Source organism: Rhodococcus sp. 2H158 (assembly GCF_053764755.1).
The window spans coordinates 113,834-158,695 of sequence record NZ_JBSNCE010000016.1 but is presented as its reverse complement, the minus strand read 5'-3'; the positions used below and the strand labels follow the sequence as shown (position 1 = coordinate 158,695).

The following is a 44,862-nucleotide window of genomic DNA, read 5'->3' as shown; positions in this document are numbered from 1 at the left end:
CTGCGCCTTCTGCTCGTCGGTGCCGAACCCGACGAGGACCTGCCCGGCGATGCCGTTGTTGGTGCCGAACATCGACCGCAGCGACAGCGTGGTGTAGCCCAGCTCCATCGCCAGCTCGGCGTCCTGCGCCAGGTTCAGGCCCAGCCCGCCCCACTCCTGCGGGATGGCGTACCCGAACAGGCCCATCTCCTTGGCCGCACTGCGGATGTCGTCCGGAATCGCGTTGGTGTCGGCGATCTCATCCTCGCGCGGCACCACGCGGGTGCGGACGAACTCGCGGACCTGCTTGAGGATGTCGACGAAGACGTCGTCGGGAACTTCCTGGTCGGTGATGTGCATGTAATCACTATGGCGCCGCCATTATGATCAGTCCAATACTTAATTGGTCGTTCTGAGATATCAGAATCGCAATGATCAGATCGGAGAGGTGAGCGTCGTGGACATCGCACAGCTTCGGGCCTTCCTGGCCGTCGCCGAAGAGCTTCACTTCGGACGGGCCGCCGAGAGACTCCACGTTGCCCAGCCCCCGTTGAGCCGCACGATCAAACAGCTCGAACGCGAACTCGGCACCGTGTTGTTCGACCGCAACACCCGGTCGGTGAAACTCACCGCGAGCGGAGAGGCCCTCGTCGGTCCCGCGCAGGAAGTGCTCGACGCTCTGCGCCGTGCCGAGGCTTCGGTGCGCGCGGCCGACGACGGCGATGTCGGCCTCGTCCGGATCGCCTTCGCCGGCGTGTCGACCCACCAGCTCGTCGCCCGGCTCGCCCGCGTGGTGCGCTCCCAGCGGCCGGGCATCCGACTCGAGCTCTCCAGCCAGAATTTCGCCCAGCCGGCGATGACGAGACTCGTGCACGGCGACACCGACATCGCACTGGGCCGCTGGGACATCGTCCCCGCCGAGATCTCCGCACGCGTCGTGATGCCGGACTCCCTCGTCGTCGCGCTGCCCGACACCCACCCGCTGGCCGGCGCGCGCCGGTTGTCGATTGCCCAGCTTGCCGCGGAAAGCTTCGTCTCCCTCCCACCGCACGAAGGTGCGGTGCTCCCCGACCGGTTGCGGCGGCTCGCGCACGCGGGCGGGTTCGTTGCCGACGTCGTCCAGGTCGCCCCCGATACGCAGACCGCCCTGGCGCTGGTCAGCGCCGAGGTCGGGTGCCACCTGACGTTGGCGTCCGTGGCGAGCAACGTCACCGATCCCCATGTCGTCTTCGTTCCGCTCGACGAGTCGAGCCCCGACGTCGACCTACGCGTGGCGTGGCGACGTGACGACACCAATCCCGCGCTGCACGTGGTGCTGAAGGTGGTGCTCGGGTTCGCCGATGCAGCGAACGGCTGACGACCGAAAGACCCCGAGCCGCCGCACCGGGCTCAGAGCGAACCTTCACCGCCGTCCACTCCGAAACGGCGATTCGCGGCGCTCCTCGCGCTCCACTTCGGCCCTGCCCTACCGGGGTGCGGGGGCGGCAGACTCGCCCCATCGCCGCCGCCCCGGAAAGGACCCCACGTGAGCGCCCCCTCCCTGTCCCAGCACACGACGACGCTGCGTTTCCTCGACTCCGCCGACGGCAGTCCACTCGGCTGCTTCGCCTCGTGGCCGAACCACCGGTTCACCCTCACCGACGTCGTCGACGTCCTGCGGCGCTTCGGTCTCCACGTGAGCGACCACCGGCCGCTGGACGAGCCGGGGACGCACCACTTCACGATCGCGCCGTCCGGAACCGCCGCTCCGGACGCCGGGGTGCTCGATCTGATCGCGGGCGCGTTCGTCGCGGGAGCCGAGGGCCGCACCGACATCGACGACTTCTCGATACTCGTTCTGCAGGAGGGTATCTCGTGGCGGTGGGTCGACCTGATCCGGGCAGCCGTCCGGTTCCTGGCGCAGGCCGGTATCGGCCTGTCGCCGACGTACATGCTCGGCTGCCTGACGGCCACCCCCGGCTACGCCGCGGCCCTCGCCGCACTGTTCGACGCCCGGTTCCGCCCCGGGCTGCCCGACCGGGAAGCCGCCGTCGCCGCCGCGGCCTCGGCGGTGGCCGGCCACATCGATCGCGCCGCGACCTTCGACCTCGACCGGACCCTGCGAGGGCTGCGCTCGTTCGTCGACGCGACCCTGCGTACCAACTGGTTCCAGAGCGGGGGCACCAAACCGTACGCGTCGTTCAAGCTCGATCCGTCCGCGCTGACCGTCGGCGGCGCGATCGTGCCGTTGCGGGAGATCTACGTCCACTCCCGCGACGTCGAGGGTGTGCACGTGCGGGCCGAGCTCGTCGCGCGGGGCGGGCTGCGGTTCTCCGAACGCCCGGAGGACTACCGCACCGAGGTCCTCGGACTGATGGCGACCCAGGCCGTCAAGAACGCACCCATCGTCCCCGGCGGCGCCAAGGGCGCCTTCGTGATCCGCCCCGGATCCACCGCGGACCTCACCACCGCATACACCACCTTCATCCGCGGCCTGCTCGACGTCGTCGACAACATCGTCGACGGAGCGCCGACCACCCCGGCCGACACCGTCGCCTACGACGGCGCGGACGCCTACCTGGTGGTCGCCGCCGACAAGGGCACCGCCCGCATGTCCGACACGGCGAACGCCGTTGCCGCCGAATACGGTTACTGGCTCGGCGACGCCTTCGCCTCGGGCGGGTCGGCCGGCTACGACCACAAGGCGATGGGCATCACCGCCCGCGGCGCGTGGGTGGCCGTGCGGCACCGCTTCGCCGAACTCGGACACGACGTCGACACGCAGACCTTCACCGTCGCGGGCATCGGCGACATGTCGGGCGACGTCTTCGGCAACGGCATGCTGCTCAGCGACCGCATCCGCCTCGTCGCGGCCTTCGACCACCGGCACATCTTCCTCGACCCCGACCCGGACGCTGCCGCCTCCCACCGCGAGCGCGCGCGTCTGTTCGCGCTGCCGCGCTCGTCCTGGGCCGACTACGACCCCGCGGCGATCTCCGCGGGTGGCGGCGTGTGGCCGCGCACCGCCAAGGCCGTGCCGCTGTCCGCCGCCGCCCGCGCGGCCCTCGGGATCGACGCCGAGACCCTGACGCCCGACGAGCTGATCAAGGCCGTGCTCCGCGCACCCGTGGACCTGCTGTGGAACGGCGGTGTCGGCACGTACGTGAAGGCCTCCGGCGAGACGCACGGCGACGCCGCCGATCCCGCCAACGACCGGGTCCGGGTCGACGCCTGCGAGGTGCGTGCGCGCATCGTCGGCGAAGGCGGCAATCTCGGCTTCACCCGCGCCGCACGTGTCGAGTACGCGCGCCACGGCGGCCGCTGCGACGGCGACTTCATCGACAACGCTGCCGGCGTTGCCACCTCCGACCGGGAGGTCAACATCAAGATCGCGGTCGATCGCGCGGTCGCGGCCGGAACGCTGGCGCCCGGACAGCGGGAGACGCTGCTCGCCGCGGTGACCGACGACGTGGCCGAGGCCGTGCTCACGGCGTCCCGGGATCAGGTGCTGGCCCTGGGTTGCAGCGAGCACGACGCCCCGGCGCTGCTCACCCAGCACGAGCGGCTGATCGAGGATCTGGCGCGGGCCGGCCGGATCGCCCGCGACGGCGACGGCCTGCCGCCGACGGCGGAGATCCGGGAGCGGAGCCGGGCGGGAACGGGCCTGCGGCGACCGGAACTCGCTGTGCTGCTGGCGCAGTCGAAGAACGTCGTCGCGAGCGAGCTGGCCGCGTCGTCGCTGCCGGACTCCCCGGCCTGCACCCCGTGGGCCGAGAACTACTTCCCCGCCGAGATTCTGGCCCGCGCCGGAAGGGGCGTGGCCGGGCATCCGCTGCGCCGGGAGATCGTCGTCGCGTCGCTCGCGGACGAGCTCGTCAACCGTCTCGGCCCGGGAGCCCTGTACCGGCTCGAGGAACGGTTCGGCGCCGCCACCGCGGACTCGGCGCTCGCCTACGTGGTGGTCAGCCGGGTGCTGCACACCGAGGACATCCGAACCCGGATCCTCGCGGCAGGCTCCGATGCACGCAGCACGCTGGCGGAGCTGAGCGCGCTCGCGCGCGTCGTCGAGGCCGAGATGGCATGGTTGCTGCGCCACACCGCCCGCCGGGCGCTCCGCGACGTGCTCACGGGTGCGTGCGACGACGCGGACACACCGGAGGCTCTCGTGGCGCTCTTCGCCGCGCCCGTCGCCGCCGCACTGGGCGACCGGCCGTCGGCCGAGGACTGCCGCGGCGCGCTCGCGAACGCGGCGGTGGCGTTGCGCCTGGGCACCGACCCCGCCCGTGTCGCCGCGGCCCGGGACGCACTGATCGACAGCCTTCACATCCGTTGGCTTCTGGACGGTTTCGCCACCCGCGTCCGCGGCTCCTACTGGGAGGCCATGGGTGCGGCAGCCCTGCGCGACGAGATCTCCGACCGCCTCGACGCGCTCGTCGTCACCGCGCTCGACGGGAGTGCCGCGGACCCGACCGGTCGCGCGCACCGTCTCGTGCGACTCCTCGACCGGCTCCGCGGTGAGGACGCGGTGGACACCGCACGGCTGGCCGTGATCGCCGGGGAGCTGCGCCTGCTCGACCGTTGAGCGTGTGCCCCGCAGGGACGGGACCCTGTGTGCGGCATGGTGCTATGTCGTGGTCGATGCGTGGTCTTCGCGCTCGGTCACCTGCGACGAAGTCCGTTGCTCGTGAGGGCGCCCTCGACCGTCGTGCCGACGGTCGAGGGCGCCGACGAGATGCTTACGCGTCATCCTGCCGCTTGGCTGCTTCCCGTCCCGCGAGGTAACCGAACACCAGCCCGAGCGAGATCGTCCCTCCGGCGCCTCCGTAGAAGCCCTTCGTGGGTGCGCCTCCTGCGTTGCCGGCGGCGTACAGGCCTGGAATGACCTTGCCTTCGGTATTCAGCGCGCGTCCGAGTGCGTCGGTCTTCGGGCCGCCCACGGTGCCGAGCGCGCTGGCCTGGACCTCGAGCGCGTAGTACGGCGCGGTGTCGACCGGTCCCAGCACGCTCGACTTCGGGCTCTTCAGCATAGGTCGGATGATCTTCGCCAGGGGCCCGACCACGAGGGAACGCACGCGTTCGGGGTCGTTCTTCTTCGCCACCCGTCCGGCGAGCTTGCTCACGATCGGACCGATCGCCGCAGCGATGCCCATCCGCGCCTTTGCGGTGGCGGCGGGGAACCGCGCGTCGGGCGAGTTCTTGCCCAGCCGGGGATAGTAGGCGCCGAAGTAGCGGTCGAACAAGGTGTCCCCGCGGTGGAACTGCGGGTCGCGAGCTCGGGCGGCCTCGGGATTGAACCGGTCGACCGTGCGGAGCAGCCCCACCTCGTCGACCCCGATCTTGTCCGCGAGTTCCGACAGGGTGTCGGCGCGGTGGAGGTAGTCGGGCACCTCTCCGCCCGGCGTGACGCCGAAGATCCCGAACTTCGTCCAGTACTTGTGGTCGAAGATCAGCCAGGCCGTGGCATTGGGCATGGTGCCCGTCTCCGGGTCGACCTCGCGCATGATCTGCCCGAACTGGTCGTAGGCCAGGGCCTCGTTCGCGAAGCGCTCACCCTTGCTGTTGACCATGATGCTGTGCGGCAGCGCTCGCTCGCCCAGGAACACACGACTGAGCGGGCGGCCCTCCAGCTCTTCACCGGGCAGCTGCACGCCGGGCATCCACCAGGCGTCCTCCATGCCGGTCAGATCAGCGCCCACCTCCTGCGCCAGCTGCACCGCGATGCCGTCGTGGCCCTGGGGGGAGACCTGCACGCCGAAGGGCGCGTCGAGATAGGTCGTGGTGATCTCGGTCGAGCTCTCGAACCCGCCGCTGGCCAGCAGGACCCCCCGGGTGGCGCGCACCGTGTGCTCGGCGCCGTCGGCCCGCACGACGATCCCCCGCACCCCCGACTCGTCGGTGACAAGCCGGGTCGCGGGCGTCTCGACGCGAACGTCGACGCCGTTGCGCAGGCTCGCCTCGAGCAAGGCTCCGATCAAGGCCGGTCCCGCGAGCCAGACGTCGTCGATGCCGATCCCGCCCAGCAACCAGAACGGGAGCGGGTTCTTGGCCATGCCCGTGGTCAGGGCCGGTCGCACGTACTTCGCGTTCTCCCCGAGTCCCTCCGGGGAGTACGGGCCGGGGAACAGTGCCCGACCGACGGACGCGCCGTCGATGTCGGAGCGGTAGTCCGGCCAGATCGTCGGTATCCACCCGAAGGAGGTGTGTTCTTCGATGAACCGGGCGACGTGCGGTCCGGTCTCCAGGAACTTCTCCACCAGGTCGTGGTCGAGGATCCGGTCGCGACCTTGGCCGTAGATGTACCGACGCGCCTGGTCCAGGTCGTCGTGCACCTTCAGGTCCTTGGTCGAGAAGCCGTGGTTGGGGATCCAGGCGGCACCCGCCGAGATCCCGGTGGCGCCCCCGACGATCTCCCGGGACTCGACCACGAGGACTCGTGCACCCTCCTTGGCGGCGGTGAGCGCCGCCATCAGGCCTGCGCCGCCGGACCCGACGATCGCCACGTCCACCTCGTCGGGGATGCCCTTCTGGGACACGGTCCCGATGGAGCCGCTGCGCTTGGTCGAACTGCTAACCATGATCCTCCGTACGGTCGGTTTCGGTCACGACCCTCCCGATCGGAAAGGCGCGACGCGCGTCATATAGTTGATTACTCAATCATATAGTTGAACACTCAACCACATGCGCATATTCCCGTCCGGAGTCACCCCGTGAAGGCCACTCGGACTTCCCCGGGAACGGTGCCGTGCCGGCTCCGACGACATTCCAGCCGGCTGGACGAACTCGCCCGCAACGTGAAGGGCCGACTACGGCTGCAGCACTACGCCGTTTCCAGCTACCTAGGGCGCCGGTTCCCCGATCAGCAGGGCGAGCAGCAGCTCGGCCCGGACGCGGGCGTCACCGAGGTCGACGCCGAGCACCTGCTCGGCCTTGGCGATCCGGCTGCGCAGGGTGTGCCGGTGTACCTCCAGGGCCGCGGCCGCCGCCTCCCATTGCCCGTTCGCCTCGAGGAACGCCCGCAGCGACGCGACGAGCCTGGTCCCCCGACCGCGGTCGTAGTCGGCGAGAGCGGAAACAGTGGACGCAGCCACGGATTCGAGTACGGCCCGCACCGCCGGGGAGGCGAGCAGGGCGGTTCCGTGCGTGGCGTCGAACTCGACGAGGTGATGGGCCGCGTCCGCCGCGGCCACGGCGTGTTCGGCCTGCTCGACGGCGCGGCGGGTGTCGGCGAGCCGGTGCGCGGCGCTGAGCCCGGCGCGGAGGGTGCGCGCCTGCGGCGGGGCGAGGTCCGCCAGTAGCGCCGCCACGTCGGACAGCGTGTCCTCACCGCGCAGCAGCACGGTGAGCGCCTCGTCGCCGCTGCGCGCGTACAGCGGGCGCTGCCGGGCGCCGAGACCGGCGTCCAGCACGCGCCGCACGTCGGCCGCGGCCGGGGTGTGCAGACGCAGGATCCGGATGCGGTTGCGGACGCCGACCGCGTCGGCGAGATACTCCAAGGCGTCGCCGGAGTCGAGGACGTCGTCGACGAGCAGGCCGAATGCCTTCGCGCCCAGCGCATTCCGCTCCGCGCGCAGCCGCCGCGGCTTGTCCAGCTCGAGGGTGACGAGGGAGACGGCGTGGCCGATCAGGACGAGTTCGACGTTCTCGAGCGGGCGGTCGGCCTGGACGGCCAGGTGTCCGCTGACGAGGCCGGCGTGCGTGACCGGTTGCACCGTCAGCGTCCGGCCGGGCCGGCTCGTGGTGACCGAACCGGCGCCGTCCCGGCGCAGCTCCGAGATCTGCTCTGCCAGCTCCGCCGCGGCCTCGGGGTGGGCGACCACCTCCCCGCTGCGCGCGTCGAGGTAGGCGACGGCGGCGCTGGTGGCGACGGCCAGTTCCCGCACGATCGCGGCCACGCCGCCGCGCAGCGCGGCGCGGGTGATGCGCACCTGGGTGTCGGCGGCGCGGCGCACCAGCTCGTACTGCTGTTCGGCGAGCCGGGCGGTGACGGCACGGCTCACGGCGGCGAACGGCGTCGTGTACGGCACCTCCAGCAGCGCCAGCCCCACCGCGTCGGCCGCCTCGAGCACCGACTGCGGGATCCGCTCGTGCGACAGCCCGGTGCCGAACCCCAGGGCGGCGACGCCCGCCACCGCGAGGCGGCGCACGTAGTCACCGCCCTCCTCCGGCTGCAGTCCCAGGCCGGTGGTGAGGACGAGTTCCCCGCCGGAGAGCCAGGGCCGCGGGTCCAGCAGTTCGGTGGGCTGGACGAAGCCGATCGGCCGATCCTTCCCGGCCCGGCCGCCGCGCAGTGTCAATCCCAGTCCCGGTTGCCGCAGCAGCCAGGCGATGCCGACGCTCATGAGGCCATCGTAAGACCGCTCGACGAAATGGCGCGGTGCGATTCACCGGGTTGTACGAATCGGCCCTGTCTCGGGTCCGCGGACGCTCCCATACTCGAATCGTCTCTACGCCGCCGAGCCCGAGGAAGTCCCCCATGACGAGCATCGAATACCGCCTTCCGCAGCAGCGTCGCCTGGTCACCGCGCTGCCCGGCCCGCGCTCGGCGGCACTGACCGAGCGTCGCCGCACGGCCGTCGGGGCGGGTGTGGCCTCCTCCGTGCCGGTCTACGCCGCCGACGTCGACGGCGGCATCGTCGTCGACGTCGACGGCAACGCCCTGATCGACCTCGGTTCCGGCATCGCGGTCACCAGTGTCGGCGCCTCGGACCCGGCGGTCGTGGCGGCGGTGCAGGAGCAGGTCGCGCACTTCACGCACACCTGCTTCATGGTCACTCCCTACGAGGGCTACATCGCCGTCGCCGAGAAGCTCGCGGCCCTGACCCCCGGCGACCACGCCAAGCGCACGGTGCTGTTCAACAGCGGCGCGGAGGCGGTGGAGAACGCGGTCAAGATCGCCCGCGTCGCGACCGGTCGCAGCGCCGTGGTGGTCTTCGACCACGCCTACCACGGCCGCACCAACCTGACGATGGCGCTGACCGCGAAGAACCAGCCCTACAAGGAGGGCTTCGGCCCGTTCGCCCCCGACATCCACCGCGTGCCGGCGTCGTACCCGTTCCGCGAGGGCCGCAACTACGACGGCACCGAGGTCACCGGTGAGCAGGCCGCCCACCGCGCGATCGCGCAGATCGACAAGCAGATCGGTGCGCACAACGTCGCCGCGATCGTGCTCGAGCCCATCCAGGGCGAGGGCGGATTCATCGTGCCGGCCAAGGGTTTCCTGCCGACCCTCGTCGACTGGGCGAAGGCCAACGGCATCGTCTTCGTCGCCGACGAGGTGCAGACCGGCTTCGCGCGCACGGGCGACTGGTTCGCCAGCAATGACGAGAACGTCGTGCCGGACCTGATGACCCTCGCCAAGGGCATCGCCGGCGGCATGCCGCTCGCCGCGGTGACCGGCCGCGCCGAGCTGATCGACGCCGTCCACGGCGGCGGCCTCGGCGGCACCTACGGCGGCAACCCCGTCGCGTGCGCCGCGGCGCTGGCCACGCTGGACCGGATCGAGCAGCTGGACCTGTGCGGCCGCGCCCGGCGCATCGAGCAGATCGCCACCGAGCGGCTGCGGGCGCTCGCCGCGGACGTCGACATCGTCGGCGAGGTCCGCGGCCGCGGCGCGATGCTCGCCGTCGAGTTCGTGCAGCCCGGCACGCGCGAGCCGAATCCGGAGGCCACCAAGGCGATCGCCGCGAAGGCGCTCGAGCAGGGTGTCATCGTGCTCACCTGCGGCACCTACGGCAACGTCGTCCGCCTGCTGCCGCCGCTGGTGATCTCCGACGAGCTGCTCACCGACGGCCTCGACGTTCTCGCCTCCGCCGTCCGCGACGTCGCGGGCGTGCGCCCGACCCTGGCAGGAGCCACCCGATGACCCACACCCTCCCCGCGGGCGTCCCGACCCGGCTCTGGCTGGGCGGCAAGCTCACCGACTCGTCCACCGGCGCGACGTTCCCCGTCGAGGACCCCGCCACCGGCGCGGTGCTCGCCGACGTCGCCGACGCCTCCGCCGACGACGGGCTGCGCGCCCTCGACCTCGCCGTCGCCGCGCAGGCCGAGTGGGCCGCGACCCCGCCCCGGGTGCGCGGCGAGATCCTGCGCACCGCCTTCGAACTCGTCCACGCCCGCGCCGACGACTTCGCCCGCGTCATCACCCTCGAGATGGGCAAGACCGTCGCCGAGGCCCGCGGCGAGGTGAACTACGGCGCCGAGTTCCTGCGCTGGTTCGCCGAGGAGGCCGTGCGCATCGGCGGCCGCACCGCCACCGCCCCGGCCGGGAACGGGCGCATCCTCGTCACCAAGGAACCGGTCGGGCCCGTCCTGGCGATCACCCCGTGGAACTTCCCGCTGGCGATGGCCACCCGCAAGATCGGCCCGGCCCTGGCCGCGGGCTGCCCGATCCTGGTCAAGCCGGCCGCCGAGACCCCGCTGACGATGCTGCTGCTCGGGCAGGTCTTCGCCGACGCCGGCCTGCCGGCCGGGGTGCTGTCGATCCTGCCCGCCTCGGACGCCGCCGCCCTCACCGGGCCGCTGCTCACCGACGCGCGGCTGCGCAAGATCACCTTCACCGGCTCCACCGGCGTCGGCAAGCTGCTGGTCCGCCAGTCCGCCGACCGGCTGCTGCGCACCTCCATGGAACTCGGCGGCAACGCCCCGTTCCTGGTGTTCGACGACGCCGACGTCGACGCCGCCGTGGACGGCGCGATGGCCGCGAAGATGCGCAACGGCGGCGAGGCCTGCACCGCCGCCAACCGCTTCCACGTCGCCCGCAGCGTCGCCGGCGAGTTCACCGACAAGCTCACCGCCCGCATCGCGGCGCTGCGCACCGGCCACGGCCTCGACGACGGCACCGACCTCGGCCCGCTGATCACCGCCCGGCAGCGCGCCACGGTCGAGGCACTGGTGCGCGACGCCGTCGAGCGCGGCGCCCGGGTCCGCACCGGCGGGCAGATCCCCGACGGACCCGGCACGTTCTACCCGCCGACCGTGCTCGACGAGGTGCCGGCCGACGCGCGGCTGCTGCGCGAGGAGATCTTCGGACCGGTCGCGGCGATCACCGTCTTCGACACCGAGGACGAGGCGATCGCCGCCGCCAACGCCACCGAATACGGCCTGGCCGCCTACTTCTACACCCGCGACCTCGACCGCGCGATGCGCGTGGCGGCCGCGCTGAAGACCGGCATGGTCGGCGTCAACCGCGGCATCATCTCCGACGTCGCCGCCCCGTTCGGCGGCGTCAAGGAGTCCGGTTTCGGCCGCGAAGGCGCGGCCGAGGGCATCGAGGAGTACCTCGACACCAAGTACATCGCCCTGTAGGCCCGCGGCGGGACGCCCCGCCCGCAATCGAATACCGGCTCGGTCCGGGATCGCGGCACGCCGCCGATCCCGGACCGAGCCGTATCCTCTTGCAGCTCAGTCCTTCCGGAGCAGCTCCAGGCGCGCCCCGAGTCCGGCGATCATCGCGTCGAGTCCGGCGTCGAAACCGGCGTCCGGGGTGTAGTGGCCGCCCGATCCGGCGAACGCGTCGATCGCCGCGGTGAACACCGGGCTGTCGCCGGCGAGGTCGGCGGTGTCGAAGATGTCGGCCGGTGCGTTGGCGTCGAGCGCGGAGCCGAAGATGAACGACTCCAGCGCGACGACGACCGGCACGATCGTGTCGATCGGCCACCCGGCCTCGGCGAAGCCTGCGGCCACCGCCTCGTACACCGCCAGGGTGCGGGGCGCGCCCGCGACGGGCATCACGGCGATCACCGGGACCAGCGGCGCGTGCCGGGCGAACACGTCCCGGTAGGACAGGGCCCACCGCCGCGTCGCCACCGCCCACGGCTCGGCGCCGAAGCCGCTCACGTCGACCTTCGTCATGAGGTCCTCCTGCACCCACAGCAGGACGTCCTGCTTCGAGCTCACGTGGTTGTACAGGGCGGACGGGGCCACACCGAGGGCACGGGCGAGCTTGGCGACGGTGAAGGCGTCGTAGCCGCCCTGCTCGATCACGTCGAGCGCCGCGTCGGTGATCGCCTGCCGAGAAAGCACTTTCGTCGACGGCCGGCCGGCGCGTCGATGCGTCCCCTCTCCCACGCCGCTCCCCTTCGCCTCACGATTCCGGCCACGAATTGCCGCGAAGGTCTTCTCCTCGCGCCTCGATGAGGTTACAGTGTGATGCGACACATATGAATGTCGTTCATTTTCTCGAAGGGGAATCCCATGAAATCCATCGAGCGTGACGTCGTCGTCGTCGGGGCGGGCCCGTCCGGCCTGACCGCCGCCTACCGCCTCCGGCAGGCGGGCCTGCGGGTCGCCGTCCTCGAAGCCCGCGACCGCGTCGGCGGCCGCACCTGGACCGACACGATCGACGGAGCGATGCTCGAGATCGGCGGTCAGTGGGTGTCCCCCGACCAGACCGCCCTGATCGCGCTCCTCGACGAACTGGGCCTGCGCACGTTCTCCCGCTACCGCGAGGGCGAAAACATCTACCTCGACGCCGAGGGCCGGCCCGTCCGGTACCGCGGCGAGATGTTCCCCACGTCCGAGCACACCCGCGCCGAGATGGACAAGCTGATCGCGCTGCTCGACGAACTCGCCGCCGACATCGGCCCCCAGGAGCCGTGGGCGCATCCGCGGGCGCGGGAACTCGACACCGTCTCCTTCCACCACTGGTTGCGGGCCAACTCCGACGACGAGGAGGCGTGCAACAATATCGGGCTGTTCATCGCCGGGGGCATGCTCACCAAGCCGGCCCACGCGTTCTCCGCGCTGCAGGCGATCCTCATGGCGGCCTCCGCGGGCTCGTTCAGCAACCTCGTGGACGAGGACTTCATCCTCGACCAGCGTGTCGTGGGCGGCATGCAGCAGGTGTCGCAGCGGCTCGCCGAAAAGCTCGGCGACGACGTCTTTCTCGACAACCCGGTCCGGACCCTGCACTGGTCCGAGGGCGAAGAACCGGGCGCGCCCGGGCACGTGCGGGCGGTGGCCGACGGCGTCACCGTCGATGCCCGGTTCGCCGTGCTGGCCGTGCCACCGAACCTGTACTCCCGGATCTCCTACGTCCCGCCGCTGCCGCGCCGCCAGCACCAGATGCACCAGCACCAGTCCCTCGGTCTCGTCATCAAGGTGCATGCCGTGTACGACACGCCGTTCTGGCGCGAGGACGGCCTGTCCGGCACGTGCTTCGGCGCCGGGGCGCTCGTCCAGGAGATCTACGACAACACCAATTTCGAGGATCCGCGCGGCACCCTGGTGGCCTTCGTGGCGGACGAGAAGGCCGACGCCGTCTTCGAACTCCCCGCCGAGGAGCGCAAGGCCGCGATCCTCTCGTCCATGGCCGGCTACCTCGGCGAGAAGGCGCTGAGCCCGGTCGTCTACTACGAATCCGACTGGGGCTCCGAGGAGTGGACCCGCGGAGCCTACGCGGCGAGCTACGACCTCGGCGGCCTGCACCGCTACGGCAAGGACCAGCTCACCCCCGTCGGTCCGATCCTCTTCTCGTCGTCCGACCTCGCCGCGGAGGGCTACCAGCACGTCGACGGAGCCGTGCGCATGGGCGAGGACACGGCCCGGCGCATCCTCGGCGCCCTCGGCTCCCGCTCGGCCGCGGCCGCGGTGGCCGGCGCCCCGGCACGCTGACCGTCCCTCGCGGCCCGACCGCCGCGAAACCGAAGAACCTGTTTTACACCACTTTTCACGACTCCTTCGGCGCGCCCGTCGCGGCGCCCGACGCGCTCACAACGACGTGAGCGTTCCGGTCGCGGCGGCGCCGCCCCTCCGGCGGCGCCGCCGGCTTCCGAGCTTGCGCTCCCACCCCGCCGCCGGACCCCTGGCCGGGCACCCGCGGCGCGGCCCACACTGATCACCAGAGATCCCTGCCCCTCCCACCCGGCCGGGCAGGCTTCCGAGAGGACCCCCCATGACCGACATCCGCGAGAACTACATCGACGGCGCGTTCGTGCCCTCGACGGCCACGGAATCCCTGCCGCTGATCGACCCGGTCGACGAGTCCCTCGTGGGCTCGATCCCGGTGTCGACCGACACCGACGTCGACGCCGCGGTGGCGGCCGCGCAGCGCGCGTTCCGGAGCTGGGGCAGGACCACCCCCAAGGAACGCCAGACGGCGCTGCTGAAGCTCGCCGACGCCCTCGAGGAGCACTGCGACGAACTCGTCGAGGCCGAGTGCCGCAACACCGGCCAGCCGAAGTCCATGATCGCGGACGAGGAGGTCAAGGTCGGCGCGGATCAGCTGCGCTTCTTCGCCGGCGCGGCCCGCCTGCTCGAGGGCAAGGCGGCCGGCGAGTACATGGAGGGCCACACCTCCTACGTGCGGCGCGAGCCGATCGGTGTGGTCGGCCAGGTCACGCCGTGGAACTACCCGCTGATGATGGCGCTGTGGAAGATCGGTCCCGCGCTCGCCGCCGGCAACACGATCGTGCTCAAGCCCAGCGACACCACCCCGGACAGCACGCTGGTGCTGGCCCGCCTGACCCAGGGCATCCTGCCCGACGGTGTCTTCAACGTCGTACTCGGCAACGCCGCCACCGGGGCCGCCCTCGTCGACCATCCCGCGCTCGGCCTGGTGTCGATCACCGGCTCGGTCCGCGCGGGCATCGAGGTGGCGGTCTCCGCGGCCCGGCAGCTCAAGCGCGCCCACCTCGAACTCGGCGGCAAGGCCCCCGTCCTGGTGTTCGACGACGCCGACGTGGCCAAGACCGCCGAGGCCGTCGCGGCGGCCGCCTTCTTCAACGGTGGCCAGGACTGCACGGCCGCCACCCGGGTACTGGTCCACGAGTCCATCCACGACGACCTCGTCGACGCGCTGGCGCGCCAGGCCGAGCAGCTGCGACCGGGCCGGCCCGACGACCCCGACGCCTTCTACGGCCCGCTCAACAACGCCCAGCACTTCCAGCGCGTCACCGACAAGATCGCCGCCCTGCCCGCCTCGGCGACGATCGTCACCGGCGGCATGCGCGCCGGGGAGAAGGGCTTCTTCTTCGAGCCGACGATCGTCACCGGCGTGGACCAGCACGACCCCATCGTGCAGGACGAGACGTTCGGCCCGATTCTGACGGTGCAGTCCTTCGCCACCGAGGACGAGGCCGTCGCCCTGGCCAACGACGTCCGCTACGGGCTCGCCGCGAGCGTGTGGACCCGCGACCACGGGCGCACCCAGCGCCTGTCCGCCGCGCTGGACTTCGGGGCGGTGTGGATCAACTGCCACATTCCGCTCGTCGCGGAGATGCCCCACGGCGGATTCAAGCACTCCGGCTACGGCAAGGACCTCTCCGCCTACAGCGTCGAGGACTACACCCGCATCAAGCACGTGATGAGCACCCACGACTGACCTTGCGCGGCCCCACCGCGCCGTCGCCGGAGCCGGCACCCCCCCGGCTCCGGCTTCCCTACCGGATCGGAATCCCATGAGACTGGTTGTCGGATACCTCGCCACCCCCAGCGGCGCGGACGGGCTGGCGCTCGGCGTCCAGCTGGCCCGCAGCCTGGGCGCCGAACTCGACATCTGTATGGTCCTGCCCCCGGATCGCCCGGTGCCCTCCCGGGCACCCTCCGAGCCCGGGTACGAGGACGTCCTCGCCGGAACGGGCGAAGCGTGGCTCGCCCAGGCGGCGGCCACGGTGCCTGACGACGTGCGGGCACACACCCACCTGAGCTTCCACGAGTCCTTCGCGCAGGGCCTGCTCGACGAGGTGGCGCGGCTCGGCGCCCGCGCCGTCGTCGTCGGCGCCGCGGGCGACGGGCTCCTCGGCCGGCACTCCATCGGCACGGTGTCGTCCGAGCTGCTGCATTCCGCGCCCGTGCCGCTGGCCCTGGCACCGCGGGGATTCCGGCACTCCGCCGCCCCCCGGATCCGCGAGGTCACGTGCGCTCTCGGCACCCGCACCGGAGCGGACGTCCTGCTCCGGACCGCGGTGCGCGCCTGCGAGCACATGCGCACGCCGCTGCGGCTCGTCTCGCTCGTCGCGTTCGATCCGCACGGGGTCGGGCGCGGCGCGCATCCGTCCCACGAGCACGTGCTCGAATCGGCGCGGGCACATGCCCGGTGCGTCCTGGACACCGCACGCGCCCAGCTCCCCGACGACTTCCCGGTCGCCTCCCTCGTCGCGGACGGTGCGACCGTCGAATCGGCGGTGGCCACGCTGGAGTGGCGCGACGGCGACGTGGTGATGGTCGGCTCGAGCCGGCTCGCCCAGCCGCACCGGCTCTTCCTGGGTTCGACGGCAGCGAAGATGCTGCGGGTCGTTCCGGTGCCCATGGTCGTCGTTCCCGCACACGACCCCGAGAACAGTGAGTAGGCCCGCCATGACGAATTCGCTTCCTCCCACCCGGGTTCGAGAGGCCGACCCGGTGTTCACCCCCGGCGACGGCGTCGTGCCGAAGGGCCTGGCCGCCGGCAGGATCGGCACGTTCGCCGGCGCCGTCCTGGGCATCTCGTCCGTCGCGCCGGGATACACGCTGACGGCGAGCATCGGCCTGATCGTCGCGGCCGTCGGGCTGAAGATGCCGGCGATCTTCATCGCCGGGTTCATCCCGATGTTCCTCACGGCGTACGCCTATCGCGAACTCAACTCCGAATCACCGGACTGCGGGGCGTCGTTCACGTGGTCGACGAAGGCCTTCGGCCCGTATGTCGGGTGGATGTGCGGCTGGGGCATGGTGATCGCGACGATCATCGTGCTGTCCAACCTGGCCGCGATCGCCGTCCAGTTCTTCTACCTGTTCCTCGCCCGCATCACCGGAGACTCCGCGATCGCGGATCTTCCCGGGAACAAGTTCGTCAACGTGGGTACGACCCTGGTGTTCATCGCGATCTCGACATGGATCGCGAGCCGCGGCATCACCACGAGCGAACGCGTCCAGTACGCGCTCGTCGGCTTCCAGATGGTGCTCCTGCTCGCGTTCGCGGTCGCGGCACTCGTGCACGTCGGCGCGGGCGACGCGCCCGCCGGACTGTCGCTCGACGCCGCCTGGTTCGACCCGTTCCACGGGCTTGCGATCGGCGCCTTCGTGATCGGCGTGACCGGCTCGATCTTCGCGTTCTGGGGATGGGACACGTGCCTCACCCTCGGGGAAGAGTCCCGGGACCCCAAGAAGACCCCGGGCCGGGCCGGCCTGTTGTGCGTGGCGACGATCCTGCTGACCTACCTGCTGGTGTCGGTCGCGGCGATGATGTATGCCGGTGTCGGTACGACGGGTCTCGGGCTGGGCAATCCCGACAACTCCGAGAACATCTTCGGCGCCCTCGCCGACCCGGTCCTGGGCCAGTGGGGCGGCCTGCTGCTCTTCCTCGCCATCTTCGTCTCGTCGGTGGCGAGCCTGCAGACCACCTTCCTGCCGGCGGCGCGGACGATGCTCGCGATGGGTGCCTACGGCGCGTTCCCGCGCCGACTGGCCGCGGTGCATCCCCGCTTTCTGGTGCCGTCGTACGCGACGGTCGTCGCGGGGGTCGTCACCGCGGTGTTCTACGCCGGCGTGACGTTCCTGTCCGAACGCACCCTGCTCGACACCATCGCGGCGCTGGGCATCATGATCTGCTGGTACTACGGGATCACCGCGTTCGCGTGCGTGTGGTACTTCCGCGGACGTCTGTTCACCAGTGCCCGCAACGCCGTGTTCCGGTTCGTCTTCCCCCTGTCGGGCGGGATCATGCTCGCCGCCGTCTTCGCGATCTCGGTGGGCGAGAGCATGAATCCCGACAACGGCAGCGGCGCCGAGATCGGCGGCGTCGGGCTGGTGTTCTTCCTCGGCTTCGGCATCCTGCTGCTCGGCGCGGTCCTGATGCTGGTGATGCGGGTGCGCAATCCGCAGTTCTTCCGCGGGGAGACCCTCACACGCAGCACCGCCGCGCTCACCGGGGAGACGGACGTGTTCACCACCGACCGCGGTTGAACCCGGACCGCACCGACCACCGCGCCGACGCCGGCCGGGCCGTTCAGGCCCCGGCCGGCGTCTGTACGACCAGGCCGGCCACCAGTGCGCGCAGGCCGAATTCGAAGGCGGCGTCGGCCCGTTGCGGATTCGGGCAGGCGGTCTGCAGTGCGGCGCGCATCGCGTCGCCGGTTTCGGGGACGTTCGCCCACACCACCTCGGGCGCGGCGAGGTCGAGCGCCGAGCCGAGGACGAAGCTGTCCACGGTGGTGATGGCATGCAGCACCTGCGCGGGCGTGAATCCGGCATCCGTGAAGGCCTGCGCCAGAGCGTTGTAGAGCCCGAACGCGACCGGCGACTGCACGGTCTGCGCGGTGAACAACGGGATCAGCCGCGGATGCGCGGCGTAGGCGCGACGGTACTCGCGGGCGAGGGCGGCGACCGTCTCGGACCAGTCGCCGGCCGGTTCGCCCACGACGATGGTGGACATGATGCGCGCCCGCATGGCCTCGACGATCTCGGCGCGTCCCGACACGTGGTTGTACAGCGACGACGGCCGCACCTTCAGCCGCTCGGCCAATCCCGGCATGGTGAAGTCGCCCGCCGTGTCCACCATGTGAATCGCTGCGTCCGTGATGATTTCGGGCGACAGCAGCCGCTTCGGCGGTCGTGGCATACGAAAACTCCTCGAAATCGTCGTGGGCTCTTGCCCGGGACGCGCTCGTCCACCATACTTAACGAATCAAATTCGTTTTATCCCCCGGATCGAGCCGAGGACTTCCCATGCTCACCATCACCGCCACCACGCCGCCCGACTCGCTGTGCCGGGTCGACGCCCCCGATCGGCCACCGCTGCGCGTCGGACTGGTTCAGCACCGCTGGCACGACGACGAACGGGCGTTGCACGCCGAACTCACCGAGGGCATCGCCCGCGCCGCCGGACTCGGCGCGCGCGTCGTGTTCCTGCCCGAACTCACGTTGAGCCGCTACCCGGCCGACACACCCGGCGGCGCCGACGCCGCCCGGACCGCCGAGGACCTGCGGACCGGCCCGACCGTCGCCTTCGCCGCGGCCGCCGCGTCCGCCCACGGTGTGTTCGTACACGCGTCCCTCTACGAACGCGCCGACGCACCCGACGGCCTCGGCTACAACACCGCCGTCCTCGTCTCCCCCGCCGGCGAACCGGTGGCCCGGACCCGGAAACTGCACATCCCCGTGACCGCCGGATACTACGAGGACACCTACTTCCGGGGCGGTCCGGCCGGCGACCCGTATCCCGTCCACACCCCCGACGGCCTCGACGGCGCCCGCATCGGCATGCCGACCTGCTGGGACGAGTGGTTCCCGGAGGTGGCGCGAGCGTACTCGCTCGCCGGGGCCGAGATCCTCGTCTACCCGACGGCGATCGGCTCCGAGCCCGACCACCCCGAGTTCGACACCCGCCCGCTGTGGCAGCAGGTGATCGTCGGAAACGGCATCGCCAACGGCACCTTCATGATCGTGCCGAACCGGCACGGCTGCGAGGGAGCCATCACCTTCTACGGCTCCTCGTTCGTCTCCGATCCCTACGGGCGCATCCTGGTGCAGGCGCCGCGCGACGAATCCGCCGTGCTGGTGGCCGATCTCGACCTCGCGCAGCGCCGGGACTGGTTGTCGCTGTTCCCGTTCCTGACCACCCGCCGCCCGGACACCTACGGCTCGCTGACCGCACCGGTGGACGCGCACGCACCCTTCGGAGCCACGCGATGACCTGGCGCATGCCCGCGGAGAGCGAACCGCACGAGCGCACGTGGATGGCCTTCCCCACCGAGGGATACTCACTGGGCGACACCGCGGAGGAACACCACGAGGCCCGCGCCACGTGGGCCGCGGTCGCGCATGCCGTCGCCGAGTTCGAACCGGTCACCGTGGTGGCCGATCCCGGCCAGGTCGACGCGGCCCGCCGGTACCTGTCCCGCGACGTGGAACTCGTCGAGGCCCCGCTGAACGACGCCTGGATGCGCGACATCGGGCCGACCTTCGTCCTCGGCGACGACGGCCGGTGCGGCGGGGTCGACTGGGTGTTCAACGGCTGGGGCGCGCAGGACTGGGCCCGGTGGGACCACGACGCCCGGATCGCGTCGTTCGTCCTCGAGCGGGCCGGCGTGGAACGGGTCGCGTCGACACTCGTCAACGAGGGCGGTGGCATGCAGGTGGACGGTCTCGGCACCGTCCTGCTCACCGAGACCGTCCAGCTCGACCCCGGGCGCAACCCGCACCTCGACAAGGCCGCGGTCGAGGCGGAACTGCGGCGCACCATCGGCGCGACCTGCGCGATCTGGCTCCCGCGCGGGCTGACACGGGACCAGGAGCGCTACGGCACCCGCGGTCACGTCGACATCGTCGCCGCGATCGCGTCCCCGGGTGTGGTCCTCGTCCACGACCAGCGCAACCGGGACCACCCGGATTTCGGCGTCACCGCGCTGATCGTCGACCGGCTGCAGCGCACGACGGACGTGCGCGGCGAGCCGTGGCGCATCGTCCGGGTGCCGGCCCCGGCGACGGTCCGCGACGACGAGGGCTGGGTGGACTACAGCTACATCAACCATTACGTCGTCAACGGTGGGGTGATCGCCTGCCGCTTCGGCGACCCTGCCGACGACGAGGCCGCGGAGATCCTGGCGGCCGCGTATCCCGGCCGTCGCGTCGTGGGAGTGGACGCGCGGCCGCTCTTCCGCCGCGGCGGCGGCATCCACTGCATCACCCAGCATCAGCCGCGGTGACGAGCCCGTCTTCGCCGGCACGGTCCTGTGTCGGCGAAGACGGTTCCCGTGACCCGCCCTCGCCTCTACTGTGTCCTCGTGCCCGGCGTCCTCGTGCCCCGCGATGCCGCCGGTGGCCGACGGCGCGTGCGGGAGGTCCCTGTGACGGAGGAACGCTTCGACCCCGTGACGGAGGAACGCTTCGACGCCGTGACGGAGGAACGCTTCGCCCCTGTGACGGGCGAACGCGCCCGCGAGGAACGCATCGTCGGCTCGATCGTCGATTCGACCGGCATCTCGCGGGCGAAGGTGTTTCCCGGGCACCGGCTTACGTCGTTCGTCGAGTCGGGCGCGGGCGCGTCGCCGAGCTGGGCGGTCTTCTGTGCCGACGACCATCTGGCGTTCACACCGTCGCTGTCGGTGACGGGCGATCTCCGGCTGCGGATCGACCGCGACCGGCTCCGGCCCGTCGGGGACGGCGTCCAGTGGGCACCCGCCGGCCTGTACGAGCAGGACGGGACGCGGTCACCGTTGTGCACGCGCGGAGCGCTCGAACGCGTCGTCGAGGAGCTCGCCGCGGCCGGCGTGCAGGCCCGGGCAGGGCACGAGATCGAGTTCACGCTCTTCGAGGGCGGGCGCAGCGAATGGTCCGCATACGGTCTCGGTGCCGCCCTCGGGCGGGACCCGTTCGTCGCGGACCTGTTGCGCGCGGCCGCGCACGCGGGTCTGGGCATCGAACAGATCCACGCCGAGGCGGGCGCGCAGCAGTTCGAACTCTCCCTGTCTCCGGCAGCCCCCGTGGAGTCGGTCGACGACCTGGTGCTCGCACGCATCCTGATCAGTCGCACCGCCCGGCAGCACGGTCTGCGTGCGTCGTTCTCCCCCGTCCCCGTCGTCGGCGGGGCGGGGAACGGGGCCCACGTCCACGTGTCCTTCACCCGCGAGGGGCGGCCGCTCCTGTCCGGCGGCGACGGCCCGCACGGGGTGACTGCGGCGGGCGGCAGCGTCGTCGCCGGCATCCTGCGCGCGCTGCCCGAGTTCGGGGCGGTCCTCACCGGGTCCGTGCTCTCGCATCTGCGGCTGCAGCCGGGCATGTGGTCCGGCGCGTGGTGCTGCTGGGGGCTCGAGAACCGTGAAGCCGCGCTGCGGCTGTGCGCGCTCACGCCCGGGAGCCCCTACGGCGCCCACCTCGAGGTCAAGCCCGTGGACCCGTCGGCCAACCCCTACCTCGCCGGCGCGGCGATCCTCGGGGCGGCCCACGCCGGTCTCACCGACGCACTCCCGGTTCCGCCGGAGATCCCGGTCGATCCGGGCCGGATGACCGATGCCGAACGCGCCGAACTCGGGGTCCGCGTCCTGCCGACGGACCCCGACGGCGTGCTCGCCGCGCTCGGGTCCTCCCAGCTCGCGCAGCGCCTGTTCGGACCGTCGATCATGGAGGCCCTGCTCGCCGTGAAACGCTACGAGTTCGGGAAGTACCGCTCGCGGCCGCCCGCCGAACTCGCGGAACGGTTCCGCTTCGCGTGGACCGACTGACCGTGTCGCGAAGATCACGGTAACGGTCCTCTCCGAATCGGCGATTCACGGCCGTCGGCAATGGAGAGAACGGACGGCCATGCACAACCTCGAGTCGGTGGACCCCCAGGCGATCACACAGCCCATCGCACAGGTGCTCACGCCGGGCGATTCCGCGGCGGAGCCGGTCCGCCCGCCGGCGTCCCGGCGCGCAGCGGCCGCCCACTCCGCCCCGCCCGCCGCCGAGGTCCGGCGCGTCAAGCGGCTCACCTACGGCGACGAACCCCGCCGACGGTCGTTGCGGCCGGATTTCTGGTCGATCGTCGGCGCGCTCGCGCTCGTGCTGGCGATCGCGTTCGTCGTCGTCGCGCTGCTCGTCTCGGGAAACCGGCCCCAGCCGTCGTACCGGCCGAACTACGCGCCGTCCGGCCTGGGCGCCGCGCTGGTGCCCGCCGCAGCGGTGGCGTGACGGCCCGCGGCCTGCCCTTTTCCCGCTGAGCGGGATCGCCGCACCCCTGCGGGCCCGCCGGGGCAGGAGCATCGACCTGCTGACCGAGGAGGACAGGAGTGGATTCGATGAGTGAGTTCGAGGGCCGGGTCGCGCTGATCACGGGCGGGGCGCGGGGCCAGGGCCGCAGCCACGCGGTGGCGCTGGCCGAGCGCGGCGCCGACATCGTGCTGTGCGACCGGTGCGCCGACAGCCCGGTGGTGCCGTACCCGCTGGCCACGGAGGCGGATCTGGCGGAGACCGCGGAGGCGGTGCGCGCCACCGGGCGCCGGTGCCTGACCGCGAAGCTGGACACCGCGGACCGCCCGGCGATGGACGAACTCGTGGCGCAGGCGCACGCCGAGTTCGGCCGGATCGACATCGCGGTGGCGAACGCGGGCGTGTCGGTGGCCGCCCCGATCCAGGCGATGACCGAGGCGCAGTGGGCGGAGGCGATCGGCTCGAATCTGACCGGTGTCTTCAACACCGTCGGGGCGGTGGCGCCCGGCATGGTCGAGCGCGGCTACGGGCGGATCGTGACGATCTCGTCGATGCTCGGCCGCGCGGGCAACACCAACATGGCGGCGTACAGCGCATCGAAGTGGGGCGTGATCGGCCTGACCAAGAGCGCCGCGCTGGATCTGGCGCCGCACGGTGTCACGGTGAATGCGATTGCCCCCGGGAACATCTCGACACCGATGATCCACAACGACTTCCTCTACGGCCTGATGCGCCCGGATCTCGAGCATCCCGGCGCCGACGACGTGGCCCCGATCTTCCAGAGCCTGCACGCGCAGCCGGTGCCGTGGCTCGAACCGGCGGAGATCACCCGCGTGGTGCTGTTCTTCGCCGCGGAGGCCAGCGCCCACATCAGCGGCACCGTGCTGCCGGTCGACGCCGGCAACGCCGGGCGGGTAACCGGATAGGCGCCTGCGGCGCCGGTGCGTCCTTTGGGCCGCCAGGGCAGCCCAAAGGACGCACCGGGGGCGTCAGCCCCAGCGAGACTGGCCGCCGTCGAGGGGGATCGTCGCGCCGGTGAGGTATCCCGCGTCCTCGCCGACGAGGAAGACCACCGCCCGCCCGATGTCGGTCTCGGGGTCGCCGATGCGGCGCAACGGGATTCCCGCGCGGAACGCCTCCGCCTCCTCCGGGTTCCGGGCCATCCAGGCCTCGAGTCCGGGCGACATCGCGTGCGGTGCGATGGCGTTGACGCGGATCCCGTCGACGCCCCACTCGCAGGCCGCGGCGCGGGTCAGCGACCGCATGCCCTCCTTGATCGACCCGTAGACGCCGTAGTTGCTCGCGTCCCAGCGGACCGCCGCCGACGTGACGAGGTTGACGATCGAGCCGCCCCCGCGCTCCTTCATCACCGGGTAGCAGGCCCGCATCAGCCGCAGCGTCGCGAGCGGGCCGGTGGCGAAGGACCGCTCGTACTCGGCGTCGGTGAACGACAGCAGCGGGCCGGGCCGGCAGTCGTTGGCGTTGTTGACCAGGATGTCCACACCGCCGAAGTGCGCCACGGTGCGCTGCACCGCCGCGTCGACGTCGTCGGCGCTGCTGACGTCGCAGCGCAGCGCCAGCGCCTTGCCGCCGAATTCCTCGATCGCCTCGGCCGTCGCGACCACCTTGGATTCGGTGCGACCGGCGGCCGCGATGTGCACCCCCTCCTTGGCGAGCGCGAGGGCGATGCCCCGTCCGATTCCCTGGCCCGCGCCCGTGATGAGCGCGACCTTGCCGTCCAGCTTGCTCATGTCTCCTGCTCCGGTTCTCTCGCCGCATCGGAAGTCCTGGTGTCCCAGGCGTCCCGTCCACTATCCTTGACCAAGCACTTGCTTGTCCACGTCGGTTCCCGCTCGCGTCCACGAAAGGCGCGGGACAGCAAGCAGTCTCGAACCGACCCGAGTTCCAGAAAGGTAGCCACGTGCACCTTCCCAATCCCGTCGACCACACCGGTCGCGCCGTGATCGTCACCGGCGGCACCAAGGGCATCGGCTTCGTCGTCGCCGAACACTTCCTCGCCGCCGGCGCCGACGTCCTGGTATGCGCCCGCAACGAGCCCGGGTCGCTGCCCTCGGCCGGCGGGCGGAGCGCGGCGTTCCGGGCCGTCGACGTGCGCGACCCCGCCGACGTGGCCGCCCTGGTCGACGACGCCATCGCCCGGTTCGGCCGGCTCGACGTGCTGGTCAACAATGCCGGCGGGTCGCCGGACTCCGACGCCGCCACCGTCTCCCCGCGCTTCGTGGAGAAGATCGTCGCGCTGAACCTGCTCGCCCCGTTCTACGCGGCGCAGGCGGCCAACCGGGTGATGCAGGAGCGGCCCGAGGGCGGCTCGATCATCAACATCGGCAGCGTCTCGGCACACGATCCGCAGCCCGGCACCGCCGCGTACACCGCCGCGAAGGCCGGCCTGCTGGGCCTGACCAAGGCCCTCGCCCTGGAATGGGCGCCGAAGGTGCGGGTCAACCACATCACCACCGGCCTGATCCGCACCGAGGGCGCGGCCTCGGTCTACGGCGACGACGGCGGCGCAGCGGTGACCCGCACCCTGCCGATGGAGCGGATGGCCGTGCCGTCGGACATCGCGCGCGCCTGCCTGTTCCTCGGCAGCGACCTCGCGTCCTACGTCAACGGCGCCGACCTGGCGGTCCACGGCGGCGGCGAGTACCCGGCCCGCTATATGGCCCTGCACGGCAAGTGACGCGTGGACCGGTGCCCGGGCGCCGTCCCACGACCTCACGCGAACGACGCGCGCGCCCCCGAGATCACGGCCTGCCCGTCCGCGGCCACCTCGAACACGGCGTCGTCGCGTCCGCCCCACACCCGCAGCTCGGCGACGTCGCCGGGGAACACCGGCGCCGCGAAGCGGCCCTGCAGTTCGGTCAGGTCCGCCGGATGCGCCCCGAGGAGCCGGGCCAGGGGCAGGGTCGCCGCCGCCAGGGTGCACAGCCCGTGCATGATCGGGCGCGGCTGACCGATCCGCGCGGCCGCCTCCGGATCGATGTGGATGTGGTGCCGGTCGCCGGTGAGCCGGTAGAGCGCGGCCTGGTTCGCGGCCGTGGCCAGTTCCCCGGTCAGCTCCGGCTCGCCCTGCGGCGCCCCGGGCTTCGACGGGCCGCGCTCGCCCCCGAAACCGCCCGCGCCGGGCGCGAAGATCGACCAGGTCGCGACGAAGTACTCGCACTCGACGCGGACCTCGAACACGGCCGCGGCCCCCTTGTCCCACACCTCACCCACCGACGCCCGCAGCTCCACCTCACCGCGACGCGGCAGCGGGGCCAGCACGGTCAGCTCCTGCGAGCCGTGCAGCGCCGTCGTCGTGTCGAACGCGCCGCGCGAGCCCAGCTCGTCCGGTGCCCACTGGGCCAGGGTCAGCGCGAACGTCGGCAGCACTCGCAGCCGGTCCTCGAGCACCAGGTCCAGGTCGGTGGCGGGCTGGGCACCGACGGCGAGCGCGTAGAGGATCGCGTCGCGCTCGTCGTAGGACACCGTGCGGGTGCCGAGGTCGGCTCCGCGCCACGCGCCGGCCTTCTGCTCCACTGCCGTCATTGTCGAATCCTTCCGGGATCAGGCGGCACCGAGGATCAGTCCGGACGTGGGAACCGCGGTTCCCGCCGTGACGATCACGTTCTCGACGCCGTCGGGTTGATTGGTGGAGGTGCCGCGCACCAGGCGGACCGCCTCGGCGATGCCGTTGACACCGTGCAGATACGCCTCGCCGACCTGGCCGCCGTGGGTGTTGCTCGGCAGCCGGCCACCGATCTCGAGGTTGCCCTCGCGGACGAAGTCCTTGGCCTCGCCGACGCCACAGAAGCCGAGTTCCTCGAGCTGCGGCAGCACCAGCGGGGTGAAGTGGTCGTAGAGGATCGCCGCGTCGATGTGGTCCGGACTCAGTCCGCTCTGGCCGTAGAGTTGGCGGCCCACCAGTCCCATCTCAGGGATGCCGGTGATGTCCGGACGGTAGTAGCTGGTCATCATGTGCTGGTCCTTGCCGGAGCCCTGCGCGGCCCCCTTGACGAGCACGGGCCGGTGCCGCAGGTCCCGGGCGCGTTCCGCCGAGACGACGACGAGGGCCTGACCGCCGTCGGTCTCCTGGCAGCAGTCGAGCAGGTGCAGCGGCTCGGCGATCCACCGCGAGTTCTGATGGTCCTCGAGCGTGATGGGCTTGCCGTGGAACCACGCGGCCGGGTTGTTCGCGGCGTGCTTACGGGCGACGACGGCGACCCGGCCGAAATCCTCACTCGTGGCACCGTACTGGTGCATGTACCGGCGGGCGAACATCGCGACCCATTGAGCGGGAGTCGCCAGCCCCTGCGGGGTCAGCCATGCGTAGGCCGCGCGGTCGGCGGTCGAATCCATCGGCCGGTCGTGCTGGCCGAGACCGAACCGGATACCGGAACGTTCGTTGAACGCGCGGTAGACCACGACGACCTCGGCGACGCCCGTCGCGACGGCCATCGCGGCCTGCTGCACCGTCGCGCAGGCGGCGCCGCCGCCGTACCCGATGCGGGAGAAGAACTTCAGTTCCCCGAGCCCGCAGTTGCGGGCGACGAGGATCTCGCCGTTGGTCTCCATCGTGTAGGTGGCCAGTCCGTCGACCTCGGACGGGTCGATGCCGGCGTCGGCCAGCGCCGCGACGACGGCCTCGCACGCGAGCTGCAGCTCGGAGCGGCCGGACTTCTTGGAGAACTCGGTGGCGCCGATGCCGACGATCGCGGCGGCACCCGAGAGCGGGCTGACAGCCATCAGGCGTCCTTCCCTTCGCTCGAGGGGTACGCGACGGTGACGGTTCCGGAGAGGTGGTTGCCGAGGCTGTTCGCCCCCTGGATCTTCACCTCGACGAGGCCGTTCTCCTTCGAGACCACCTGGCCGGTCATGGTCATGGTGTCGCCCGGGTAGTTCGGGGCGCCGAGACGGATCTGCACGCGGCGCACCGTCGCGAAGGGGCCGGCCCAGTCCGTCACGAACCGTCCCGCCAGCCCGTTGCTGGTGAGGATGTTCATGAACACGTCCTTGGATCCGCGCTCGCGCGCCAGCTCGGGGTCGTGGTGCACGTCCTGAAAGTCGCGGGTCGCGAGCGCCGTCGCGACGATCAGCGTGCGGGTGAGCGGGATCGCGAGTTCGGGCAGCACCTCGCCGATCTCGATGTCGTCGTAGCTGCGGCCCGTGGACACGGTGACGGTCACGCGACCACCTCGACACCGGCGGCGAGCTGGGCGCCCAGGCGCGCCAGATCCGACGCGGAGCCACCGAGGGTGGCGCCGATCTGCTTGCCCCACAACAGGTGCCGATGCACCGGATAGTCGGTGTCGACGCCCATGCCGCCGTGCACGTGCGTGGTGCGGTGCACCACGCGCTGGCCGCCGTCGGTGGCCCACCACTTCGCGACGAGCACCGAGGTGCCGGGGTCCTGTCGCTCGGCGAGCAGCCACGCGGCCTGCCACAGCGTCACGCGCATCGCCTCGAGATCGATGTAGCAGTCGGCCAGCTGGTGGCCCACGGCCTGGAACGTCGCGAGCGGACGTCCGAACTGCATGCGCCCGTTGAGGTAGGTGACGGCCTGCTGGACGGCACCCGAGCCGACACCGAGCTGGATCGCGGCGAGCGCGAGCTCGACGCGGTCGAGCAGCCACTGCGCGGCGGTGCCGTCGGGGGGCCCGAGCAGCTCCGCGGGAGCCGAGTCGAACGTGACGTTGCCGCAGATCTCCCAGGTGGTCGAGTGCGTCTGCTCGACGGAGACGCCCGCGCCGGCGAGATCGACGACGAACAGCGCGGCACCGGCCGGCGTGGTCGCCGAGACGATCGCGCGGGACGCGACGTGGGTGACCGGGACGACGGCCTTCGCGCCGGTCAGGGTCCACCGGCCACCGGCCTCCGTGGCGGTGGTCTGCGCGTCACCGGGGACGTAGGGGCCGAACTCCTCGAGACCGATCGTCAGGAACCGGCTGCCGTCGGCGACACCCGGCACCAGCGCGGCGCGCTGGTCGTCGGTGCCGAACTCGGCGACGGCGAGCGCGGCGAGCACCGACTGCCAGATCGGCACCGGGGCCACGTGCCGGCCCTGCTGCTCGAGCAGGACGTACAGCTCCGCCAGGCCGAGCCCACCGCCGCCGAGGTCTTCCGGCAGCGCGACGCCGAGCAGACCGGTGGTGGCGAGCTCCCGCCACAGCTCCCGGTCGAGGCGCTCGTCGCTCAGCTCGACCTGCTTGACCCGATCGATGCCGGCCTTGCCGGTGAAGACCTCGTGCGCGAGGCCGCGAATCGCTTCCTGCTCTTCGCTGAAGTTGAAATCCATCTACGAATCCTCCCGTGCGGCCGGCCGGAACGCGGGCAGCGTCAACTCCGGGTCGGCGTCGATCCAGTCCAGTTCCACCGCCATGCCGATCTCGACCGCGTGCGGTTCGACACCGGTCATGTTCGCGATCAGCCGGGTGCCCTCCTCGAGTTCGATCGTCGCGACGACGAGCGGGTACTCGAACCCGGGGATCCGCGGGTGGTGGTTGACGACGAAGCTGTAGACGGTGCCGCGGCCCGACGCGTCGACGGTGTCCCATTCGAGGGAGCGGCACCGCCCGCACATCGGCCCGGTCGGATGCCGCAACGTGCCGCACGCCACGCAGCGCTGGATCACCAGGCGGTGCTCCCTGGCCGCTTCGAACCAGAAGGCGTTGTCGGCGTTGATCGCCGGACGCGGGCGCAGGCCCTTCGGGGCGGCGGATTCCGAGCCGGGCCCGCTCTCGGGCTTCGGCTTCGGCGGCGCCGTGTCCTTCGGCCGGAAGCGCAGGGTGCGCCAGCGCTGGGTGGCGACGACCTCGCCGTCCCCGTTGCGGTACGTCTTGAGGGTGGCCACGAAGTGTCCCGCGCCGAGCCCGGTCTTCTTCTCCTCGGAGATCGATTCGATCACCTCGGTGAGCGAAACCCGTTCGCCGGGGCGCAGTTCGACGAAGAACTCGAAGTCCGAGTCCGTCGCGACGACGGACGTGAAGCCGGCGTCGTCGAGCGTGGCGATCAGGTCGGTCCACACCGGCGACGGGTCGTTGTTCGCCATCTTGTCGGTGAAGGTGCGCATCGTCCACACCTGCGTCATGAGCGCGGGCGCGACGGCGCCGGTGCGGCCGGTGGCGCGGGCGGCGTCGTCGTCGAGGTAGATCGGGCTGGTGTCGCCCATCGTCTCGACCCAGTGCCGGATCATCGGGGTGTTGACCGCGTCCGGGCCCCACGTCGTCGGCGTCAGGGTATGCCCCTCGAACGCCCTCAGCCTGGTCAGCAGTTCGCTCACTTGACCCTCTTCTCCCGCACCAGGCCCAGGCCCATCGTGCCGACCATGTCGCGCAGGACCTCGTTGACACCGCCGCCGAACGTGTTGACCATGCCCTGACGGGAGATCTGCTCGATCTGTCCGGCGAGCACGGCCCCCGGCGACTCGGGGCGGATCCGGCCGGCGGCCCCGAGGATGCCCAGCAGCGTCCGGTACACGTCGACGTGCGTCTCCGTGCCGTACACCTTGGTCGCGCCCGCGTCGGCACCGGAGAGGGTGTCGGCCGCGACGGCGGCGGTCATCTTCCAGTTCAGCAGCCGCATCGCCTCGAGCTTGGCGTGGGTGCGGGCGAATTCCTGCTGTACCCAAGGAATCTCGATGGCGCCGTTCTCCTTCGCCCAGTCCAGCACCTGCTGCCACAGCCCGTAGGTGCGGCCGCCGATCGCGGCGAGGCCGATGCGTTCGTGGTTGAGCTGCGCGGTGATCAGCGGCCAGCCGCCGCCGATCTCGCCGACGACGTCCCGGTCCGGGATTCGGATACCGCTGTAGTAGGTGGCGGTGACCGAGAGACCACCGACGGTGTGGATCGGCGACCACGAGAACCCGGGCGCGTCGGTCGGCACGATGAGGATCGAGATGCCCTTGTGCTTCGGGACGTCCGGGTCGGTGCGGCACGCGAGCCACACGTAGTCGGCCGTGTTCGCGCCCGAGGTGAAGATCTTGTTGCCGTCGACCACCCACTCGTCGCCGTCGCGCACCGCGCGGGTCTTCAGCGACGCCAGGTCGGTGCCGGCTTCCGGTTCGGTGTAGCCGATGGCGAAGACGATGTCGCCGGAGAGGATGCCGGGCAGGAAGCGGTCCTTCTGTTCCTGCGTGCCGTATTTCATCAGGGTCGGCCCGACGGTGTTGACGGTGACGAACGGGAAGGGCAGGCCCGCCCGCTGCACCTCGTCGAAGAAGACGAACTGCTCCTCGATGGAGCGGCCCTGCCCGCCGTACTCCGTGGGCCAGCCGATCCCCAGCCAGCCGTCCTTGCCGAGCAGCGTGACGACCTCACGGAAGTGCTCGCCGCCCACCCCCTGCTCACCGGCGCGGCGGCGCTTGTCCTCCGGCAGCAGCGACGCGAAGTAGGCGCGCAGCTCCTTCCTGAGCGCGACCTGCTCCGGGGATTCCTTCAGATCCATCGCGATTCTCCTAGCGACCGAATGTCGTTGTGACCTCGGACGCTAGTCAGCGTTGCCGTCGGCCGGGCGGCGCATCTCGGCCAGCGGGAACCGGCCCGGCGTCAGACCCGGCCGAGGCGTTCGGCGCAGGCGGCCATCTCGTCGACGACCTGGTTCAGCGACCCGGCCTTCGGCGAGGCCGACAGCACCATCCGGCCCGCGCCCAGCTTCCGGGCCCGGTCCATCCGCGCCTCGTCCAGGCGCGGCAGGGTCGCCCCCAGGACCAGCTCGACGGTGCCGGGATCGCGGCCCGCCGCCTCGGCGGCGCGGCGCATCTGCCCGATCGCGCGGTCGAGGTCCTCCCCCGCCAGGCCGAGCGGCTGGAACCCGTCGCCGAGCCGGCCGGCCCGCCGCGCGGCGGCCGCGCTGTGCCCACCGATGTACAGCGGCACCCCGGTCCCGCGGTGCGGCTTCGGCCAGCTGTGGGCGCCGCGGAACGTGAAGAACTCGCCGTCGAAGTCCACTCCGGCCGGGCCGGTGCCGGCCCACAGGGCGCGCATCACCGCGATCGCCTCGTCGGCGATCTTCCCGCGACGGTCGAAGTCGCCGCCGCACGCCTCGATCTCCTCCCGCATCCAGCCCAGTCCCAGGCAGATCCGCACCCGGCCGCGGGCGAGCCGGTCGAGGGTGGCCAGGCGCTTGGCCAGCACCACGGGATGATGGTTGGGCAGCACCAGCACCCCGGTCGCGAGCCCGAGATCGGTAGTGGCACCGGCGACGAACGACAGCAGCTCGAGCGGGTCGGGCAGCTCGCAGTTGTCGGGCAGGTGCGACTTGCCGGTCGGCGCATACGGGTACGCGCTGCCCGTGTTCGCGACGACGACGGAATGCTCGACGGCGGAGATCTCGTCGAACCCCAGTTTCTCGGCAGCGCGGGCGAATTCGAGGATCCACTCGGGTTCCCCGCTCTGGTCCAGCTCGACCGGCACCACCACACCCAGCTTCACGTGACGTCCGTCCTCTCGTTCCGCCGCTCCACCGCGGAAGCGGGCATCCTCTCGATCAGCGTCGGCGCCCATACGACCTTGCCCAGCAACCGGTCCGCGTCGGGCGCGGTCGCCAGCCACACCGCGGCGTCGGCGGGCACCGTGGCCGGCACCGCGTCGAACCCGGCGTCCTCCACCGCGCGGGTGCCGCCCCGGGCCCGCCCCGACTCGGTGACGACGAAACCCGGACTGAGGTTGAACGCCCGGACGCCGCGGGCGCGGTACTCGGCGTTGATCATCCCGGCGATCCGCGCGAACGCAGCCTTCGACGCCGCGTACGACAGGCCCCAGCCGCCCTCCCCCGGCGGCGCGGGCGGATCGATCGCGGCCGACCCGGACACCAGGTCGATCACGACGCCGCCGCCGCGGGCGAGCATGGCCGGCAGCACCGTCTGGATCAGCGCCAGCTGATGCAGGTAGTTGCCCTCGACCATGGCGGCGGCGTCGGCGAGATCGATGTCGAGGAGCCGGTCCATGTTGCCGCTCGTCTGTGCGTAGGCGTTGTTGACGAGCACGTCGATCCGGCCCCACACGTCCAGCACGCGGCGGCCCGCGGCCCGCACGGAGTCGACGTCGAGCAGGTCCATCGGGACGGGCAGCGCCCGCACTCCCAGTGCCTCGATCTCCGCGGTGGTGGTCTCGAGGCTGCCGGGCACGGCGATGGGTTCGTCGCCGTCGCGGCGGCTGCGGGGCGGCACGGCGCCCTGGCCCTCGCGGACCGTGCGGGCGGTGACGGCGACGTCGAAGCCCGCACGGGCGAACGCGAGGGCGGTCTCGCGTCCGATGCCGCGGCTGGCGCCCGTGACGAGGGCGACGCGGGTGCCGGGCATCGACTACACGCTCAGCAGCCGCTGCCGGCCGTGTGCGGCGAATTCCTCGTCCAGGGCGGCCTTGTCGGCCTCGCTCATCGCGGTGTACTCCGGCGCGCCGCGTCCCACCCACCGGTACACGGGCTCGGTGGTGTGCCAGCGCTGCGCCTGCAGCTCGCGCTTGAGGACCTTGTTCGAGCCGGTCACCGGCAGGTTCGTCGACACCCGCACGAACCGGGGAATCGCCTTCGAACCGAGATCGGCTTGGCCGGTGAGGAATTCGGCGAACTCGGCCGGGTCGAAGTCGGTGAGCGAGGCGACCTCGATCGACGCCATCACCTGATCGCCCGACCGCGGGTCCGGCACCGCGTAGACACCGGTGGTCACGACCTTCGGGTGCCGGCGCAGGACCCGCTCGATCATCAGCGCCGAGGTGTTCTCGCCGTCGACCCGGATCCAGTCGCCCTTGCGTCCCGCGAAGTAGATGAAGCCGGCCTCGTCGACGTAACCGAGGTCGCCGGTCCAGTACCACCCGTTGCGGATCCGCTCGGCGTCGGCGACGTCGTTCTTGTAGTAGCCCTCGAAGGCGCGGGCGCCCTCCTTGTTGATCATCTCGCCGATCGCCTCGTCCGGGTTGAGCACCCGGCCGTGCTCGTCGAGCACCGCGCGGGCGCACTCGGCGAACGTGTCAGGATTCACCACCGCGATCCCGGCGTGCGCGGGCCGGCCGAGCGCGCCCTCCGGCGCCGCCGGATCCAGCCGGACCGAACCAGCGCCCTCGCTCGAGCCGTACCCCTCGTACAGCACCGCGCCGAACCGGCGCACGAACTCGGCCTTGTCCTCCGGCGAGGCCTCGGTGCCGAAGCCCCGTTCGAGGCGGTTGTCGGCGTCGTCGGGCTGCTCCGGCGTGGCCATCAGGTACGCCAGGGCCTTGCCGACGTAGGTGAAGAACGTCGCGCCGAAGAACTTCACGTCGGGCAGGAACCCGGACGCGGAGAATTTGCGGGTCAGGCACACCGTCGCACCGTTGGCCAGGGCCGGCGCCCACAGCGCCATGAGCGCGTTGCCGTGGAACAGCGGCATGCAGCAGTAGTCGACGTCGTCGCGGTGGTGGCCGTACTTGGCGGTGTTCGCGTACGCCAGCCGGGCCAGCCGACCCTGAGAACACTTGACGGCCTTCGACATTCCGGTGGTGCCGGAGGTGAAGAGCAACAGGAACAGGCTGTGCTCGTCGACCCCGGCGGCGATCGCCGGCTCCACCCGGTGCGCGTCGATCCGCGCGGCGTACCCCGGGTCGTCGATCAGCAGGAAGCGGTCCTCGGCGAGACCGAGATCGAGGCCGCGCAGCTTCGCCATCCCGGCGGTGTCGGTGACGACGAGCTGGCAGTCGACGTAGCGGACCTCCGCCTCGAGCTCGGCCGCTCCCCGCGTGGGATTGATGCCGGCGACCGTCGCGCCGGCCAGCGCGGCCCCGCCGAGCCAGAACAGGAAGTCGGGAACGTTGTCGAGGAGAATGCCGATGTGGAACGGGCCGTCGGTGCGCAGCGCGCGGGCCAGCTCGCCGCGGGCCGCGCTCTCGCGCACCACGGCGTCCCAGGTCCAGTCCCGGTCCCGGGTCCGCACGCCGGGCCGGTCGTCCCCGACCCGGTCGAGCAGCATCTCGGCGATCGTGGCGCGCTGCACGCCGGCCTCCTTCGTCACGGCGGTGCCGGTGTTCACGGTGCTCGTCATCGCGGCGGCCCCGTTCACGCCGTCCGGAGCACGCAGTGGGTGCCCCCGTAGATGGCGGTCATGCACTTGTTGCAGTGGTTGCACAGCGACCGGGCGGCCTCGTCCTCCTGCATGCGGTTGACCAGATCCGGGTCCCGCAGCAGCGCCCGCGCGGCGGCCACGAACTGGAAACCCTCGGCCATCGCCTCGTCGATGATCGCCCTGTTCGTGATGCCCCCGAGCAGGACCAGCGGCATCTTCAGCTGCGACCGGAACTGCTTGGCATCCTCGAGCAGGTAGCCGTCGCGGTACGGGTACTCGCGCAGGAAGTGCTTGCCCACCAGCTGGATCCCGAGCTTCGTGGGCTGCGGCATCACGGCGGCGAAGTCACGCAACGGCGCGTCGCCCTTGAACAGGTACATCGGGTTGAGCAGGGAACTGCCGGCGGTGAGCTCGAGGGCGTCGAGCGAGCCGTCGGCCTCGAGCCATTTGGCCACCTGGATCGACTCGTCGAGCCAGAAGCCGCCGGGCACACCGTCGTCCATGTTGAGCTTGGCGAGGATCGCGATCTTGTCTCCCACGGCGTCGCGGACGGCGCGGGCCGCTTCCCGCGCGAAGCGGGCGCGGTTCTCGAGCGAGCCGCCGTACTCGTCCTTGCGCTTGTTGATCTTCGGGCTCAGGAACGAGCTGATCAGGTAGTTGTGCCCGAAGTGGATCTCCACGGCGTCGAACCCCGCCTCGACGGCGCGGCGCGCGGCCTCGGCGTGGCCCTCGGTGATGCGGGCGATGTCCGCCTTGGTCGCGGGCTTGCTGAAGTTCTGGGTCGTCATGCGGAAGGCGCGGCTCGGCCCGAGGGCGGGGGTACCCAGGTACTTGGCGGCGGCGACCGGTCCGGCGTGCCCGATCTGCGCCGACACCGCGGCGCCCTCGGCGTGGATCGCGTCGGTGAGCCTGCGCATGCCGGGCCGGGTCTCGTCGGTCCACTGCAGCTGGCCGGGCGCGGTGCGGCCGTCGGGGGCGACGGCGCAGTACGCGACCGTCGTCATGCCGACGCCGCCGGCGGCGGGCCGGCGGTGGAACTCGATGAGCTCGTCGGTGACGAGCCCCTTCGGGGTGAGCCCCTCGAACGTGGCCGCCTTGATGACCCGGTTGCGCAGGGTCAGCGGACCGAGCTTCGCGGGGGCGAAGGGATCGATCCTCGTCGTCGGGTTGTCGAGAAATGTGGACATGCGGTTGCTCCTCCGGCAGCGATTCTGCGCCGAACGTAGCCCCGGCTGTCGGGTGGATCACGGGAAGTCCCGCTCAGTGGTAACCACTTCCGCGGCCGCGATCCGGCATGAGAAATTGCAGTGGCACGCCTCACACGCGGCCGCGGCCGGGGTGGGGTTCCAGGTCCATCGCAGCAGGTGACACGGTATTCACGTGACACGAAGGAAAGGTCCCCGCATGACTGCGTCCGCAGATCCCCGGCTGTACCTCGACGAGGTCGTCTCCCGCCTCACCGGCCCGGGTGGCCGGTTCGAGATCGTCGAGGAAGAGGTGCTCGGCGCCTCGATGCCGGTGATGAAGAACCGCGGCAAGGCCGTCGGCGACCTGCTCGCCGACTCCCTGCGCTGGGGCGACCGGGACTACCTCGTCACCGCCGACCGCCGGCTGTCGTTCACCGAGCACGCCGCCGCGGCGTACTCCCTCGCCCACGCGTTGCGCGAGCAGTACGGCGTGGAGAAGGGTGACCGGGTCGCGATCCTGGGAGCGAACACGCCCGAATGGGTGATCGCGTTCTGGGCGAGCCAGGTACTCGGCGCCATCACCGTCGGCCTCAACGGATGGTGGGTGCCGCGGGAGATCGAGTACGGCCTGAAGCACAGCCGCCCGAAGATCCTCGTCGTCGACGCCAAGCGCGCCGCGGCCCTGGCCGACGTCGACACCAGTGGGATCACGGTCCTGACGATGGAGGAGGACCTGCCCCGGCTGATCGCGCAGTTCCCCGACGCCGTGCCGCCGCGCGTCGACATCGACGAGGACGACCCGTCCGTCATCCTCTACACCAGCGGCACCAGCGGCCGGCCCAAGGGCGCGCTGCACTCGCACCGCAACCTGCTCGCCGTCGTGGACTACCACCGGTTCAGCGACGCCCTGCTCGCCGCGTTCACCGGGCGGACCGCCGGCGACGACGTCCCCAGCGACCTGCGCTACCTGCTCACCTCGCCGCTGTTCCACATCGCGAGCCTGCACAACCTGGTGGTCCCGCGCCTGGCGACGGGCAGCGCCGTGATCATGCACCAGGGCTCGTTCGACGTCGACAAGGTGCTCGGCCTCATCGAGCGCGAACGCGTCACCAACTGGGGTGCGGTCCCCACGATGGCGTCGCGGCTGCTCGAGCACGACGACCTCGGCAAGTACGACCTGTCGTCGCTGACGGCGTTCGCGCTCGCGTCGGCGCCGTCGTCGATCGCGTTCAAGGACCGGCTGCGCGAGAAGGTGCCGTTCGCCCGCAACGCCCTCGTCGACAGCTACGGCCTCACCGAGTGCAGCACCGCCATCGCGGTGGCCAACTCCCAGGACCTCGAGGCGTTCCCCGGCACCCTCGGCCGGCCGATCATCACGGTGAGCCTCGAGATCCGCGACCCGTTCGGCGAGTGGTTGCCGGACGGCGTGGAGGGCGAGGTGTGCGTGCGCAGCCCGTTCGTCATGCTCGGCTACTGGGAGGACGAGGAGGCCACGGCCGCGGCCATCACCCCGGACCGGTGGCTGCGCACCGGCGACTACGGCGTCATCGAGAACGGCCGGCTGCGACTGACGGGCCGTCGCTCCGACCTGATCCTGCGCGGCGGCGAGAACGTCTATCCCACCGAGATCGAGCAGACCCTCGACGAGCACCCGGCGGTGCGCGAGTGCGCCGTGATCGGTGTTCCGCACCCCGACCTCGGCCAGGAGGTCGCGGCGGTCGTCGTCCTCGCCGACGGGGCGAGCGTGACGGAGGAGGAACTGCGCGAGTACACGGCCGAGCGTCTGTCGTACTTCAAGGTCCCCACCCGCTGGCGGATCACCTCCGACCTGCTGCCCCGCAACGCGACGGGCAAGACGGTGCGCCGCGAGGTCAGCATCTAGTTGCGCGGGGCGGTGCTTCTTGCGCGCGTTCTCACGCGCGCAAGAAGCACCGCCGGTCGCGGATGCGGCTACTGCGACCGGGACACGAACCCGGGATCCTCGACCGCCAGACGCTGGCGCACCGGCTCGGGCATCGTCGAGCACGAATCCTCGCTGGGCCGGTCGTCGGCGTGGTCGGCGGCCGAGTCCTCGATGCCCACCGACGCGACGATGTTCTCCCAGCCGCCCCAGCCGGCGAAGCGGGCGGGCAGATCGACGTTGGCGGCACCGTTGATATGGAACGCCGCGCTCGGGTACTGCGCATACGCGGGGGCCGCGACACCCCCGCCGGGCAGGCGCACGACGTCCTCCGGGTTGGGCAGCATGCCCGCGAGCTGCATCGCGTGGTACGGGTACATCTCCCACGGCGCGGTGTCGAAGTAGTACCAGCTGGCCGCACACACCCCGTACAGGTCGGGACCGAACTGCGCGTAGTTCAGGTACAGCTCCATGATGCGGGCGTCGGGAAGGGTGCTGCTCAGCAGGATCGACGGCACCGTCTCGACCGCCTTGCGGATCGCGCTCTGGTCGGGGGTGAAGAACATGTTCTTCGCGAGCTGCTGCGGAATCGTCGAATACGTCTGCTGCGGCGCACCCGTCAGATGGGCGCGGGCGCGGTCGGCGTAGTCGCCCCAGTGGAACGCCTGCGCACGAAGGCCCATCTGGTCGTCCTCGTGGGCGATCACCGAGGCGACGACGTAGCGGCTGACATGGTCGAGCGAGACGTACTGGTAGGTGACCGGGCCGTCGTCGATGCGCATGAACCGCGACGACGCCGGCGTCCACACCCGCAACGACGCGGTGGCCGTCAGCGCGATCAGCACGAGCGCCGCGACCGCGGCCCCGGCCCACTTCGCCCGCGTCGGCCACGGGTTGCGCGGCCGCTGCGCCGGCAGCGGGGGCTGCCCGGGCCGGGCGACGGGCGGCCACGGCGGTTCGGGCCGGCGGAATCCCGCGTATTCGGGCTCACGACGAGGCTGCGGCTCGGGCCGGCGAGGCCACTGCACCGCGGGGCGACGCAGGCGGGGCCCCTGCCCCGCGGGACGACGCAGCCGGCGCGGCTTCGGGCCGCGGTCCTGCGGTTCCCGGCGCACCGGCGCCTCGGGGGTCGCCGCCCAGGCGCGCAGGCGGGCGGCGACACACCGGGTGCACCGGCCCTCGACCCGCCGCTCGAACGGACCCACGATCCGGCCGCACGCTGCGCACCTGCCCGGCCTCATCGCTGCACACGCCTCCCGCTGATCACCGACACGACCCCTTCATCTTCGTCGCCGACGGTCACGGGCCGGTCTCGGGGGGTCGGGACCGGATGCTCAGTCCACCCGCGGCGCCCACTGGACGCCGTTGATGTGCGCGCCGCCGTCGACGAACAAGGTGTTGCCGGTGAGGTAGCGCGCACCGTCGCTCGCGAGGAACACCGCGACGGGTCCGATGTCGTCGAGCGGGTCACCGATGCGGCCCATCGGGTTGGCCTGCGCCGACGCCGCCGCCATCTGCGGGTCGGCCTCGGCCACCCGCCGGAACGCCTCGCTCTGCGCGCCGGGGCAGATCACGTTGCAGCAGATCTGCTTCGGCGCCCATTCCCGCGCCGCGGTGCGGGTGAGGGTGCGCAGCGCCTCCTTGGCGGCGTTGTACTGCACGGAGTACATGTGCGCGTTGACGCCGTTGAGCGAGCACAGGTTGATCACCCGGCCGGTGCCGTGGCGCTCGAGTTCCGGGAGGGCGCGCTGCATCGCCCAGAACGCCGCCATCACGGCCGTGTCGAATCCGGCGCGCAGCTGCTCGTCGGTCATGTTCTCGAACCGGGCGTACCCGGAGCCGCGCCAGGCGTTGTTGACGAGGACGTCGAGGCGGCCGAACCGTTCGGCCGCGCCGTCGACCGCGGCGTGGACCTGGGCCTTGTCGGTGACGTCGGTGCGCACGAAGTAGGCACGCGCACCCCACTCGTCGCGCAGCCACCGGGCGGTGGCATCGCCGGCCTGCTCGTCGATCTCGGCGACGACGACGTCCGCGCCCTCCCGCGCGTACGCCGCGGCGATGCCGCGCCCGATGCCCATGCCGGCGCCGGTGATCACTGCGACACGGCCGTCGAGTGCTCCCATGCGGATTCTCCTAGCGGGGACGCGGAACCGTCTTGTCGATGAACAGTCCCTCCACCGAGACGCACAGGTGCCCGTCGGCCGTCGTGATGCTGCCGACGGTGCGGATCTTGCGGCCGTCGACGGAGACGAGCCGGCCGGTGACGACGAGCGGCTCGAACAGCGGCGTGGGCCGGTGGTAGTTCGTCTCGAGCTTCGCCGTCATCCCGGACTTGCCGCCCCACGCGTTGGCAACACCCAGCACGTGGTCGAGGATCAGGGCCGACACCCCGCCGTGGACGCACCCGGGCGGACCCTGGTACGGCATCGTCAGCGTGACCGTGCCCCGCACCGAGCCGTCCTCGAGGCCCTCGAGGACCAGGGGCGGGGCGATGGCGTTCTCAGGCCCGGTGACGGGGTCGTGCCGGGTGACGCCCTCGCCGTTCCACATGTCGATCAGTCGTTCGGCGACCTCCGGGGCGTGTTCCTCGAGGTGGTCGGCGATGCTGTTCAGCTCCTCCGCGACCCGGTCGAGGTTGGCGTTGCCGCGGTCGGTGCGCAGCATGGCGTCGACGACGCGGCGCGCGGCGGCGGTCGCCCGGTCCACCGGCGCGTCCTGCGGCGCCGAGGTCAGCACCGTGCCGTGGGCGTGGGTGGCGGCTGTGGGATGGGTTCCGACCTTCACGGACGCACCTCCATGACGGCGTGGGTGAGGACGGGGGCGCCGTCGCGCTCCGGGCAGGTCGCCAGCAACGTCAGCCGGTCGCCGTCGCGCCAGACGGCGGTCTCGAGGGTCTCGCCCGGGAACAGCGAGCCGGCGAACCGCACCGAGTAGCTCTGCACCCGCGCCGGATCGCCGTCGAGCAGGCCGTCGACGACGGCCTTGCACACGATCCCGTAGGAGGCCAGACCGTGCAGGATGGGCCGGTCGAAACCGGCGGCCTGCGCGAACGCGGGTTCGGCGTGCAGCGGGTTCATGTCGCCGCTGAGCCGGTACAGCAGGGCCTGCCGCGTGCCGGTGGGCGAGACGAGGACGGTGTCGGCGTCGCGGTCGGGCACCGTGTGCGGCGTCTCCGGGCCGGGTTCGCCGCCGAAGCCGCCCTCGCCGCGGGCCCAGATCTGCATGCCGGTGGTCCACAGCGGCGCGCCCTCGGGGGTCGTCGCCGCCTGTTCGAGCACGATGACGGCGGCCTTGCCCTTGTCCCACACGTGCGCCACGCGCGACGAGATGTGCGCCGTCCCGGAGGTGGGGATGGGGGCGTGCAGCTGCAGCGACTGCCCGCCGTGCAGGATCCGGCGCAGGTCGATGTCGATGCCGGGCAGGTTCATGCCGACCGGTTTCAGCGCGCCGGCCGAGATGCCCTGGCCGGCCACCATCGCGAACGTCGGCAGCACCCGCAGGTCCTTCTCGTACACCCAGCGCAGCTCGGCCGGGTCGAGTCCGTCGCCGCCGGCGCCGAGCCCGAGGTGGTACAGCATGACGTCGCGGTCGGTCCAGACCGCTTCGCGCACAGTGGGTTCGGCGGACAATGCGGTCTTCGGGTCGATGGGCACGGTCAGTTCTCCTTCTCGTCCGCGGTTCCGGTGAGGGTTCCGGCCCGGTACAGCGTCACCACGCACGCGCCGCCGAGCCCCAGATTGTGTTGCAGGCCCACACGGGCGCCGTCGACCTGACGGCCGCCGGCTTCGCCGCGCAGCTGCCAGGTGAGTTCGGCGCACTGGGCCAGTCCGGTGGCGCCGAGGGGATGGCCCTTGGAGAGCAGCCCGCCCGACGGGTTGACCACCCACCGGCCGCCGTAGGTGGTGGCACCCGACTCGACGAGCTTGCCGCCCTCGCCGGGGCTGCACAGCCCGAGCCCCTCGTAGGTGATGATCTCGTTGATCGCGAAGCAGTCGTGCAGCTCGATCACGTCGACGTCGTCGACGGCGAGCCCGGACTCGGCGAACACCCGGGCGGCGGCCGCTCCCGTCATCGGGGCGCCGACGACGTCGATCATCGAGCGGCTGTCGAACGATTCACCGGTGTCGGTGGTCAACGCCTGCGCGACGATCTCGACGGCCCGGTCCTCGAGGCCGTGCTCGCGCACGAACGCCTCGCTCACCAGGACCGCCGCGCCGGCGCCGTCGGAGGTGGGCGAGCACTGCGAGCGGGTGAGCGGCGCATGGATCATCTTGTCGCCCAGCACCTGTTCGAGGGTGTACTCGTCGCGGAACTGCGCGTAGGGATTGTGCACCGAGTGCCGGTGGCTCTTCACCGCCACGGCGGCGATCTGCTCGGCGGTGGTGCCGTAGCGCTCCATGTGCTCGACCGCGGCGTTGCCGAACAGCTGTGCGGTCATCGGGCCGGTGCCCCACTCGTGCAGGTCGGTCATGACCTTCAGGTGGTGGTCGAGGGTGGTGACCTTCGGCAGTTCGCCGGTGCCGGTCAGAGAGGTGCGGGTCATCTTCTCGAACCCGACGGCCAGCGCGACGTCGGCCTGCCCGCCCTGCACCCAGTCCCGCGCCGCCATCAGCGCCGTGGACCCGGTGGCGCAGTTGTTGTCGACGTTGACGATCGGGATGCCGGTCAGTCCCACCTCGTACAGGGCGCGCTGACCGGCGGTGGACGGCTGGAACACGTAACCGACGGCGGCCCGCTGCACCCGCCCGTAGCCGATCCCGGCGTCGCGCAGGGCGGCGTCGACGGCCTCGCGGACCATCTCGGGGTATTCCCGCGCGCTGCTCTCGATCTTCTCGAACTTCGTCATCCCCACACCGACGACGAAGACGCGACGTCCTCGACCTGCCGATGTCATCGCCGTGCTCACTTCCCGGGCTCGGGGTCGCGGGGCAAGCCGAGCAGGCGCTCCCCGATGATGTTGAGCTGGACGTTGGTGGTGCCGCCGGCGATCGACATGCACTGGGAGTTGAGGAACATCTGCGTCGCCGACCGGCGGTCCTGCGCGCCGAGCAGGGCACGCGGTCCGGCCCAGTCCATCGCGACCTCCCACACCTGCTGGATGTGCTCGACGCCGAGCAGCTTCGCGACCGAGGACTCGGCGCCGGGCTGGGCACCGGCCAGCGACCGCAGCGTGGTGCGCAGCGCCATCAGCCCGCCGGTCTGCGCGTCGCACAGCACCTTCCCGAGGACGGTGGCCTGTTCGTCGTCGAGCCCGCCGGGCAGTTCGGCGGCCAGGTCGAGCAGGGCCTCGCCGCCGGAGCCGAGGGACGAGTCGTGCGAGAGAGAGACGCGTTCGTTGGCGAGGGTGGTGCGGGCGAGCTTCCAGCCGTCGCCGGGCTCGCCGACGAGGCAGTCGTCCGGGACGAAGACGTTGTCGATGAAGATCTCGTTGAACAGCGCCTCGCCGGTGATCTCGCGCAGCGGGCGGATGTCGAGGCCCTCGCTGCCGCGCATGTCGACGAGGAAGTACGACAGGCCCTTGTGCTTGGGAGCGGAGGCGTCGGTGCGGGCCAGGCAGATGCCCCAGTGGGCGTCGCGGGCCATCGAGGTCCACACCTTCTGCCCCTGCAGGATCCACCCGCCGTCGACCTTGGTGGCCTTCGTGGTCAGCGACGCCAGGTCCGAGCCCGCGCCGGGCTCGGAGAACAGCTGGCACCAGACGATGTCGCCGCGCAGCGACGGCGGCACGAACCGCTCGAGCTGCTCCGGGCTGCCGTGCGCGATCAGGGTCGGCACCACCCAGTTGCCGATGATCATGTCGTGCGGCCTCAGGCTCGCCGCGCGCAGTTCCTCGGCGATCACCAGCTGGGTGACCGCGTCGGCGCCCTTGCCCCACGGCGCGGGCAGATGCGGTGCGGTGTAGCCCTTCTCGGCGAGGTACGTGGTGCGGTCGGCGCCGTCGACCGCAGCGGCGGGCGCGAGCTCGCCGCGCACCTCGTCCCGGATCCGCTCCGCCTCCGGCGGCAGGTCGATGCCGAGGACGCGGCGGGTGCCGCCGCGGGTGAGGTCGGTGACCCGCCGGTGCCACGACGCGGTGGAGCCGAGCAGGATCCGCAGCGACTGGGCGCGGCGCAGGTACAGGTGCGCGTCGTGTTCCCACGTGTAGCCGATGCCGCCGAGGATCTGGATGCAGTCCTTGGCCACGGCGAACGCGGCCTCGGGGGCTGTGGCGCCGGCGACGGCGGCCGCGAGGGACGCTTCGTCGGCGCCGGCGCCGCCGGGGGTCAGGGCGCGGGCGGCGTCCCACGCGCACACGCGGGCCTGCTCGGCGAGTGCGAGCATGCGTGCGGCGCGGTGCTTGACGCCCTGGAACTGGCCGATCGGCCGGCCGAACTGGCGGCGCACGGCGGCGTACTCGGCGGCGGTGCGCACGCACCAGTCCGCGATGCCCGACGCCTCGGCCGCGAACAGGGCGGCCGCGAGATCGGTGACGCGCTGCGGGTCGATCCGCAGCACGTCGTCGGCGCCGAGCGCGAGCCGATCCACCTCGAACTGCGAATTGCCGCGTACCACATCGTGACCGGGCAGGTCCTCGACGTCGACCCGGTCGCGGTGCAGCAGCACCCAGGCGCGGTTGCCGGCGTCCTCGGCCGCGACGAGCAGCACGTCGGCGGTGTGGCCGCCGAGGACGAATCCGGACCGTCCGGACAGGGTGGTGCCGGCCGAGCCGCGCCCCACCCGCAACGTGCCCGGGTCGAGGGCGACGCCGGCGAGCGTGGCACCGTCCGCGAGACCGGCGAGTTCGGCGGTGCGGCCGGCCTCGCGCAGCACCGCGGCGGTCAGCACGGTCGGCAGGAACGGGCCGGGCACCATCGACCGGCCCAGTTCCTCGATGACCACCGCGAGTTCGACCAGACCGAAGCCGGCGCCGCCGACCTCCTCGGGCAGGTGCAGCCCGAGCACACCGAGTTCGGCGAGCGAGCCCCAGAACGCGGGACGGGCGTCGGTCTTGGCTTCGACGGCCTGGCGCACCACGTCGGCGGTGACGTGGCGGGCGGCCCAGCCGCGCACCGCGTCGCGCAGGTCGCGGTCCTCGTCTGTCAGTCCAATGGTCATGTCGGCCTCGCGGATTCGATGGTGGTGGTCAGATGCGTTCGATGACGGTGGCGGTGGACAGTGCGCCGCCCGCGCACATGGTGACCAGTGCCGTC

Annotated in this window: 38 protein-coding genes (1 of these 38 running past the window's edge); 15 read left to right on the top strand and 23 right to left on the bottom strand. The window is 71.6% G+C overall.

The features are described from left to right. Nucleotides 1-339: acyl-CoA dehydrogenase family protein (locus tag ACWPOB_RS17540; protein WP_455401617.1), on the bottom strand; the 339-nt coding region annotated here is incomplete at its 3' end. Between the two features lie 97 nt (nucleotides 340-436). Between ACWPOB_RS17540 and ACWPOB_RS17535 the strand changes: the two genes are divergently transcribed. Both ACWPOB_RS17535 and ACWPOB_RS17530 read left to right on the top strand, forming a co-directional pair. Beyond that, on the top strand, nucleotides 437-1,336 hold the full coding sequence (locus tag ACWPOB_RS17535) for a LysR substrate-binding domain-containing protein (protein ID WP_100056570.1): 900 nt from the start codon (nucleotides 437-439) through the stop codon (nucleotides 1,334-1,336). A 168-nt stretch (nucleotides 1,337-1,504) separates the two neighbouring features. Next, complete coding sequence (locus ACWPOB_RS17530; protein WP_455401616.1) at nucleotides 1,505-4,540, top strand: NAD-glutamate dehydrogenase domain-containing protein; 3,036 nt, start codon at nucleotides 1,505-1,507, stop codon at nucleotides 4,538-4,540. Between the two features lie 154 nt (nucleotides 4,541-4,694). Here ACWPOB_RS17530 and ACWPOB_RS17525 read toward each other — a convergent pair whose 3' ends face one another. After that, a complete protein-coding gene (locus tag ACWPOB_RS17525; protein WP_455401615.1) occupies nucleotides 4,695-6,533 on the bottom strand; it encodes an FAD-dependent oxidoreductase in 1,839 nt (612 codons plus the stop codon). Nucleotides 6,534-6,794: 261 nt separating this feature from the next. Continuing rightward, complete coding sequence (locus ACWPOB_RS17520; RefSeq protein ID WP_455401614.1) at nucleotides 6,795-8,297, bottom strand: PucR family transcriptional regulator; 1,503 nt, start codon at nucleotides 8,295-8,297, stop codon at nucleotides 6,795-6,797. Between the two features lie 134 nt (nucleotides 8,298-8,431). On the opposite strand from ACWPOB_RS17520, the gene gabT reads away from it, so the two are divergent. Both gabT and ACWPOB_RS17510 read left to right on the top strand, forming a co-directional pair. After that, nucleotides 8,432-9,820 carry a 4-aminobutyrate--2-oxoglutarate transaminase gene (gene gabT, locus ACWPOB_RS17515; RefSeq protein WP_455401613.1) on the top strand — a complete coding sequence of 463 codons (1,389 nt, stop codon included), beginning with the start codon at nucleotides 8,432-8,434 and terminating at the stop codon, nucleotides 9,818-9,820. Then, a complete protein-coding gene (locus ACWPOB_RS17510) occupies nucleotides 9,817-11,262 on the top strand; it encodes an NAD-dependent succinate-semialdehyde dehydrogenase (RefSeq protein ID WP_455401612.1) in 1,446 nt (481 codons plus the stop codon). The genes gabT and ACWPOB_RS17510 overlap by 4 nt, the downstream gene beginning before the upstream one ends. Before the next feature lie 96 nt (nucleotides 11,263-11,358). Here the strand turns inward: ACWPOB_RS17510 and ACWPOB_RS17505 are convergent, their stop codons facing one another. Further along, complete coding sequence (locus ACWPOB_RS17505; RefSeq protein WP_455401611.1) at nucleotides 11,359-11,979, bottom strand: TetR/AcrR family transcriptional regulator; 621 nt, start codon at nucleotides 11,977-11,979, stop codon at nucleotides 11,359-11,361. 171 nt (nucleotides 11,980-12,150) lie between these two features. Here ACWPOB_RS17505 and ACWPOB_RS17500 point away from each other — a divergent pair, with 171 nt between their 5' ends. The 4 genes from ACWPOB_RS17500 to ACWPOB_RS17485 all read left to right on the top strand — a co-directional run bounded on the left by ACWPOB_RS17500 (nucleotide 12,151) and on the right by ACWPOB_RS17485 (nucleotide 17,838). Beyond that, nucleotides 12,151-13,569 (top strand): flavin monoamine oxidase family protein, encoded by a 1,419-nt coding sequence (locus ACWPOB_RS17500; RefSeq protein WP_455401610.1) that lies wholly within the window; start codon nucleotides 12,151-12,153, stop codon nucleotides 13,567-13,569. A gap of 280 nt (nucleotides 13,570-13,849) precedes the next feature. Continuing rightward, nucleotides 13,850-15,277: a gamma-aminobutyraldehyde dehydrogenase gene (locus ACWPOB_RS17495; protein ID WP_455401609.1), complete on the top strand. Its 1,428-nt coding sequence runs from the start codon at nucleotides 13,850-13,852 to the stop codon at nucleotides 15,275-15,277. 76 nt (nucleotides 15,278-15,353) lie between these two features. Then, nucleotides 15,354-16,244 (top strand): universal stress protein, encoded by an 891-nt coding sequence (locus tag ACWPOB_RS17490; RefSeq protein ID WP_455401608.1) that lies wholly within the window; start codon nucleotides 15,354-15,356, stop codon nucleotides 16,242-16,244. A gap of 7 nt (nucleotides 16,245-16,251) precedes the next feature. Next, nucleotides 16,252-17,838, top strand: a complete 1,587-nt coding sequence (locus tag ACWPOB_RS17485; RefSeq protein WP_455401607.1) for an APC family permease — start codon at nucleotides 16,252-16,254, stop codon at nucleotides 17,836-17,838. Between the two features lie 43 nt (nucleotides 17,839-17,881). On the opposite strand, the gene ACWPOB_RS17480 is transcribed toward ACWPOB_RS17485, so the two are convergent. Continuing rightward, the gene (locus ACWPOB_RS17480) at nucleotides 17,882-18,493 is read right to left on the bottom strand and encodes a TetR/AcrR family transcriptional regulator C-terminal domain-containing protein (RefSeq protein WP_455401606.1); all 612 of its coding nucleotides are present in this window, start codon (nucleotides 18,491-18,493) and stop codon (nucleotides 17,882-17,884) included. A 107-nt stretch (nucleotides 18,494-18,600) separates the two neighbouring features. Here ACWPOB_RS17480 and ACWPOB_RS17475 point away from each other — a divergent pair, with 107 nt between their 5' ends. From ACWPOB_RS17475 to ACWPOB_RS17455, 5 genes are all read left to right on the top strand, one after another. Then, entirely contained in the window at nucleotides 18,601-19,566 is a 966-nt protein-coding gene (locus ACWPOB_RS17475; RefSeq protein ID WP_455401605.1) for a nitrilase-related carbon-nitrogen hydrolase, read from the top strand. Then, nucleotides 19,563-20,579: an agmatine deiminase family protein gene (locus ACWPOB_RS17470; protein WP_455401604.1), complete on the top strand. Its 1,017-nt coding sequence runs from the start codon at nucleotides 19,563-19,565 to the stop codon at nucleotides 20,577-20,579. The genes ACWPOB_RS17475 and ACWPOB_RS17470 overlap by 4 nt, the downstream gene beginning before the upstream one ends. A gap of 189 nt (nucleotides 20,580-20,768) precedes the next feature. Beyond that, complete coding sequence (locus tag ACWPOB_RS17465) at nucleotides 20,769-22,094, top strand: glutamine synthetase family protein (protein ID WP_455401619.1); 1,326 nt, start codon at nucleotides 20,769-20,771, stop codon at nucleotides 22,092-22,094. Between the two features lie 79 nt (nucleotides 22,095-22,173). Then, complete coding sequence (locus ACWPOB_RS17460) at nucleotides 22,174-22,542, top strand: hypothetical protein (RefSeq protein ID WP_100059198.1); 369 nt, start codon at nucleotides 22,174-22,176, stop codon at nucleotides 22,540-22,542. Nucleotides 22,543-22,649: 107 nt separating this feature from the next. Continuing rightward, nucleotides 22,650-23,486 carry a mycofactocin-coupled SDR family oxidoreductase gene (locus ACWPOB_RS17455; protein WP_455401603.1) on the top strand — a complete coding sequence of 279 codons (837 nt, stop codon included), beginning with the start codon at nucleotides 22,650-22,652 and terminating at the stop codon, nucleotides 23,484-23,486. 63 nt (nucleotides 23,487-23,549) lie between these two features. On the opposite strand, the gene ACWPOB_RS17450 is transcribed toward ACWPOB_RS17455, so the two are convergent. Beyond that, the gene (locus tag ACWPOB_RS17450; protein ID WP_100057472.1) at nucleotides 23,550-24,311 is read right to left on the bottom strand and encodes an SDR family NAD(P)-dependent oxidoreductase; all 762 of its coding nucleotides are present in this window, start codon (nucleotides 24,309-24,311) and stop codon (nucleotides 23,550-23,552) included. A 170-nt stretch (nucleotides 24,312-24,481) separates the two neighbouring features. On the opposite strand from ACWPOB_RS17450, the gene ACWPOB_RS17445 reads away from it, so the two are divergent. Beyond that, nucleotides 24,482-25,258, top strand: a complete 777-nt coding sequence (locus ACWPOB_RS17445; RefSeq protein ID WP_455401602.1) for an SDR family oxidoreductase — start codon at nucleotides 24,482-24,484, stop codon at nucleotides 25,256-25,258. A gap of 35 nt (nucleotides 25,259-25,293) precedes the next feature. Here the strand turns inward: ACWPOB_RS17445 and ACWPOB_RS17440 are convergent, their stop codons facing one another. The 10 genes from ACWPOB_RS17440 to ACWPOB_RS17395 all read right to left on the bottom strand — a co-directional run bounded on the left by ACWPOB_RS17440 (nucleotide 25,294) and on the right by ACWPOB_RS17395 (nucleotide 35,772). Beyond that, nucleotides 25,294-26,106: a MaoC/PaaZ C-terminal domain-containing protein gene (locus ACWPOB_RS17440; RefSeq protein ID WP_100057471.1), complete on the bottom strand. Its 813-nt coding sequence runs from the start codon at nucleotides 26,104-26,106 to the stop codon at nucleotides 25,294-25,296. An 18-nt stretch (nucleotides 26,107-26,124) separates the two neighbouring features. Then, a complete protein-coding gene (locus ACWPOB_RS17435) occupies nucleotides 26,125-27,303 on the bottom strand; it encodes a lipid-transfer protein (RefSeq protein WP_455401601.1) in 1,179 nt (392 codons plus the stop codon). Beyond that, entirely contained in the window at nucleotides 27,303-27,743 is a 441-nt protein-coding gene (locus ACWPOB_RS17430; RefSeq protein WP_455401600.1) for a MaoC family dehydratase, read from the bottom strand. The genes ACWPOB_RS17435 and ACWPOB_RS17430 overlap by 1 nt, the downstream gene beginning before the upstream one ends. Next, nucleotides 27,740-28,852 carry an acyl-CoA dehydrogenase family protein gene (locus ACWPOB_RS17425; RefSeq protein ID WP_455401599.1) on the bottom strand — a complete coding sequence of 371 codons (1,113 nt, stop codon included), beginning with the start codon at nucleotides 28,850-28,852 and terminating at the stop codon, nucleotides 27,740-27,742. Before ACWPOB_RS17425 ends, ACWPOB_RS17430 begins: the two co-directional genes overlap by 4 nt. Then, nucleotides 28,853-29,836: a bifunctional MaoC family dehydratase N-terminal/OB-fold nucleic acid binding domain-containing protein gene (locus tag ACWPOB_RS17420; protein WP_455401598.1), complete on the bottom strand. Its 984-nt coding sequence runs from the start codon at nucleotides 29,834-29,836 to the stop codon at nucleotides 28,853-28,855. It lies immediately after the preceding gene. Next, nucleotides 29,833-30,999: an acyl-CoA dehydrogenase family protein gene (locus ACWPOB_RS17415; protein WP_100057466.1), complete on the bottom strand. Its 1,167-nt coding sequence runs from the start codon at nucleotides 30,997-30,999 to the stop codon at nucleotides 29,833-29,835. The genes ACWPOB_RS17420 and ACWPOB_RS17415 overlap by 4 nt, the downstream gene beginning before the upstream one ends. Before the next feature lie 101 nt (nucleotides 31,000-31,100). Further along, nucleotides 31,101-31,985, bottom strand: coding sequence for an LLM class F420-dependent oxidoreductase (locus ACWPOB_RS17410; protein WP_455401597.1), 885 nt, complete (start codon nucleotides 31,983-31,985; stop codon nucleotides 31,101-31,103). Beyond that, entirely contained in the window at nucleotides 31,982-32,854 is an 873-nt protein-coding gene (locus ACWPOB_RS17405; protein ID WP_455401596.1) for an SDR family NAD(P)-dependent oxidoreductase, read from the bottom strand. Before ACWPOB_RS17405 ends, ACWPOB_RS17410 begins: the two co-directional genes overlap by 4 nt. A gap of 3 nt (nucleotides 32,855-32,857) precedes the next feature. Then, nucleotides 32,858-34,564 carry an AMP-binding protein gene (locus ACWPOB_RS17400; protein ID WP_455401595.1) on the bottom strand — a complete coding sequence of 569 codons (1,707 nt, stop codon included), beginning with the start codon at nucleotides 34,562-34,564 and terminating at the stop codon, nucleotides 32,858-32,860. A 14-nt stretch (nucleotides 34,565-34,578) separates the two neighbouring features. Further along, nucleotides 34,579-35,772: an NADH:flavin oxidoreductase gene (locus ACWPOB_RS17395; RefSeq protein ID WP_100058025.1), complete on the bottom strand. Its 1,194-nt coding sequence runs from the start codon at nucleotides 35,770-35,772 to the stop codon at nucleotides 34,579-34,581. Nucleotides 35,773-35,989: 217 nt separating this feature from the next. Between ACWPOB_RS17395 and ACWPOB_RS17390 the strand changes: the two genes are divergently transcribed. After that, nucleotides 35,990-37,654 carry a class I adenylate-forming enzyme family protein gene (locus tag ACWPOB_RS17390; RefSeq protein ID WP_455401594.1) on the top strand — a complete coding sequence of 555 codons (1,665 nt, stop codon included), beginning with the start codon at nucleotides 35,990-35,992 and terminating at the stop codon, nucleotides 37,652-37,654. A 68-nt stretch (nucleotides 37,655-37,722) separates the two neighbouring features. Here ACWPOB_RS17390 and ACWPOB_RS17385 read toward each other — a convergent pair whose 3' ends face one another. The 7 genes from ACWPOB_RS17385 to ACWPOB_RS17355 all read right to left on the bottom strand — a co-directional run. Beyond that, nucleotides 37,723-38,877, bottom strand: coding sequence for a transglycosylase domain-containing protein (locus ACWPOB_RS17385; protein WP_455401593.1), 1,155 nt, complete (start codon nucleotides 38,875-38,877; stop codon nucleotides 37,723-37,725). Nucleotides 38,878-39,006: 129 nt separating this feature from the next. After that, entirely contained in the window at nucleotides 39,007-39,795 is a 789-nt protein-coding gene (locus ACWPOB_RS17380) for an SDR family NAD(P)-dependent oxidoreductase (RefSeq protein ID WP_455401592.1), read from the bottom strand. Between the two features lie 10 nt (nucleotides 39,796-39,805). Beyond that, nucleotides 39,806-40,456, bottom strand: coding sequence for a hotdog domain-containing protein (locus ACWPOB_RS17375; protein ID WP_165038348.1), 651 nt, complete (start codon nucleotides 40,454-40,456; stop codon nucleotides 39,806-39,808). After that, entirely contained in the window at nucleotides 40,453-41,325 is an 873-nt protein-coding gene (locus ACWPOB_RS17370; RefSeq protein WP_455401591.1) for a MaoC/PaaZ C-terminal domain-containing protein, read from the bottom strand. The genes ACWPOB_RS17375 and ACWPOB_RS17370 overlap by 4 nt, the downstream gene beginning before the upstream one ends. A gap of 2 nt (nucleotides 41,326-41,327) precedes the next feature. Continuing rightward, nucleotides 41,328-42,566 carry a lipid-transfer protein gene (locus ACWPOB_RS17365; protein WP_455401590.1) on the bottom strand — a complete coding sequence of 413 codons (1,239 nt, stop codon included), beginning with the start codon at nucleotides 42,564-42,566 and terminating at the stop codon, nucleotides 41,328-41,330. A gap of 8 nt (nucleotides 42,567-42,574) precedes the next feature. Then, the gene (locus ACWPOB_RS17360; protein WP_455401589.1) at nucleotides 42,575-44,767 is read right to left on the bottom strand and encodes an acyl-CoA dehydrogenase; all 2,193 of its coding nucleotides are present in this window, start codon (nucleotides 44,765-44,767) and stop codon (nucleotides 42,575-42,577) included. Nucleotides 44,768-44,795: 28 nt separating this feature from the next. Beyond that, nucleotides 44,796-44,862, bottom strand: partial view of a steroid 3-ketoacyl-CoA thiolase gene (locus tag ACWPOB_RS17355; RefSeq protein WP_455401588.1) — the 3' end only. 1,094 nt of this gene lie beyond the right edge of the window; 67 of the gene's 1,161 nt are visible here — the last part of the coding sequence; its start codon lies off the right edge, out of view — the gene reads right to left on this strand; the stop codon is at nucleotides 44,796-44,798.

What these genes read in the sequence shown, in the direction of transcription:
- ACWPOB_RS17475 (WP_455401605.1), top strand. Translation starts at nt 18,601, where the DNA reads ATGCTCACCATCACCGCCACCACGCCGCCCGACTCGCTGTGCCGGGTC.
- ACWPOB_RS17425 (WP_455401599.1), bottom strand. Translation starts at nt 28,852, where the DNA reads ATGGATTTCAACTTCAGCGAAGAGCAGGAAGCGATTCGCGGCCTCGCG.
- ACWPOB_RS17490 (WP_455401608.1), top strand. Translation starts at nt 15,354, where the DNA reads ATGAGACTGGTTGTCGGATACCTCGCCACCCCCAGCGGCGCGGACGGG.
- ACWPOB_RS17495 (WP_455401609.1), top strand. Translation starts at nt 13,850, where the DNA reads ATGACCGACATCCGCGAGAACTACATCGACGGCGCGTTCGTGCCCTCG.
- ACWPOB_RS17485 (WP_455401607.1), top strand. Translation starts at nt 16,252, where the DNA reads ATGACGAATTCGCTTCCTCCCACCCGGGTTCGAGAGGCCGACCCGGTG.
- ACWPOB_RS17510 (WP_455401612.1), top strand. Translation starts at nt 9,817, where the DNA reads ATGACCCACACCCTCCCCGCGGGCGTCCCGACCCGGCTCTGGCTGGGC.
- ACWPOB_RS17415 (WP_100057466.1), bottom strand. Translation starts at nt 30,999, where the DNA reads ATGGATCTGAAGGAATCCCCGGAGCAGGTCGCGCTCAGGAAGGAGCTG.
- ACWPOB_RS17525 (WP_455401615.1), bottom strand. Translation starts at nt 6,533, where the DNA reads ATGGTTAGCAGTTCGACCAAGCGCAGCGGCTCCATCGGGACCGTGTCC.
- ACWPOB_RS17395 (WP_100058025.1), bottom strand. Translation starts at nt 35,772, where the DNA reads ATGTCCACATTTCTCGACAACCCGACGACGAGGATCGATCCCTTCGCC.
- ACWPOB_RS17405 (WP_455401596.1), bottom strand. Translation starts at nt 32,854, where the DNA reads ATGCCCGGCACCCGCGTCGCCCTCGTCACGGGCGCCAGCCGCGGCATC.
- gabT (WP_455401613.1), top strand. Translation starts at nt 8,432, where the DNA reads ATGACGAGCATCGAATACCGCCTTCCGCAGCAGCGTCGCCTGGTCACC.
- ACWPOB_RS17460 (WP_100059198.1), top strand. Translation starts at nt 22,174, where the DNA reads ATGCACAACCTCGAGTCGGTGGACCCCCAGGCGATCACACAGCCCATC.
- ACWPOB_RS17440 (WP_100057471.1), bottom strand. Translation starts at nt 26,106, where the DNA reads ATGACGGCAGTGGAGCAGAAGGCCGGCGCGTGGCGCGGAGCCGACCTC.
- ACWPOB_RS17400 (WP_455401595.1), bottom strand. Translation starts at nt 34,564, where the DNA reads ATGACGAGCACCGTGAACACCGGCACCGCCGTGACGAAGGAGGCCGGC.
- ACWPOB_RS17380 (WP_455401592.1), bottom strand. Translation starts at nt 39,795, where the DNA reads ATGGGAGCACTCGACGGCCGTGTCGCAGTGATCACCGGCGCCGGCATG.
- ACWPOB_RS17360 (WP_455401589.1), bottom strand. Translation starts at nt 44,767, where the DNA reads ATGACCATTGGACTGACAGACGAGGACCGCGACCTGCGCGACGCGGTG.
- ACWPOB_RS17390 (WP_455401594.1), top strand. Translation starts at nt 35,990, where the DNA reads ATGACTGCGTCCGCAGATCCCCGGCTGTACCTCGACGAGGTCGTCTCC.
- ACWPOB_RS17500 (WP_455401610.1), top strand. Translation starts at nt 12,151, where the DNA reads ATGAAATCCATCGAGCGTGACGTCGTCGTCGTCGGGGCGGGCCCGTCC.
- ACWPOB_RS17455 (WP_455401603.1), top strand. Translation starts at nt 22,650, where the DNA reads ATGAGTGAGTTCGAGGGCCGGGTCGCGCTGATCACGGGCGGGGCGCGG.
- ACWPOB_RS17480 (WP_455401606.1), bottom strand. Translation starts at nt 18,493, where the DNA reads ATGCCACGACCGCCGAAGCGGCTGCTGTCGCCCGAAATCATCACGGAC.
- ACWPOB_RS17365 (WP_455401590.1), bottom strand. Translation starts at nt 42,566, where the DNA reads ATGACATCGGCAGGTCGAGGACGTCGCGTCTTCGTCGTCGGTGTGGGG.
- ACWPOB_RS17435 (WP_455401601.1), bottom strand. Translation starts at nt 27,303, where the DNA reads ATGGCTGTCAGCCCGCTCTCGGGTGCCGCCGCGATCGTCGGCATCGGC.
- ACWPOB_RS17470 (WP_455401604.1), top strand. Translation starts at nt 19,563, where the DNA reads ATGACCTGGCGCATGCCCGCGGAGAGCGAACCGCACGAGCGCACGTGG.
- ACWPOB_RS17450 (WP_100057472.1), bottom strand. Translation starts at nt 24,311, where the DNA reads ATGAGCAAGCTGGACGGCAAGGTCGCGCTCATCACGGGCGCGGGCCAG.
- ACWPOB_RS17520 (WP_455401614.1), bottom strand. Translation starts at nt 8,297, where the DNA reads ATGAGCGTCGGCATCGCCTGGCTGCTGCGGCAACCGGGACTGGGATTG.